The sequence below is a fragment of the Pseudomonas sp. Q12-87 genome, from assembly GCF_001269755.1.
Lineage (GTDB): Bacteria > Pseudomonadota > Gammaproteobacteria > Pseudomonadales > Pseudomonadaceae > Aquipseudomonas > Aquipseudomonas fluorescens_S.
Map to the genome: position 1 here is coordinate 56,823 of NZ_LHVI01000034.1, position 57,671 is coordinate 114,493.

At 62.1% G+C, this 57,671-nt stretch carries 50 protein-coding genes (1 of these 50 only partly in view); 37 read left to right on the forward strand and 13 right to left on the reverse strand.

The annotated features are described in order from the left end of the window. Positions 1 to 234: the 5' portion of a dermonecrotic toxin domain-containing protein gene (locus tag AD663_RS24725; protein ID WP_053214705.1), read on the reverse strand. The gene continues 3,738 nt to the left of window position 1, outside the view; the window shows 234 of its 3,972 coding nt (coding positions 1–234); the start codon lies at positions 232 to 234; its stop codon lies off the left edge, out of view. Positions 235 to 423: 189 nt separating this feature from the next. Between AD663_RS24725 and prmA the strand changes: the two genes are divergently transcribed. From prmA to AD663_RS24765, 8 genes are all read left to right on the forward strand, one after another. Then, entirely contained in the window at positions 424 to 1,302 is an 879-nt protein-coding gene (gene prmA / locus AD663_RS24730; RefSeq protein ID WP_003186223.1) for a 50S ribosomal protein L11 methyltransferase, read from the forward strand. Between the two features lie 30 nt (positions 1,303 to 1,332). Further along, the gene (locus AD663_RS24735; RefSeq protein WP_003186225.1) at positions 1,333 to 2,562 is read left to right on the forward strand and encodes a DUF3426 domain-containing protein; all 1,230 of its coding nucleotides are present in this window, start codon (positions 1,333 to 1,335) and stop codon (positions 2,560 to 2,562) included. 185 nt (positions 2,563 to 2,747) lie between these two features. Continuing rightward, positions 2,748 to 3,755 carry a tRNA dihydrouridine synthase DusB gene (gene dusB / locus AD663_RS24740; RefSeq protein ID WP_003186227.1) on the forward strand — a complete coding sequence of 336 codons (1,008 nt, stop codon included), beginning with the start codon at positions 2,748 to 2,750 and terminating at the stop codon, positions 3,753 to 3,755. After that, a complete protein-coding gene (gene fis / locus AD663_RS24745; RefSeq protein WP_003186237.1) occupies positions 3,752 to 4,072 on the forward strand; it encodes a DNA-binding transcriptional regulator Fis in 321 nt (106 codons plus the stop codon). The genes dusB and fis overlap by 4 nt, the downstream gene beginning before the upstream one ends. An 83-nt stretch (positions 4,073 to 4,155) precedes the next feature. Next, positions 4,156 to 5,763, forward strand: a complete 1,608-nt coding sequence (gene purH / locus AD663_RS24750) for a bifunctional phosphoribosylaminoimidazolecarboxamide formyltransferase/IMP cyclohydrolase (RefSeq protein WP_053214706.1) — start codon at positions 4,156 to 4,158, stop codon at positions 5,761 to 5,763. 148 nt (positions 5,764 to 5,911) lie between these two features. Further along, positions 5,912 to 7,207 (forward strand): phosphoribosylamine--glycine ligase, encoded by a 1,296-nt coding sequence (gene purD, locus AD663_RS24755; protein ID WP_003186241.1) that lies wholly within the window; start codon positions 5,912 to 5,914, stop codon positions 7,205 to 7,207. 99 nt (positions 7,208 to 7,306) lie between these two features. Beyond that, positions 7,307 to 10,081, forward strand: a complete 2,775-nt coding sequence (locus tag AD663_RS24760) for a hybrid sensor histidine kinase/response regulator (RefSeq protein ID WP_003186244.1) — start codon at positions 7,307 to 7,309, stop codon at positions 10,079 to 10,081. Between the two features lie 62 nt (positions 10,082 to 10,143). Then, positions 10,144 to 10,740: a MarC family protein gene (locus AD663_RS24765; RefSeq protein ID WP_003186248.1), complete on the forward strand. Its 597-nt coding sequence runs from the start codon at positions 10,144 to 10,146 to the stop codon at positions 10,738 to 10,740. Between the two features lie 18 nt (positions 10,741 to 10,758). Here the strand turns inward: AD663_RS24765 and AD663_RS24770 are convergent, their stop codons facing one another. Then, complete coding sequence (locus tag AD663_RS24770; protein WP_053214707.1) at positions 10,759 to 11,577, reverse strand: hypothetical protein; 819 nt, start codon at positions 11,575 to 11,577, stop codon at positions 10,759 to 10,761. A 227-nt stretch (positions 11,578 to 11,804) separates the two neighbouring features. Here AD663_RS24770 and AD663_RS24775 point away from each other — a divergent pair, with 227 nt between their 5' ends. Beyond that, positions 11,805 to 12,446 carry a hypothetical protein gene (locus AD663_RS24775; RefSeq protein WP_053214708.1) on the forward strand — a complete coding sequence of 214 codons (642 nt, stop codon included), beginning with the start codon at positions 11,805 to 11,807 and terminating at the stop codon, positions 12,444 to 12,446. A gap of 77 nt (positions 12,447 to 12,523) precedes the next feature. Here the strand turns inward: AD663_RS24775 and AD663_RS24780 are convergent, their stop codons facing one another. The 5 genes from AD663_RS24780 to cobG form a co-directional block, all read right to left on the reverse strand. Continuing rightward, entirely contained in the window at positions 12,524 to 19,585 is a 7,062-nt protein-coding gene (locus AD663_RS24780) for a TcdA/TcdB pore-forming domain-containing protein (RefSeq protein WP_053214709.1), read from the reverse strand. A gap of 384 nt (positions 19,586 to 19,969) precedes the next feature. Further along, the gene (gene cobJ, locus AD663_RS24785) at positions 19,970 to 21,664 is read right to left on the reverse strand and encodes a precorrin-3B C(17)-methyltransferase (RefSeq protein WP_053214710.1); all 1,695 of its coding nucleotides are present in this window, start codon (positions 21,662 to 21,664) and stop codon (positions 19,970 to 19,972) included. After that, entirely contained in the window at positions 21,661 to 22,392 is a 732-nt protein-coding gene (locus AD663_RS24790) for a precorrin-2 C(20)-methyltransferase (protein ID WP_053214711.1), read from the reverse strand. The genes cobJ and AD663_RS24790 overlap by 4 nt, the downstream gene beginning before the upstream one ends. Then, positions 22,392 to 23,018, reverse strand: a complete 627-nt coding sequence (locus tag AD663_RS24795) for a precorrin-8X methylmutase (RefSeq protein ID WP_003186258.1) — start codon at positions 23,016 to 23,018, stop codon at positions 22,392 to 22,394. Before AD663_RS24795 ends, AD663_RS24790 begins: the two co-directional genes overlap by 1 nt. Then, complete coding sequence (gene cobG / locus AD663_RS24800; protein WP_053214712.1) at positions 23,011 to 24,330, reverse strand: precorrin-3B synthase; 1,320 nt, start codon at positions 24,328 to 24,330, stop codon at positions 23,011 to 23,013. The genes AD663_RS24795 and cobG overlap by 8 nt, the downstream gene beginning before the upstream one ends. A gap of 415 nt (positions 24,331 to 24,745) precedes the next feature. Here cobG and AD663_RS24805 point away from each other — a divergent pair, with 415 nt between their 5' ends. The 24 genes from AD663_RS24805 (at position 24,746) to ureC (ending at position 47,393) form a co-directional block, all read left to right on the forward strand. Beyond that, positions 24,746 to 25,957, forward strand: a complete 1,212-nt coding sequence (locus AD663_RS24805) for a bifunctional cobalt-precorrin-7 (C(5))-methyltransferase/cobalt-precorrin-6B (C(15))-methyltransferase (RefSeq protein WP_003186262.1) — start codon at positions 24,746 to 24,748, stop codon at positions 25,955 to 25,957. Continuing rightward, positions 25,950 to 27,047, forward strand: a complete 1,098-nt coding sequence (locus AD663_RS24810) for a cobalt-precorrin-5B (C(1))-methyltransferase (RefSeq protein ID WP_003186264.1) — start codon at positions 25,950 to 25,952, stop codon at positions 27,045 to 27,047. The genes AD663_RS24805 and AD663_RS24810 overlap by 8 nt, the downstream gene beginning before the upstream one ends. Next, complete coding sequence (locus AD663_RS24815; protein ID WP_003186266.1) at positions 27,044 to 27,766, forward strand: cobalt-precorrin-6A reductase; 723 nt, start codon at positions 27,044 to 27,046, stop codon at positions 27,764 to 27,766. The genes AD663_RS24810 and AD663_RS24815 overlap by 4 nt, the downstream gene beginning before the upstream one ends. 59 nt (positions 27,767 to 27,825) lie before the next feature. Next, a complete protein-coding gene (locus AD663_RS24820) occupies positions 27,826 to 28,161 on the forward strand; it encodes a type II toxin-antitoxin system RelE/ParE family toxin (protein ID WP_003186267.1) in 336 nt (111 codons plus the stop codon). Between the two features lie 4 nt (positions 28,162 to 28,165). Further along, the gene (locus AD663_RS24825; RefSeq protein WP_003186269.1) at positions 28,166 to 28,489 is read left to right on the forward strand and encodes a DNA-binding protein; all 324 of its coding nucleotides are present in this window, start codon (positions 28,166 to 28,168) and stop codon (positions 28,487 to 28,489) included. A gap of 301 nt (positions 28,490 to 28,790) precedes the next feature. Further along, positions 28,791 to 29,201, forward strand: a complete 411-nt coding sequence (locus AD663_RS24830; protein WP_003186271.1) for a DUF2946 domain-containing protein — start codon at positions 28,791 to 28,793, stop codon at positions 29,199 to 29,201. Positions 29,202 to 29,247: 46 nt separating this feature from the next. Beyond that, the gene (locus tag AD663_RS24835) at positions 29,248 to 29,727 is read left to right on the forward strand and encodes a copper chaperone PCu(A)C (RefSeq protein WP_003186273.1); all 480 of its coding nucleotides are present in this window, start codon (positions 29,248 to 29,250) and stop codon (positions 29,725 to 29,727) included. Positions 29,728 to 29,784: 57 nt separating this feature from the next. Further along, positions 29,785 to 30,174, forward strand: coding sequence for a DUF2946 domain-containing protein (locus AD663_RS24840; protein ID WP_003186275.1), 390 nt, complete (start codon positions 29,785 to 29,787; stop codon positions 30,172 to 30,174). A gap of 83 nt (positions 30,175 to 30,257) precedes the next feature. Further along, entirely contained in the window at positions 30,258 to 32,384 is a 2,127-nt protein-coding gene (locus AD663_RS24845) for a TonB-dependent copper receptor (RefSeq protein ID WP_003186277.1), read from the forward strand. Between the two features lie 100 nt (positions 32,385 to 32,484). Then, the gene (locus AD663_RS24850; RefSeq protein ID WP_053214713.1) at positions 32,485 to 33,864 is read left to right on the forward strand and encodes a PepSY domain-containing protein; all 1,380 of its coding nucleotides are present in this window, start codon (positions 32,485 to 32,487) and stop codon (positions 33,862 to 33,864) included. Positions 33,865 to 34,066: 202 nt separating this feature from the next. Further along, positions 34,067 to 34,855, forward strand: a complete 789-nt coding sequence (locus tag AD663_RS24855) for an ABC transporter ATP-binding protein (RefSeq protein ID WP_053214714.1) — start codon at positions 34,067 to 34,069, stop codon at positions 34,853 to 34,855. Further along, positions 34,852 to 35,799, forward strand: a complete 948-nt coding sequence (locus tag AD663_RS24860; protein ID WP_053214715.1) for an ABC transporter substrate-binding protein — start codon at positions 34,852 to 34,854, stop codon at positions 35,797 to 35,799. The genes AD663_RS24855 and AD663_RS24860 overlap by 4 nt, the downstream gene beginning before the upstream one ends. Further along, positions 35,796 to 36,806, forward strand: coding sequence for an iron ABC transporter permease (locus AD663_RS24865; RefSeq protein ID WP_053214716.1), 1,011 nt, complete (start codon positions 35,796 to 35,798; stop codon positions 36,804 to 36,806). Before AD663_RS24860 ends, AD663_RS24865 begins: the two co-directional genes overlap by 4 nt. A gap of 313 nt (positions 36,807 to 37,119) precedes the next feature. Then, entirely contained in the window at positions 37,120 to 38,385 is a 1,266-nt protein-coding gene (gene urtA / locus AD663_RS24870; RefSeq protein ID WP_003186287.1) for an urea ABC transporter substrate-binding protein, read from the forward strand. 160 nt (positions 38,386 to 38,545) lie between these two features. Continuing rightward, a complete protein-coding gene (gene urtB, locus AD663_RS24875) occupies positions 38,546 to 40,048 on the forward strand; it encodes an urea ABC transporter permease subunit UrtB (RefSeq protein ID WP_053214717.1) in 1,503 nt (500 codons plus the stop codon). Further along, positions 40,048 to 41,124 (forward strand): urea ABC transporter permease subunit UrtC, encoded by a 1,077-nt coding sequence (gene urtC / locus AD663_RS24880; protein WP_003186292.1) that lies wholly within the window; start codon positions 40,048 to 40,050, stop codon positions 41,122 to 41,124. The genes urtB and urtC overlap by 1 nt, the downstream gene beginning before the upstream one ends. Next, positions 41,124 to 41,993, forward strand: a complete 870-nt coding sequence (urtD, locus tag AD663_RS24885; protein ID WP_003186293.1) for an urea ABC transporter ATP-binding protein UrtD — start codon at positions 41,124 to 41,126, stop codon at positions 41,991 to 41,993. The genes urtC and urtD overlap by 1 nt, the downstream gene beginning before the upstream one ends. 133 nt (positions 41,994 to 42,126) lie before the next feature. Beyond that, the gene (gene urtE, locus AD663_RS24890; protein ID WP_003186296.1) at positions 42,127 to 42,825 is read left to right on the forward strand and encodes an urea ABC transporter ATP-binding subunit UrtE; all 699 of its coding nucleotides are present in this window, start codon (positions 42,127 to 42,129) and stop codon (positions 42,823 to 42,825) included. Positions 42,826 to 42,855: 30 nt separating this feature from the next. Then, the gene (locus AD663_RS24895; RefSeq protein WP_053214718.1) at positions 42,856 to 43,707 is read left to right on the forward strand and encodes an urease accessory protein UreD; all 852 of its coding nucleotides are present in this window, start codon (positions 42,856 to 42,858) and stop codon (positions 43,705 to 43,707) included. A 151-nt stretch (positions 43,708 to 43,858) separates the two neighbouring features. Further along, positions 43,859 to 44,161, forward strand: a complete 303-nt coding sequence (gene ureA / locus AD663_RS24900) for an urease subunit gamma (RefSeq protein ID WP_003186301.1) — start codon at positions 43,859 to 43,861, stop codon at positions 44,159 to 44,161. A gap of 9 nt (positions 44,162 to 44,170) precedes the next feature. After that, entirely contained in the window at positions 44,171 to 44,704 is a 534-nt protein-coding gene (locus AD663_RS24905) for a GNAT family N-acetyltransferase (RefSeq protein ID WP_053214719.1), read from the forward strand. A 5-nt stretch (positions 44,705 to 44,709) separates the two neighbouring features. Beyond that, the gene (locus AD663_RS24910) at positions 44,710 to 45,243 is read left to right on the forward strand and encodes an N-acetyltransferase (RefSeq protein WP_053214720.1); all 534 of its coding nucleotides are present in this window, start codon (positions 44,710 to 44,712) and stop codon (positions 45,241 to 45,243) included. Next, positions 45,240 to 45,548, forward strand: coding sequence for an urease subunit beta (locus tag AD663_RS24915; RefSeq protein WP_053214721.1), 309 nt, complete (start codon positions 45,240 to 45,242; stop codon positions 45,546 to 45,548). Before AD663_RS24910 ends, AD663_RS24915 begins: the two co-directional genes overlap by 4 nt. Before the next feature lie 144 nt (positions 45,549 to 45,692). After that, positions 45,693 to 47,393, forward strand: a complete 1,701-nt coding sequence (gene ureC / locus AD663_RS24920) for an urease subunit alpha (protein ID WP_003186309.1) — start codon at positions 45,693 to 45,695, stop codon at positions 47,391 to 47,393. Positions 47,394 to 47,500: 107 nt separating this feature from the next. Here the strand turns inward: ureC and AD663_RS24925 are convergent, their stop codons facing one another. Then, positions 47,501 to 47,800 (reverse strand): chaperone modulator CbpM, encoded by a 300-nt coding sequence (locus AD663_RS24925; protein WP_003186311.1) that lies wholly within the window; start codon positions 47,798 to 47,800, stop codon positions 47,501 to 47,503. Positions 47,801 to 47,859: 59 nt separating this feature from the next. After that, on the reverse strand, positions 47,860 to 48,801 hold the full coding sequence (locus AD663_RS24930) for a DnaJ C-terminal domain-containing protein (RefSeq protein ID WP_003186315.1): 942 nt from the start codon (positions 48,799 to 48,801) through the stop codon (positions 47,860 to 47,862). A 298-nt stretch (positions 48,802 to 49,099) separates the two neighbouring features. Between AD663_RS24930 and AD663_RS24935 the strand changes: the two genes are divergently transcribed. Next, a complete protein-coding gene (locus tag AD663_RS24935) occupies positions 49,100 to 50,374 on the forward strand; it encodes an Hsp70 family protein (RefSeq protein ID WP_003186316.1) in 1,275 nt (424 codons plus the stop codon). 69 nt (positions 50,375 to 50,443) lie between these two features. Here the strand turns inward: AD663_RS24935 and AD663_RS24940 are convergent, their stop codons facing one another. From AD663_RS24940 to AD663_RS24950, 3 genes are all read right to left on the reverse strand, one after another. After that, positions 50,444 to 51,457 carry an AI-2E family transporter gene (locus AD663_RS24940; protein ID WP_003186318.1) on the reverse strand — a complete coding sequence of 338 codons (1,014 nt, stop codon included), beginning with the start codon at positions 51,455 to 51,457 and terminating at the stop codon, positions 50,444 to 50,446. A gap of 205 nt (positions 51,458 to 51,662) precedes the next feature. Further along, positions 51,663 to 51,965, reverse strand: a complete 303-nt coding sequence (locus AD663_RS24945; RefSeq protein WP_003186321.1) for a PsiF family protein — start codon at positions 51,963 to 51,965, stop codon at positions 51,663 to 51,665. Positions 51,966 to 52,175: 210 nt separating this feature from the next. Further along, the gene (locus AD663_RS24950; protein ID WP_053214722.1) at positions 52,176 to 53,066 is read right to left on the reverse strand and encodes a triacylglycerol lipase; all 891 of its coding nucleotides are present in this window, start codon (positions 53,064 to 53,066) and stop codon (positions 52,176 to 52,178) included. Between the two features lie 216 nt (positions 53,067 to 53,282). Here AD663_RS24950 and AD663_RS24955 point away from each other — a divergent pair, with 216 nt between their 5' ends. Continuing rightward, a complete protein-coding gene (locus tag AD663_RS24955; RefSeq protein ID WP_003186325.1) occupies positions 53,283 to 53,813 on the forward strand; it encodes a bacterioferritin in 531 nt (176 codons plus the stop codon). 109 nt (positions 53,814 to 53,922) lie between these two features. On the opposite strand, the gene AD663_RS24960 is transcribed toward AD663_RS24955, so the two are convergent. After that, on the reverse strand, positions 53,923 to 55,998 hold the full coding sequence (locus AD663_RS24960; protein WP_003186329.1) for an AsmA family protein: 2,076 nt from the start codon (positions 55,996 to 55,998) through the stop codon (positions 53,923 to 53,925). A 382-nt stretch (positions 55,999 to 56,380) separates the two neighbouring features. On the opposite strand from AD663_RS24960, the gene AD663_RS24965 reads away from it, so the two are divergent. Both AD663_RS24965 and AD663_RS24970 read left to right on the forward strand, forming a co-directional pair. Next, the gene (locus AD663_RS24965; RefSeq protein WP_053214723.1) at positions 56,381 to 56,848 is read left to right on the forward strand and encodes a hypothetical protein; all 468 of its coding nucleotides are present in this window, start codon (positions 56,381 to 56,383) and stop codon (positions 56,846 to 56,848) included. Positions 56,849 to 57,003: 155 nt separating this feature from the next. Beyond that, a complete protein-coding gene (locus tag AD663_RS24970; protein ID WP_003186334.1) occupies positions 57,004 to 57,636 on the forward strand; it encodes a TetR family transcriptional regulator in 633 nt (210 codons plus the stop codon). Positions 57,637 to 57,671: the final 35 nt, after the last annotated feature.

Sequence of the window (57,671 nt, forward strand, 5' to 3'; positions counted from 1 at the left end):
CAGGGTGCCGATGAAATGTGGATCGATGTTGCCATGGTGATAGTGGGTGCGCAGCTCGACCAACAGGCGTTCCTCCAGTACCTCCAGCAAGGTCATCTGGGCTTTCAGCCGCGAGTCGATTACGGCCTGCCATCGGGTCAGTCTTCCAAGGACGGCCTGCGCCGTTGTCGCCTGCGGGGAAGGTTCCGGCCCCGCGCCGTTCGCTTTGCTTTGCCGCTCGGCAGAGTTGTCCATCACATTCCTCCCTGTTGTGTGGACCCGCACCTTATCCGCTGTTCAACATGCCCATGTCATACATATATATATCGAAACTACCGCCTGACGGCGCGAGACTCGCTTATCCACTTTGATGGCCAGCTGGCGTACACTGCGCGCCTTTGCAGCCCCGCGCTGCCCCCTGTAGATTTTTCAAAGGTGCCCGCCATGCCTTGGCTGCAAGTACGTCTGGCCATCAGCCCGGAACAAGCCGAAACCTATGAAGACGCGTTTCTTGAAGTGGGCGCGGTGTCGGTCACTTTCATGGACGCCGAGGACCAGCCGATCTTCGAGCCGGAACTCAACACCACGCCGCTGTGGTCCCACACTCATCTGCTGGCCCTGTTCGAAGGCGGCACCGAGGCAGCCAGCGTACTGGCTCATCTCGAACTGCTGACCGGCAGCCCGCTGCCCGAGCACCACAGCGAAGTGATCGAAGACCAGGACTGGGAACGCAGTTGGATGGACAACTTCCAGCCGATGCGCTTCGGCCAGCGCCTGTGGATCGTACCGAGCTGGCACGCGGCGCCGGAGCCGGACGCGGTCAACCTGCTGCTGGATCCGGGCCTGGCGTTCGGCACCGGCACCCATCCGACCACCGCGCTGTGCCTGGAATGGCTCGACGGCCAGGACCTCAAGGGCTGCAACGTACTCGACTTCGGCTGCGGCTCGGGGATCCTGGCCATCGCCGCGCTCCTGCTGGGCGCCAAGGAAGCGGTCGGCACCGACATCGACGTCCAGGCCCTGGAAGCGTCCCGTGACAACGCCGGGCGCAACAATATTGCCGAAGCGTCATTCCCGCTGTACCTGCCGCAGGATTTGCCACAGGTCCGGGCCGACGTGCTGGTGGCCAATATTCTCGCCGGGCCGCTGGTGTCCCTGGCACCGCAACTGTCGAGCCTGGTCAAGCCGGGCGGGCGCCTGGCGCTGTCGGGCATCCTCGCTGAACAGGGCGAAGAAGTGGCCGCCGCTTATGCCACCGACTTTGACCTCGACCCGATCGCCAATCGCGATGGCTGGGTGCGCATCACCGGACGTCGGCGCTAGAATGGCCGCCTGTATCCACCGGATTGCCGCATGACTGACAGCTTCGTCACCCAGTGCCCGCATTGCCATACCAGTTTCCGCGTCAGCCACGCTCAATTGAGCGTGGCCCGCGGGGTGGTTCGTTGCGGCTCCTGCCTGCAAGTCTTCAATGCCGCACGACAACTGCTGGAACAGCGCACGGCCAGGCAGGACGCGCCCCCCGCCGCCGCGCCCGCCAAACCCGCCGCCGAAGCGCCGCCCCGGGCCATCAGCCAGAAGCAATGGTCAGCCGCGGAACTCGATCTCGATGATCTGGACAAGGAACTGGCGCGCCTGGAGCGGCGCGACCGGACAAGCGGCAGTACGGGCCGGCGTCGCGAAGACAACCTCAGCGCACAGCGCAGCCCTTCGTCGGATGAGCAGGATACCTGGCCAGACAGCCTGTACAGCGAATCGTCCAGCGAACGCGCCGAAGCCGTCCTCCTGACGCCTGCCGAACCGTTCGAGCCCCATGAGCCGGCCCGGCCACCACGCACCGAACCCTCCCTGTCCCTGGCCCTCGAACCGCTGGAGCCGGACGATGAGCCTGTCGTCCCGCTGCGCCTGGCGCCGGACGACGAGCCCGAGGAACATCTCGAGCGCCTGTCCGCCACCGACGACCACGATCACGACGAAGAACCCGAGCCAGCGCCGCCGCTGCGCAAGGCTCGCGAACGACATGAACCCGGGATCCGCGCCGAGGCCCTTCATGACCTGGACGATGACCCGCTGCAACTGGACTGGCGCAAACGCCGCTCGCCCTGGGGCCGTCGCTTGCTGTGGGGGTTGTTGATCCTGCTTGCCGCCGCAGCCCTGGGCGGCCAGTACATTGCCTACCATTTCGAAGAGCTGGCCCGCCAGGACCAGTATCGCCCGTGGTTCCTGCAAGTCTGCCCGACCCTGGGCTGCGACGTACCGTCCAAGGTCGACATCGCCAAGATCAAGAGCAGCAACCTGGTGGTGCGCAGCCATCCGGAATTCAGCGGCGCCCTGGTAGTGGACGCGATCATCTACAACCGTGCGCCCTTCTCCCAGCCTTTTCCGCTGCTGGAGCTGCGTTTTGCCGACCTCAACGGGCACCTGATCGCCAGCCGTCGCTTCAAGCCCGGGGAATACCTGGGCGGCGATCTCGAAGGCCGCGGCGAAATGCCGCCGCAGACGCCTATCCACATCGCGCTGGACATCCTCGACCCAGGGCCCAAAGCGGTGAACTACAGTCTGAGCTTCCATTCCCCCGAGTGAAGCCGGCCAGGGTCGGCCGATTGACGACAGCTTTCTGACTCACCACGCCCGGACCAAACCGCTGGCAATAACAAAATAGCTGTTCAGATTTTATCCAATTCGACCTTTATCCGGTCATCGAGAGCGGGTATCATGCCAACCCTTTTTCGAAGTCTCATGATCCGGCCCCACTTCAGGGAAGTCCTATGTCGGCGGTACGCATCGGCCCATATACATTGCAGAACGGCCTGGTTCTCGCCCCCATGGCGGGCGTCACCGACCAGCCCTTTCGTCAGCTTTGCAAGCGGCTGGGCGCAGGTCTTGTTGTTTCGGAAATGGTCACCAGCGACATGAGCTTGTGGAACACCCGAAAATCGCGCCTGCGCATGATCCATGAAGGCGATCCCGAGCCTCGCTCGGTGCAGATCGCAGGTGGCGACGCGCAGATGCTGGCGCAAGCCGCCCGGGCCAATGTGGCGATGGGTGCGCAGATCATCGACATCAACATGGGCTGCCCGGCGAAGAAGGTCTGCAACAAGGCCGCAGGCTCGGCACTGTTGAAAGATGAAGCACTGGTGACAGAGATCCTGCAGGCAGTTGTCGCCGCGGTCGATGTGCCGGTGACCCTGAAGATCCGCACCGGGTGGGACCGGGAGAACAAGAACGGCCTGACGGTGGCGAAGATCGCCGAGCAGGCAGGCATCACGGCGCTGGCGGTCCACGGTCGCACCCGCGCCGACCTGTACACCGGCGAGGCCGAGTACGACACTATCGCCGCGATCAAGCAGGCGGTGTCGATCCCGGTCTTTGCCAATGGCGATATCGATTCGCCCGAGAAGGCCCGGCACGTGCTCAATGCAACCGGTGCCGACGGGCTGTTGATCGGCCGGGCCGCCCAGGGGCGGCCATGGATTTTTCGTGAGATAGAACATTACCTGCGCACCGGCGAACAGCTCGCTGCGCCGCCGTTGGCCGAGGTGGAACGTATTCTGCTAGAGCATCTGGCCGCGCTGCATGGCTTCTACGGAGATGTCATGGGCGTACGCATTGCTCGCAAGCATGTGGGCTGGTATCTCGCAACCCTGCCGGGCGCCAGGGAGTTTCGCGCCCGCTTCAATCGTTTGGATGGTACGCAAGCACAATGCGCCGACGTTCAGGCGTTCTTCGCTGAGCGTTACAAGAGCCTGACAGGGGACGAAGGGGTGGCCGCATGACGATGATGACCGAGACTTTAGTGAGTGGAACAACACCCGTGAGCGACAACGTGAATTTGAAACAGCACCTCAATACGCCCAGCGAAGAAGGCCAGACCCTTCGCGGGAGTGTCGAGAAGGCGCTGCACAATTATTTCGCCCACCTTGAGGGCGCTGCCGTCACGGATGTGTACAACCTGGTGCTTTCCGAAGTCGAGGCGCCTCTGCTCGAAAGCGTAATGAACTACGTCAAGGGCAACCAGACCAAGGCCAGTGAGCTGCTGGGCCTGAACCGCGGCACCCTGCGCAAGAAACTCAAGCAGTACGATCTGCTGTAAGCATTCAATCAAACCAGAAAGGCGCCCGCGTAAAAAACGGTCGCCTTTTTTGCTGACTTCCCTTGCTTTTGATGGAAATTGAAATGACCGACCAGACCACCCGCCTGCCGATCCGCCGCGCCTTGATCAGCGTTTCCGACAAGACCGGGATCCTCGAATTCGCCCGCGAGCTGCAACAGCTGGGCGTCGAGATTCTTTCCACCGGCGGGACCTTCAAGTTGCTGCAGGACAACGGCGTCGCCGCAGTGGAAGTCGCGGACTACACCGGTTTTGCAGAAATGATGGACGGTCGGGTCAAGACCCTGCATCCGAAAATCCACGGCGGGATCCTGGGCCGTCGCGGCATCGACGACGCCATCATGAACGAACACGGCATCAAGCCGATCGACCTGGTGGCGGTCAACCTCTACCCGTTCGAAGCTACCATCAGCAAGCCCGGCTGCGACCTGCCGACCGCCATCGAGAACATCGACATCGGTGGCCCGACCATGGTCCGCTCGGCGGCCAAGAACCACAAGGACGTGGCCATCGTGGTCAATGCCAGCGATTACGCCGGCGTGCTCGAAAGCCTCAAGGCCGGTGGCCTCACCTACGCCCAGCGTTTCGACTTGATGCTCAAGGCGTTCGAACACACCGCCGCCTACGACGGCATGATCGCCAACTACATGGGCACCGTGAACCAGGCTGCCGAAACCCTGTCGACCGAAGGCCGCAGCGAGTTCCCGCGCACCTTCAACACCCAGTTCGTCAAGGCCCAGGAAATGCGCTACGGCGAGAACCCGCACCAGAGCGCGGCGTTCTACGTGGAAGCCAAGCCTGCCGAAGTCGGCATCGCCACCGCCACCCAGCTGCAAGGCAAGGAGCTGTCGTTCAACAACGTGGCCGACACCGACGCCGCGCTGGAATGCGTGAAGAGCTTCGTCAAGCCAGCCTGCGTGATCGTCAAGCATGCCAACCCATGTGGCGTGGCCGTGAGCCCGGACGCCGAGGGCGGCATCCGCCAGGCCTACGAACTGGCCTACGCCACCGACACCGAGTCGGCCTTCGGCGGCATCATCGCCTTCAACCGTGAGCTGGACGCCGAGACCGCCAAGGCCATCGTCGAGCGTCAGTTCGTCGAAGTGATCATCGCCCCGTCGGTCAGCGAAGAGGCCCGCGCCATCGTCGCCGCCAAGGCCAACGTGCGCCTGCTGGCCTGCGGCCAATGGTCGGCCGACCGTGCACCGGCCTGGGACTACAAGCGCGTCAACGGCGGCCTGCTGGTACAGAGCCGCGACATCGGCATGATCGGCAGCGAAGACCTCAAGGTGGTGACCAAGCGCGCGCCGAGCGAGCAGGAAATCCACGACCTGATCTTTGCTTGGAAAGTCGCCAAATACGTCAAGTCCAACGCCATCGTCTATGCCAAGAACCGCCAGACCATCGGCGTCGGCGCCGGCCAGATGAGCCGCGTCAACTCGGCCCGCATCGCCGCCATCAAGGCCGAACACGCCGGTTTGCAGGTACAAGGCGCAGTCATGGCCTCCGATGCGTTCTTCCCGTTCCGCGACGGCATCGACAATGCGGCCAAGGTCGGTATCACCGCGGTGATCCAGCCGGGTGGTTCGATGCGTGACAACGAAGTCATCGCCGCCGCCGACGAAGCCGGCATCGCCATGGTATTCACCGGCATGCGCCACTTCCGTCACTGATACACCCCGATCGAAATGTGGGAGCGAGCCTGCTCGCGAATGCAATCTGCCAGCGACGTTGATGGTGGCTGATACACCGCTTTCGCGAGCAGGCTCGCTCCCACATAAAGCGCCCCAGCAGCGCCTTACAGAATTTGAGGTTTTTGAAATGAATGTTTTGATCATTGGCAGCGGTGGCCGTGAACACGCCCTGGCCTGGAAAGTGGCCCAGGATCCGCGTGTGCAGAAGGTTTTCGTGGCTCCGGGCAATGCCGGTACCGCCATTGAAGCCAAGTGCGAAAACGTCGCCATCGACGTACTGGCCCTGGAACAATTGGCCGACTTCGCCGAGAAGAACGTCGCGCTGACCATCGTCGGCCCGGAAGTACCGCTGGTTGCCGGCGTAGTCGATCTGTTCCGCTCCCGTGGCCTGGACTGCTTCGGTCCGACCGCCGGCGCCGCGCAGTTGGAAGGCTCGAAAGCGTTCACCAAGGATTTCCTGGCGCGCCACAAGATCCCGACTGCCGACTACCAGAACTTCACCGAAATCGAACCGGCCCTGGCCTACCTGCGCGAGAAAGGCGCTCCGATCGTCATCAAGGCCGATGGCCTGGCCGCCGGTAAAGGCGTGATCGTTGCCATGACCCTGGCTGAAGCCGAAGACGCGGTGCGTGACATGCTGGCCGGCAACGCCTTCGGCGACGCGGGTTCGCGCGTGGTAATCGAAGAGTTCCTTGATGGCGAGGAAGCCAGCTTCATCGTCATGGTGGACGGCAAGAACGTCCTGCCGATGGCCACCAGCCAGGATCACAAGCGCGTCGGCGATGGCGACAGCGGCCCGAACACCGGCGGCATGGGTGCCTATTCCCCTGCCCCGGTGGTCACCGCCCAGGTGCATCAGCGGGTGATGGACCTGGTCATCTGGCCGACCGTGCGAGGCATGGCCGAAGAAGGCAATGTCTACACCGGTTTCCTGTATGCCGGCCTGATGATCGACAAGGCTGGTAACCCAAAAGTCATCGAATTCAACTGCCGTTTCGGCGATCCTGAGACCCAGCCGGTAATGCTGCGCTTGCAGTCGAGCCTGGTGCTGCTGGTCGAGGCCGCATTGGCCCAGGCGCTGGACAAGGTCGAAGCCCAATGGGATCCCCGTCCAAGCGTCGGTGTGGTACTGGCGGCCGGCGGCTACCCGGGCGACTACGCCAAGGGCAGCGCGATCCGGGGCCTGGATGCTGCAGCCCGGCTGGAAGGCAAAGTGTTCCATGCCGGCACTGCGTTGAAGGACGGGCAGGTGGTCACCGCCGGCGGACGCGTACTGTGCGCCACCGCCATGGGCGCCAGTGTCGACGCAGCTCAGCAGCAGGCCTACAAGCTCGCCGCCGAGATCGATTGGGAAGGTTGCTTCTACCGCAAGGACATTGGCTACCGCGCCATTGCCCGTGAACGTGGCGAAAGTCCGGAATAACCCGGTCATTCAGCCGGGCAGGGGCCTATGGCCCTTGCCTGACTGTTCCGGCGCCGCGCATAGTTATAATCTGGCATCAACCTACGAAGGGATTTCGCCGTGCGCTGGCTCAGGATTGCCATAGGCTTTACCGTTACCCTGCTGACGCTGCTCTGCGTGCTCCCGGCCCAGGCCGCGCCAGGCAGTGGCTGGGCGGTATTGCTCGATGAACAGGGCGACCTGAAACTCAGCGACATCCGCTCTGCCCGCTACACCAATCAATTCAGTCCCGTCGACCTGGACCGCCTCAGGGCGGCCGAACCCGGCGGGGCCTTGTGGCTCCGTTTCCGCCTGGCGCCCGACAGGCATGAACAGATCCTGCGAATTTTCGCCCCCGACCTGCTACGCCTGAATCTCTATGTGCTGGACGGCGACGCGCTGATCGACCAGCAAGTCAGCGGCAACTCGCTGCCCCATACCGAACCTACGGTGCCCAGCAACGACTTCATGTTGCCCCTGCCCCGCAGCGAGAAACCACTGGACGTCTACCTGCGACTGGCATCCCGGCATGAACTGCGCCCGTACGTGACCCTGCAATCGGCGGTCGTGGCGGCGGCCGACCAGAACCAGACGCTGGTCTATGGGCTGCTGTTCGGCTGCATCGCCATGCTGATCCTGCACAACCTCACCCGCTACGCCTATACCCGCTCGCGCAGTTGCCTGTGGCTGGCCGCCTGTGAAGGGCTGCTGATGCTGAGCCTGATCCTGCTGCTGAACCTGGCCGGGCCCTGGCTGCCCGACTGGCCGGAAGTCCAGACGCCAGGCGCCTACCTGGCCCTGCTGCTGACGGCACCCTGCGGCCTGATGTTCGCCTACCGTTTTTTCGCCCCCCTGGGCCCGCACCCGCTGAACCGGCTGCTGCTTGGGGACATCGTGTTCATCATGCTGTGCAGCCTGTTGCTGCTGTTCGTCAACACGCTGCCACTCAATATCATGACCTATGCCCTGGTGGCCCTGGCCGGCCTGAGCATGCTGTTCGTCAGCGCCTGGCACTGGCAAAAGGGCTACCGCCCGGCACGGCTGTTCGTCGCGGCCATGGTGGTCTTCAACCTGGGCACGCTGATCATCCTTCCCGCCTTGCAAGGGCTGACGGAAGTCCCGCCCCAGGGCCTGATCATCACGCTGCTGGTGTTCATCTGCATCAGTGGCCTGTTGATGAGTGTCGCCCTGGGCGAGCGCCAGCGTTCGATCAACGAAAGCCGCTTCAGCATCAGCCGCGACCTGGCGGCGAGCAACGCCGAGATCAATGCCAAGGCCGAGTTCCTGGCCAAGATCAGCCACGAGATCCGTACCCCGATGAACGGCGTGCTGGGCATGACCGAGTTGTTGCTGGGCACACCGCTGTCGGTCAAGCAGCGCGACTACGTGCAGACAATCCACAGCGCCGGCAATGAACTGCTGACCCTGATCAACGAGATTCTCGACATCTCCCGCCTCGAATCCGGGCAGATCGAACTGGATGACGTGCAGTTCGACCTCAACGCGTTGATCGAGGACTGCCTGAGCATCTTCCGCGCCAAGGCCGAACAGCAGAATGTCGAGCTGATCAGCTTCATCCAGCCGCAGGTGCCGCGCGTGATCAGCGGCGACCCGACGCGATTGCGCCAGGCACTGCTGAGCCTTTTGGAAAACGCCCTGAAAAAAACCGACGAGGGCGAGGTATTGATCGTCGTCGCCCTCGACGAACGCAGCAACCAGCCGCGCCTGCGCATTGCGGTGCAGGACAGCGGCTCGCCGATGGATGCCGAAGAACGGGATACGCTGATGCATGCAGAACTGCACAGCAAGAATTTCCTCTCGGCCACGCGCCTGGGCGGCAACCTGGGCCTGGTCATCGCTCGCCAGTTGATCATCCTGATGCACGGCGAGTTCGGCATCAAAAGCGGCAGCAGCCAGGGCAGTACCTTGTGGCTGACCTTGCCCCTGGATCCCGATCGCCTCGAACATCCGACTTCCGACCTCGATGGCCCGCTGCAAGGGGCACGGGTGTTGATCGTCGACGACAACGACACCTGCCGCAAAGTACTGGTGCAGCAGTGCAGCGCCTGGGGCCTGAACGTCAGCGCGGTGCCGTCCGGCAAGGAAGCCCTGGCACTGCTGCGCACCAAGGCGCACCTGCGCGACTATTTCGATGTGGTCCTGCTGGACCAGAACATGCCCGGCATGACCGGCATGCAACTGGCGGCCAAGATCAAGGAAGACCCGAGCCTGAACCACGACATCCTGTTGATCATGCTCACCGGCATCAGCAACGCGCCGAGCAAGATCGTGGCGCGCAACAGCGGCGTCAAGCGCATCCTCGCCAAGCCGGTGGCCGGCTATACCCTCAAGACGACCCTGGCGGACGAGTTGAACCAGCGCAACCGGGGCCAGGCCACGACCGTGCAGGCCAATGCCGGTCCGCCCACCCCGGTCAAGGTTCCGAGCGATTTCCGCATTCTCGTGGCCGAGGACAACAGCATTTCCACCAAGGTCATCCGGGGCATGCTCGGCAAGCTCAACCTGCAACCGGACACCGCCAGCAACGGCGAGGAAGCCCTCAAGGCCATGAAGGAGCAGCGCTACGACCTGGTCTTGATGGACTGCGAAATGCCGATCCTCGATGGCTTTTCCGCCACCCAGCAACTTCGCGCCTGGGAAGTCGGCAACCAACGGACCCGTACTCCGGTGGTGGCGCTCACCGCGCACATCCTCGCCGAGCACAAGGAGCGCGCCCGTCAGGCCGGGATGGATGGGCACATGGCCAAGCCGGTGGAGTTGTCACAGTTGCGCGAGCTGATCGAACACTGGGTGGCCCAGCGCGATCAGCAGAACCGTACCGCGCAAACCTCCTGAGCCGACAGGCGGTAAATCGCCTGTTAGACTTCCGTCGTCTTCCTCCGCCTTGAGCCTCGATCATGCTTCATGTGCTGTTCAGCGTTTACCTGAAGATGCTGGTGCTCTACAGCCCCTTCTTCGTGCTTTCGTGTTTTATCGGCCTGACGCGTGGCTATTCGCGTAAAGAACAACGGCGCCTGGCCTGGAAGGTCGCAACCGCGACGCTGGTGTCCAGCGTGTTGCTGTATTTGTTCGGGCGAGTGATTTTCAGCGTGTTCGGCATCACTGTGGATGCGTTCCGCATCGGCGCCGGCAGCGTATTGTTCATCTCGGCGCTGGGCATGGCCCAAGGCAAGTCGGCGGTACAGACTGACAATGTCCAGCAGGACGTCACCATCGTCCCGCTGACCATTCCATTGACCGTTGGCCCTGGCACCATCGGCGCCCTGCTGGTGATGGGCGTGAGCCAGCCGCACTGGGACGACAAACTCATGGCCATCATCAGCATCGCCCTGGCCAGCTTCACCGTCGGGGTGGTGCTCTACCTGTCCAGCCGCATCGAGCGGATTCTTGGCGACCAGGGCTTGCAGATCGTCAGCCGCCTGATGGGGCTGTTTGTGTGCGCGCTGGCGGCGCAGATTATTTTCACCGGAGTGAAAGGCTACCTGGTGCCGTAGCCCTGGCAGCGCCTGGGGTCAGGCGCGCTTGCGGCGGGCGAACCTTCGGCTCAGGACTTCCCGGCGATGCACGCCCAGATACTCTTCGATGTCCTGGCGGAACTCTTCGTAACGAACCGGGTTGAAGGTCACGAATGATTTGCCGCGGAAAATCTCTCGCGCTGAAGACTGCCAGTTCACGAAAAGAACCCCACCGTTACTCGAGGCGCCGGTCTGTTTTATCGAAGTGGACGAGGCGATCAGGATGCCGTTGGCCAATTGTTCGCACGGGATGACCGATAGGCGTGCACCGTCAGCCGTCTTGACCTGATTGTTGAACAGACTGATGGTCTGCTCATCGCGCTTCAAGCCATCGATCGTGGTGTTCACCACCGCCCCCAGTACCGTCGCGGCCGGCACGCTGGCCTTCACACCCTCGATGATCCCCTTGACGATATCGCTGATGACAAAATCCATGTCCACCCGCCGGGTACTTTCGGAATAACGGGTATAGCCGTCATCGGCGACAAAGCAGCCCAGGTCATGCAGGCACTGGATGAACGCGTCGTACCACGCCCGGGTATTCTTGCCGCCGGGCACTTCGAAATTGGCTTCCATAATGGCCATGGTCATCAGGTTTTCCATGATCGCCATGTTATTGAGCGACATGTTGTTGCCATAGCCAACAAGCGCATCGCCTAGCATAAGCGCGTCCATGTCCTTGGTCGGGCTGTCAGGCTGATCCAGCGACCGGCGTACACGCCGCCCCGTAACGGCCAGCGTCCTGCGCCGGTTTATACGGGCCTGAATCAACTCAACACTTTGCGCCACACTGATCGAACTTTCGAACTGTTCCATAATCGTCTTCCTTGTTGTGAGTTAACGTTCGCTCCTGCGAACCAGCCTCAATCTAATTCACACTTCCCAAAAACAACAACACCAACTAATTGCAACATATGTAGCCCACAACGCCTGCCACAACTTCAACATCCGGACTTATATTCACGCCCATCCGCACGAGAAGAGCATTCATTATGACCTGTCCAGAAAGTGCGACAGCACACTCAACTTAGCGGAAAGCTTTCATGAATAATGGACTATTAACCGGGCTGGTCACCGGCCCCAATCTGTTCTCGTATATCGGCGCACCGTCCCTGCCCGACCACAACGACATCGCCGATTGCAATAACGTCGCCACCCGATCAGCCGATCTCGGCCATCATCGCTACGCAGATCCCAAGGGCTGGTTCGAAGAATATGCCCGCACCTTGGACTTCCTCGGTTGGTCGCTGTATGGCGACTCCATCCACACACGGACACAACATATTGTCTCGGGCTCCGTGGCTGATTTCCTTGTGGAGAGCGCCTACGCGATGAAGGATGCACGGCAGGCAAACGCGATGATCGATACCCTCGACACATTGAAGACCGATCACCCGGCCCTACTCTCCTTTGACAACGAAACCCAGGAAGGCGAGACGTTCCAAGTTGTCCCGGCCCGATACGACGCACAAGGCAACCTGCATATTGCCCTGTTCAAACTTGAACTGAGTGTTGAAGTAAAAAGACGCAGCTTCCTGTTCTGGAATTGGGAAAAACGCTCGGCCAGGATTATCCAGCGCAGGGCTTTTTTGAAGCTGGACAGACGGGAACTCAACAGCAAAAGAGCGCTTGTCGACAGGTTAGTGAATGAACACTTGATGAGACGATTCAACTTAAGAAAATGATCGTCCAGCGGGTTGCGGGTGATAACACCTGCAACCCTCCTTTATTCAAAGCCCACGCGTAGATGGACTGCCTGGGATCAATCCACCGAGTTGGTTTCCACCTCGGGGGACACCTCCAACAACGCTTGCAGCGTGACGCCGTTCGAGACGTCCTGCAGGGCGCTCAACCGCTCCACTAACGTTGAAACGGCATAATGTCGATGCTCACCGAAACTGAGCAGCACATCGCCACGCAAGGTGACGTCCGCCGCATACACTTGGCGAAGAATCAGACTATGTCCGCTGTTGGGATCAAGGATAACCAGGTGCTCCTGGACCCTGCTGAGCAATAACTCATCAGGCTCATCCAGCTCCCAGACCAACTTGCCGGGAACAGTCACCGGGCCGCCCAGCGGAGGCCGGCAGTCGAGGACGACCGACTTGATTCTCAACCAGGCCGTCCTGGACAGTCGGTAACTCACCGCGCCCTGGCCCATGCGCAGGACCAAGACCCCGACGTCATCCGGCATCAACGCCACGAGATCATCGACCTTCGATTCCTGGCTCTCGACCACCAGCACTTCGCCGTCACGCTGGACATAACTCAGCGGCCCGCCCAGGCCCGTATCTGGCAGGGCAAGCAGCCTTCCATTGCTGCTTTCATGAAGCAGTACATTGGTCTGCCGCTGGGTCCCCAATACATCGAACGATTCCGGGATGGCGGCCTTGGGAACCCGGATCACCCGTTCCGTCCCGGTCACGAACCACTTCAGGCTACCGGACTCCTCCACCGACAACAGCGGACTATGGGGCACCCGGGCGACCAACTGCCTGAGGCCGTCGATCTCCCGCCCCCCTTGAGTGGCGACCCACTCCCGAGTGACACCGGTGATCCGTGCCGGCTCCCCATCGCGCAACACGACCACCACGCCGTCGAGTGTCACGCCGCGCAAGCCAGCCCCCTCGACCGTCAGTTCGCCAAACTGCCAGGGCGCCCATTCACGTTGCGGTTGGGGTAGCGCTTCCGATTGCAGCAATTGCGAACCCTCGCCGAAGGCAGCGTCGAGTGCCTGCGGATCGATAAACCCCTGGCGATAGATTTCGCCACTCGCCACGTCGAACAACCAGGCCGCCTCGCTATCCGGGGTGGCCCCCAGTAGCCGCAGCTCCGTTGCGCTACCTAAGTCAGCCAGCAGCAACCGGTTGCCGACGTACCAGGCGCACAACCGCTCGTCACCGCTAACGTTGGTCAAACCGATGAGGACAAGACTTTTACTCCCGTGCCGCTGGGCCAACGTGTCCAGTTCCGACCACCACTGTGCCCGGCCCTTGAACCACTGTTCCCTAACGCCAGCCAGCGCCAGGTCACCTTGGCCACTCAGGTTGTAGAACACGCCTCCCGAGGTCAGCGCCACGTAGCCACCGTCAACGGCGATGACATTTTCCAGGCTAGGGGTGTTGGTCCACCTGTTGGACCAATGCCCCTTGCCCTCCACCAGAGTACGCCGCCTGCTGCACAGTTCCTGTTTGAGCCTGTCGTAGATGACAAACACATCGCTATCATCCGGTGGTGCAAGCAGCGTCAGATCGGTCATGTTCTTGATCGAGTCGGGCCATCCACGCGGCTGGTTTCGCCTCGGCGCGGGACGGATGATCAAGCGGTCACTGCGGCGAACCCAGGCCATGTCCCGCCATTGCGCGTCGGACTTCCAACAGATCGAAACGAAGGGCGCCGGCTGCCAATTGACGGTGACAAAAGTGTCCTCCGGGTTGGTATTCGGCGTCAGGGGCAGGCTGTCGCCCAGCACCTGCGACCAGTCGGCCAGCGTCTCGCTGGCGCTCAAGGCCGGTTCCATTGCCAGATCCAGCTCTCGCGTGTTTGAACTGAGCAGCAGCTGCCCATCATGGATCACATACCTCAGCACATCGACGGTCTGGTCCGCGCGGGTGACTTGCTGGACGACATGAATCACTCCTTGGGCGTCCGCCTCGATGCTCTTGATGGTGCTTACCAGGTTGCTGGTGCTGCGCAACCAATACCGATGGCTCAATAACCCGGTGAGCGCATCGACTTGCCAGATGATCAGGGTCTGCGGATTGTAGAAATAGCAGGCACTGCCCACCACCGCCCCCAACAGCGCCTCACCGGCACCCGGCAGATCATCGCGGATATAAAGGAAACGGTCCTCCTTCGCGTCATACCAGGCGGTGATCCGGCGGGGCTCGTCCGGGTCCTCAAACGGAATGAGGTGGTGGCTAATCGGTGTGTACGCCATCGCTAGACGGTGGTCTCGAGCCAGGGCCTTGAAATGATCCTGCAACGTTTGCTGATCCATGTCGGGCGGTGCGTCCAGTTCCAAAAGCACCAGCGTGCGATTGGCCAAATCAACCTTGAATATTTGATTGTCGGCGAGCCGCAGTGAAATTTCATGGCGCCACCCTCCAACGATCGTCACCTGAACGTCGTCGATGAAAAACTTATCGTAACTCTCAATCCTTATCTCTTGCTCCGAGGCCCAGGAGGCGTCCATAAACCAAGTGGACACCTGCAGGCTCGTCGATTCCAGGCTCAGTCTCACGCCGGGGTGAATGACCAATGCGCATCGTTTGCCGGCCCCCTGGATTTTATAAGCGATCATGTTGTGCCAAATCGGCGGAATAAGAGGCACCACCAGTGAACGGTCAGCACTGTCGAGCACCACGTCGATCACCGTTTGCCGATAATCGGGAACCATGCGACGGACGATGTACTCGCTGGGAAACGAATAAAAGGAAAACTGAAATTGCCAGCTGCCGTCCGCTTTCCTTTTCTCCAGGCGTCGCGCCGTGTCGAACCCGGTGTCATGACGCGATGTCGCGAATGGCAGGGCGATGTACTCATAGCGGTAACAGGTTTGCGGTGTGCAGGGCAGTACGATGACTTGGCCGGCAGGTGGCTTGAATGCAACTTGACCCGGCAGACCTAGATCTCGACGAATGTTAATGGCCCGATCGTAATCGAGCTCTATCGTTGGCACCCCAAAATGATCGCGTTGTGGATAGAGCTTGGGGCTGTCCAACATCAATGCGCCCCGAGTCAGATCTAGCGTCTGGACGATCAACGAGGAGCGCGGCAGCCATGCACCCTGCCTGGCATCAAACCGGTACGCCTGCAGATGAGCCTTGGCGATATCATCGAATAACAACCCGACCTCTTTGGCTTCTTCGGCGACGATAGCAAAACCCTGGGCCAGCGCCCCCACCCCCACCGCCAACCCACCCAGGATCACAGCGGCGCCACCAAGCACCGCGCCAGCGGTCGTGGCACCAACGGCGTATGCGCCCACCGACAACACCAGGCTGGCCGAATCGAAAGCCAATTGGGTGCCGAACTGAGCGCGTTCAACATCGTTGTAGGCCGTCGACAATTGGTAGATGTCGAACCCGACATTGGCCAACTGCAACAATCCCCCGGTCGCTTCGCTCACGCTAGAGCCGACCGCTGCCTTGACCACTGGCGCGACGGTACGGGCAATCAGTTTCTCTTCGGCCAGCGCCTGCCTAACCAGGCCGACTAGGCCCGCGATATCCACCACGTTGCCATGCGCCAACTGCGCGTAGTTGACATAGGCGTGCAAGCGGACCGCCAGGGTCAGGGGCCGACCAGACCCCTCTTGGCTTCGCAACGCGTTCATCAGCGCCTGTATGGCGAAACCGGCGTTCAGCGTGTGGACACTCCCCACCTCGGTGGGATCGCTTGGCACGAAGGGTTTGTTGGCCAATGCCGAAAACTGTTCCGAGAGGTAGCTTTTTATCCGCAGGAGCCGATGGTCATCCGTGACGACCCGGACCAGTTGCTCAGGATTGACCGGATCGATCAGGCTCACCCGGTACGCCCCATCCGGCGTGACCTCCAGCGTGTCGAACAACGGCACAAGATGAGCCGCCAGTTGGTTTTCCTGCTGGAGCCGGCTCGTCGCTTGTTCGATCTGCCGGCTCCACCAATGTCCATCCAGGGCCAGTAGACAGCTGCCCAGCCGAGGATTGTTCTGCAACGACTGCCCACGGGCGCTGGCCAACCGCTGCCTCATAGGGCGTTGCGACTGCCCAGGCAAGGCGCCGGGTTGCAGCAGATGCTCCACCGTGAACCCATCGGACAGCTGCAAGGCCGAGACCTTTTCATTTTGCAGGTCGATCAGATCGAATTCCGGTCGGTTTTCAGAACCATAGGCGGCGTAATAGCGGGCCATGCCCTCTTTCTGGAAAAAATGCTCCAAGCCACGCAGGAATGCCTCCGGGCCCTCGAACTTGCACAGGCCAAAATTGGGGTCGAAAAAATGATAGAGGGAGCGTTCTGCGCTGACGGTCTTGGCCACCAGCATTGAATGGTTGTCCGAGTTGAGCAATAGCGTACGGGGGCCAATGTGCTTCTCGAGCGCGGCAGTGACCCGATCAAGGTTCGCCTGTCCAAGCGACGTACCGACGTCACTCATCGGTACGTCCCGCAGGGCTTCCAGCGCGTGGAGGAAGCCTTGGGAATCGTCTTGCTCCGGTTCGAGCACAGCCAGGAAGAAACGCTCGCGTAAAAGTCCGGAGGCGCTATCACCTTGGGCCAGCGCCGCGCTCATCACCAGCGCCAACGGATAGCAGCGCCCCCCAATCGCCTCGCCATCGCGATTGAGCAACAAATCCTGAGGAACCATTTGAACGCCGTTGTGCCCGAATCCGTCAAGCAACTGCCCTGACCGCTCAATAACCTCGATACGATGCTCAAGGGCGGCCACTTTCTGGATTCGCGCCACCTGACGTCCCCACTGGAACAAGGTCCGTGCCTCCTTCAAGGCGGTTTTTTTCAGTTCCAGTGCGCTGTCGGACGGCATCGACGCGTAAGCCGGATCGCCTCCCAGGCCGCTCATGAATCGTGCGGCCTTGCGCTTGTACAGCTGCCGCTCGATGGCCGCATAACGTCCGGAAACGCCCTGTTCGGCTACGCCGTTGGCCAGGTTTTCCAGCTCGCTGGTGGCTGCATTGAAATGCGGGTTATCCAGGGAGTCCATCCCCAGTAGCAGGCCCAGCGACAACCGCTGCAAAGGACTCGCTTCAATGAAGCGGCGGGCGCCACTGGCGATGTCACTCAGCACTTCATCAATTCCCTGGTCGCGGATTTTTTCATCGCTCAGGAAGACCGGAACAAGCGCGTCAGGTGACTGGCTCTTGATGAGCTGGCGATCATCGAAACTCAGCGGCAGTGGCTTATCAAAACGGATTTCACCGTCATGCCCCTGGCGCATCGCTTCGATGAATGGCTCGCCGAGCCCCTCGGCCAAGCGTTCCAGCACGTCGGTCAGCAGCACCGCCCGCCCTTCGATCAGCGGCCAGCCCTGCTGGAACTCGACCGTAGACTGCTTGAGCAAGTGCGCGATATCGCCGCTGTAGCGCGCCTTATACTGACCCTCACGCCAACGCGCGCGCTCCTCGCGGACCCATTTCTCGGCATCGTTGCCGTTGGCCTTCCAGGAGTGATCCTGCTCCTCTTCGGTAGCACCGTTAACCGTCCGGTTGGGTGCAATGGCCGCCTCCTTGCGCAAGGTTGCGGCCGCCTCAGCGCTCAAGTGCGCCTTCGCGTAGTCGACCATGCCGTCGCGCATGGCTCCAGGGCCCGTCAGATGAATGGTGCCCTCACTCTCGAGCCGAATACCGTCGCCAAAATGAGTCGCTACGGCCGTTACCAGGGCAATCGCGGCGGGCACTTGCTCCATCGGCAGTTCGCTCAGCGGCCCATAGGTTTTTTCGAATACCTCCTCCGCCACATCCAACATGGCAGCCACATCGCTCGATGAAACACCACGCTGGGCCGCCAACCGCATCGAGGCATCGATCAGTTCGTAATTGGACCGAAAGCGATCGATCACCGTTTGGAGTATCTCGGCGCCTGGATGAGCCATCAAAAACGCGTTGGATAACGCCTGTTCCATGGCGAGAGCCCGAAGCGCAAAGGGCCGGGCAAGCCGTTGCTCCGGTGCCTCGAAGACCTCGCCCAGACGCGGCCGGCTCTTCGCGAAAGTTTCCAATGCTGGAAAATACTCAGTTGGAATCCCCCCGTAATAATGGGAGGAGGCCTGGCGACCAGGCATCCACTCGGGATTGTTGTTCAGCAACAGTTGCAGGAGTCCCAGGCGGGCCTCACGGTCAAAACCACTGATATCAACGGTGCCCAGCGTGTTCGACAATGGCGGAAGGTGGTCGATATCGGTATGACTGCCGCCTTCGGCAAACAGGACTTCGGCGCGCACGACATCAGACGCTGCCGCCATGTTTCCACTCAACCGCATTTCCCTTTCATAGATATCTTGTAACTGTAAAGAAATGGCGCCGGCAGCCAAGTCGCGCAACTCGAAGTCGCTCATGTCCAATACACTGCGACGATTGCGTTCCAATTGTTCTCGCAGCTCTACCGCATCCTGGCCGTAGGCGCGCACCAGTAAATCTATCCGGGCCTCATCGGCGGACTCACCACTAGCTACGGCTTTATTAATATGCGCATACATTTGTTGTTTCAAAACAACGGCGCGCCTTTCGTACGCGGCACCCAATTCAGTTTCGGAAATAGTGTCTTCAACTCCTTGCAGGAATACATCCGCCTTGGCCGATTCGACAATAAGTTTATTGGTTTGCCAAGCCAGGAGCGCATCACTGTCGTACCACAAGTTCAAGGTATAACCCTGCGGAGCCAAGACCTGTTTCCACACATTGAGGTAGTCGCGTTGAATACCACCGAGCCCACCACCCAGCCACGTAAAGTTCAATGTCCTGGGAACCTCCGTGGCAACCTGCTTCATCTGCTCGGCACTGAATTGAAGGCGCGCTTCATGACTTTCGATCCTGCTATATATCTGCGGCAGGTCCGGTCCGGTGCCAATAGGGCCTGAAGTGCGCACATCCAGGCTGCGCCGTGTCCGACGGTTGCCGAGGAACCCGGCCAACGTCTGTTTCAAGAGCCCTAATGGCTCGAGCAACCTCCGGGATTCCGGCATACCGACACAGGCGAAGTAGTAGCGGATGACCGCATCGTATTGCTCACTGTTTTTGTACGGCAACAACACCCGCTCAAGATCTGATAATTTGAAAAGACTGATGAACTTGACCAAACCGTCACTGTTTAAGCTTTCTGCTTCCTGCATAAAAGACACTCCTTATTTACTTAACTCATAAACAGACCAAAACAAACATAAAAATATATGCCGCAACAGGCCGTGCTAAAAGACAGGCAAACTACCGCTTAAAATCCAACCGTTCAAACAGGAAGGCTTTCAATGCATTTCAAAGAGCGACCCAGACTAAGAATTTCACGCTTCTTTTTATTCGGGAACAAATAAAGCGAACGAATCGAAAACGCGGTCCTGAAGTTCATATTTATCCCGTGGCGAGGGAGCTTGCTCCCGCTGGGCTGCAAGGCAGCCCCAAAAGCAGCGACTCGATCAATCTGATACACCGAGGTGTCAGGTGAGGGGCTGCTGCGCAGCCCAGCGGGAGCAAGCTCCCTCGCCACAAGTGAACAGTGCGGTTCAGGAGGCAGGCTTGTGCCCATACCAACGAGGCGTGTAGACCCAGTTTCCGCCGGACGCACGCGGGAATAGGCAGGTCGTGGAAGAACCGATCAGCACCATGGTGCGCATGTCCACCTGATCCGGGGTCAACGCCCCCAGCGTCGTGACGCGCAGTGTCTGGCCCGGACGACCGATATCGCGGCCTAACACCACCGGCGTCTGTGCCGTACGATGGTGCGCGACGATCTCCAGCGCCCGCCCCAGTTGCCACGGGCGGGAACGGGAAATCGGGTTGTAGAACGCCAGGGCCAAGTCCGCCTCGGCGGCCAGGTCCAGGCGTTTTTCGATGATCGACCACGGCTTGAGGTTGTCCGAGAGCGACATTACGCAAAAGTCATGGCCCAGTGGCGCCCCGGCCTGGGCGGCCGTGGCCAGGGAGGCGGAGACCCCAGGAAGGATCTGCAGATCGACGGTGTGCCAATGGGCATCCGTCGACTCATGCAATGCTTCGAGCACCGCGGCGGCCATGGCGAACACGCCGGGATCACCGGATGACACCACCACCACGGAGCGGCCCTGGGCCGCCAGTTCGAAGGCGTGGCGGGCGCGCTGCATTTCTTCGCGGTTGTCGGTGCAGTGCTGCACCTGATCGGCCCGGAATGGCCCGGCCATGCGCACGTAGGTTTCGTAACCCAGCACGTCGGTGGCGCGGTCGAGTTCGGCGCGCACCGCCGGCACCATCAGCTCGGCAGCACCCGGGCCAAGGCCGATCACCGCCAGGCGTCCGCGCGGACGGCCGATTTGCTGGGAGTCGAGAGGCAGCTCAGTCACAGCGATGGCATGCTCGCCCACCGTGCGAATTGACGCGGGTTGGCCGAGGGTTTCGTTCAGCCATTGGGCGACATCACCACTGGCCGGCACGAAACGCAGTGGCACGTTCAAGGCCGACGCGGTCTCATGCAGTTCTGGCCGGGCCATGTCGCTGTCCGCCGCCAACAGGCACGCCAGCGATTGCACGGCGAGGCCGGCTTCACGCAAGCTCTCGCTAATGGCTGGCAACGCCCCTGCGCTGATCGCCACGACGACATTGCGCGGATAAATACGCAGCTCATCCACCGCAGGCGTGCCCGCCGCGCTGTCGATGCGGATCGCCAATCGTGCCTGTCCATCCTCGGGCAACTGCGCCTGGTCCAGCCACGGCGCAGCACCTTCAATACGCACCGTTTCACCGGCCAGCAGATCGGACACGAAGCGCTTGCCCTGCTCCAGGTCGCCGAGGCGGTAGCCGCTCGGCGGATTGAGCAGGCACGTGCCGAAACGCAATTCGCCGCTGGTGGTGATCGCCGGCGCGACTTGCAGCGTTTGCGCAATGTCGCGGGCCATGACATTGACCCCGCCGAGGCCGCCCAGCAGCGGCACCACGGCGCTGCCATCTTCGGCCACTGCCAGCACGGGCGGCTCGACGCCTTTTTCCAGCAGCAGCGGCGCCAGGGTGCGGATGACGATGCCGGCCGCGCACAGGGCGATGATCGGCGTGTCGTGCTGATAGAGCTCGCGCAACGTGGCGCCGAACTCCAGGTATTGACGATCCGCACCCTCGACCCGACCGGCCAGGCCGTGGATCAAGGCGTCCGGGTAGCGCTGCTGGATCCGCCGGGCTGTCGCGAGGCTGCCCGGACCGAGGATGACGATTGCCGGAGGGTTGGACGTCATCCCTGCCACCGTTCGCCCGGCACGATGATCAACGAGAAGTACGGCGAGGACATCGGCTCGACTTCATCCAACGGCACGATCTTCTGGTTGGCCATGGTCGCCCGTTCGACGTACAGCGCCCGCCCGTCCAGGCCCAGTTCCTGGAGCACCTGGCGAACCTTGGGAAAGTTGCGCCCCAACTTCATGATCACCGCCGCATCGGCATCGGCCAGGCGACGCTTGAGGTCCTCAAAAGGCAGCACGCCAGAGAGCACCGACAGGCTCTGGTTGCGATAGACCAGCGGCGCACCGAGCACCGAGGCACCACCAAGCATCGAGCACACGCCAGGAATGACCTCGGCGTCATAACGCTCGGCCAGGCGATCATGCAGGTACATGTAGGAGCCGTAGAAGAACGGGTCGCCTTCGCAGATCACCGCCACGTCACGACCGGCATCCAGGTGCACGGCCAGGTGTTCGGCGGCGGTGTCGTAGAAATCGGCAATCACCTGCTCGTAGGACAGCGGCGCCGGCAATGCTTCGGTGGTGACCGGGTAGACCAGCGGCAGCAAGGTCTGGGCTTCTTGCAGATGGGCTTCAATGATGCCGAAGGCATTGCCCTTCTTGCCCTTGGCGACAAAGTACGCCACCACGGGCGACTCACGCAGCAGGCGCAGGGCCTTCACCGTAATCAATTCCGGGTCACCGGGGCCTACGCCAAGGCCGATCAGACGTCCAGGCTGCTGCATCATTCAATCTCCGTAGCGAGGGCGTTGACGGCGGCGGCGGCCATGGCACTGCCGCCAAGCCGACCTTGCATGATCACGAACGGAACGCCACGGCTATTGGCCGCGAGCATCGCCTTGGATTCGGCGGCACCGACGAAGCCCACCGGGAAGCCGAGGATCAGCGCCGGTTTTGGCGCGCCGGCGTCGAGCATTTCCAGCAGGTAGAACAGCGCGGTCGGCGCGTTGCCGATCACCACGACGCTGCCTTCCAGGTGCGGACGCCACAGCTCCAGGGCCGCCGCCGAACGGGTGTTGCCCAGCTTCTGGGCCAACGCCGGCACGCCCTCGTCACGTAAGGTGCAGATCACCGGGTTGTTGGCTGGCAGGCGAGCCCGGGTGACGCCTTCGGAGACCATCCGCGCATCACAGAGGATCGGTGCACCAGCGGCCAGCGCCTGACGCCCGGCTGTGCCCGCGCCTTCGGAAAACTGCAAGCCGTCGATGGCCTCGACCATGCCGCAGGCGTGGATTACCCGCACCGCAAGCTTCTCAAGGTCAGCCGGAATGCGCGCCAGGTTGGCCTCGGCGCGGATGATCGCAAAAGAGTTGCGATAGATCTCCTGACCGTCGCGGATGTAATCAAGCATCAAGGGGGCTCCGGGGGCGCGCGTCGAGCCAGTGGCCGAGCACTTCAATAGTCAGATTGTGCGCCTGCAACGCGCCGAAACCCGGCAGCGTCGCATCGCGAAAATACAGGTCGTAACGACCGGGGGCCACCGCCAGCAAAGTGGCAGGCGCGATATGGGCTGCCGCACAGGAACGCGGACAACCGGACAGATGGATCTTCAAGATTCGGCCCTGGCGTTGCAGCAGCTCGGCCAGTTGCCGGGCATCGGCCTTGGTATTGGCCAAGGCTTTGCCGCAGCCACTGGAGCCGGTGCAGGCGATGAGTTGCGCCAGGGGTTGATCAACCGAGCACAACAGGCCCAATTCCTCGAGGCGCGCCAACACTTGGTCCGCATCCTCGCGGCGCACGTTGGGCAGCAGCAGGCTTTGCCAAGGGGTGAAGCGAAGGCTGGCGTCACCCTGCTCCCGCGCCAATCGTGCCGCGCCGCGCAGCATGACGGCGTCGAGCCGGCCAAGAGGCGCCGCCGCGCCCACGTAGACCCGGTCGTCGCGCTGAGGATGGGCGCCGAGGTGCAGCCCGTCGATGGAGGCGTCCCGCTGCCAACCCGTGCACGATTGCAGCGGCACCCGACGGGCCAACTGGGCGATGAAGTCGTCCAGGGGCACTTCACTCAGCAAATGGCGCATGCGTGTCTGGTCCGGGCGAGCCCGCTCGAGAAACTGCTCCAGCACCGCCACCACCAACGCATGCCCCTGGGCCAACGGGACCCTGCCCGCCGGTTCATCCAGCGGCGATCCGGCCAAGCCGAAGGCCAGCCAGGGCTCGCCATCGCACACAAGGGCCGAGAGCCAAAGGTCGTGATGATGTTCGAGCATCGCCATGGCTTCGCCGCCATCCAATTGCACGGCGAACTTGGCCGACAGCTCATGGAAGCGTTCATGGGTTTGCAAGGTAACGAGGATCCGCGCGGCCAGCGGGCGAGTATCGACCAGCATCTGCCGGTCGATCCCGGCCGAGGGGCTGAGCATCAGGTTGCGCACGTCATCGCCGGCCGGCGTTCGCGGGCCGAGTCCGGCGGCCAGCAGTTGCTCGATCAACGCGCCGTGCCGCGGACCGATCCCGCGGATTTGCAGGTTGCCGCGATTGGTCGCCTCGATCACGCCTCCGGCAAATCCCTCGGCCGCCGCAGCCACCGCATCGGCCTGATCCGCCCGGATGGAACCGCCATCGAGCTTGATCCGGCAGATCCCACCGTCCAACGCCTGGACGACACGCAACAAACCCGGACAACCCGAGGGGCGTATGACGTTGGTTGATGGACGTTCGTTCAAGGGATAACCGGTAGATAAGCACGCCGCAAAGGCGAAGGAGCGCCATTATGCCTGCTTTGCCGGGGGTCATGAAAAGCTTGCCGGTCGGATTAATAGGGCCAAGCACAAAGTTTGTGCACAACCCAATTCAAACTGTGGGAGCGGGCTTGCTCGCGAAAGCGGTCAGTCTGAGACGGCGATGTTGAATGAATCGACGCCTTCGCGAGCAAGCCCGCTCCCACATTTTGATCGAGTTGCCCGCAAATTCTGCGCTCAACACAAATCCACGGTGGGAGCGAGCCTGCTCGCGATAGCGGCCTGCCCGTGCCGATGCTACCGCGCCAGGCGCCTGATCCGCCTGGGCGCGGTATGATGGCGGCCCGGTTCGCGGGTGACGCAGCCCCGCCGAGCAAACACATTTTTTAGAGGAACACAGATGACACCCTGGCTGACCGTAGTGGGCATCGGTGAAGAAGGCTTCAAGGGCCTGGGCAAGGTTGCTCGCCGTGCGCTGCTGGGGGCCACGCGGATCGTTGGGGCGCAGCGCCAGCTGGATCTGCTACCCGTGTGCATCCGCGGCGAACGGGAACTGTGGCCCAGCCCGTTTTCCCTGGAGCCGCTGCTGGCCCGCCGAGGCGAGCCGGTGTGCGTGCTGGCCAGCGGCGACCCGATGTTCTACGGCGTGGGGGCGAGCCTGGCGAAGCAGGTGCCTGGCGAGCAGATGTTGGTCGTCCCGGCATCGTCGTCCTGTTCGCTGGCGGCGGCGCGCATGGGATGGCCGTTGCAGGAAGTGGTCACGCTGTCGCTGGTGGCGCGGCCCTTGGCGGCGCTCAATGTGCATTTATCCACCGGCGTCAGACTGTTGCTGCTGAGCAATGACCGCCACTCTCCTGCCGCCGTGGCGCAGTTATTGTGCGAGCGCGGATTCGGCCCCAGCCCCATGACCGTCCTGGAACACCTCGGCGGCCCGGCAGAACGACGGATCGACGGCACTGCGGCGCAATGGTCCGATCCCGACGGCGCCGACCTGAACCTGATCGCCGTGGAATGCCGGGCCGAACCGTCCGCGTTGCGTCTGTCACGCCTGGCCGGCCTGCCGGACAGCGCGTTCGAACATGACGGCCAACTGACCAAACGCGACGTGCGCGCCGTCACCCTGGCGCGCCTTGCGCCCACTCCGGGCGAGTTGCTTTGGGATGTTGGCGCCGGCAGCGGCTCCATCGGCATCGAATGGATGCGCGCCCACCCCAGTTGCCGAGCCCTGGCCATCGAAGCCGACGAAGGCCGCCAAGGCTTGATCGAACGCAACCGCGATACCCTCGGCGTGCCCGGCTTGCAGTTGGTTCGCGGCAGAGCCCCACAGGCGTTGGAAAACCTGGAGCGTCCGGACGCGGTGTTCATCGGCGGCGGCGTCACCCGCGAAGGCGTGCTCGACGCTTGCTGGGCCCACCTCAAGCCTGGCGGCCGGCTCGTCGCCAACGCCGTGACCCTGCAAAGCGAGATGACGCTCATGGACTGGCGCGAACGTCATGGCGGCGAACTGACCCGGATCCACATCGCCCAGGCCCAGCCATTGGGTGAGTTCGACACCTGGCGCCAGGCCTTGCCGATCACCTTGCTGGACCTGACGAAACCTCTCGATGCGTGACGAAACCGCCGAACAACCCGCCCCCCTGCGCAGCGGCCTGACCACCGGCAGCTGCGCCACCGCCACCAGCCTGGCGGCGGCACGCTTGCTGCTCGCGGGCACTCATGCCGACGCCGTGGAGATCGTCCTGCCCAAGGGCAAGCAGGTGCAGATGCGCCTGGAGTTCTGCCGGCTGACCGAGCAAGGCGCCGAGGCCGGGACAATCAAGGACGCAGGCGATGACCCGGACGTGACCCACGGTGCGTTGCTGTTTTCCCAAGTGCGCTTGATCGCCGAACCCGGGGTGCGCTTCCTCGCCGGTCGCGGCGTAGGCACCGTGACACGGCCGGGGCTGGTGCTCGCCGTCGGTGAGCCGGCGATCAACCCGGTGCCGCGCAAGATGATCGGCGATCACTTGGGCCGGCTGGCCGAGGACAACGGTTATGCCGGCGGTTTCGAGGTCACGGTCAATGTCGAGGGCGGCGAAGCCTTGGCATTGAAAACCATGAATCCGCGGTTGGGCATCCTCGGCGGCCTGTCGATCCTTGGCACCAGTGGCATCGTCCGACCGTTTTCCTGTGCGGCCTACATCGCCTCGATCCACCAGGGCATCGACGTGGCGACAACCAACGGTTACCAGCACGTCGCCGCCTGCACCGGCAACGCCAGCGAAGACACCATGCGCCGGGTCTACAACCTGCCGGAAATCGCCCTGATCGAAATGGGCGATTTCGTCGGCGCCGTGCTCAAGCACGTGCGCAAGGTGCCGGTGGAAAAGCTCAGCCTGTGCGGCGGTTTTGGCAAGATCAGCAAACTCGCCGCCGGTCACATGGACCTGCACAGCCGCCATTCGAGCATCGACCTGCCACAACTGGCCGAATGGGCAGCCGCCATCGGTGCCGACGAAACCTTGCAGCAAGGCATCCGCGAGGCCAACACCAGCCAGCAGGCCCTGGCCATGGCCAGCGCCGCCGGCATCGCCCTCGGCGACGCGGTATGTGCCCATGCCCTGGCCTTCGCCCGTAGCGTCGTGCCGGCCCAGGTCCAGGTCGAAGTCTTCGCCATCGACCGCCAGGGCGGGATCGTCGGTCACGCCGGAAGCTTTCAATGAAACGCATTCTGCTGCTGGGCGGCGTCACCGAAGCCCTGGTCATCGCCCGCACCCTTGGCCCCCGGCACATCTACAGCTTGGCGGGCGTCGGTCGCGTGCCCACGGACCTGACCTGCCAGGTCCGCGTCGGCGGCTATGGAGGTGCCGCGGGCCTGGCGCAATTCATCCGCGACCAGGGCATCGACCTGCTGCTGGACGCCACCCACCCCTACGCTGCGCAAATCAGCCAGAACGCCGCCGACGCCGCCCGCGCCTGCGGCATTCCGTGCTGGGCCCTGCGCCGTCCGGCATGGCAACCCCAGGCTGGCGATGACTGGCGCGAAGTGGCCGACTGGGCCGAACTGATCCAGGCCCTGAAGCCCTTCCACCGCCCTCTATTCACCCTCGGCCGCGAACCCTTGCAACATCTGAACGAGATTCCCCCAGAGCAATTCTGGACCCTGCGCGCCCTCGATATTTATCCCGCCAATGAACGCTGCGAAGTCATCGGCGCCCGCGGACCATTCCACATCGAAGGCGAGCGCGAGCTGTTTGAACGGCGGCAGATCGATGTGCTGATCAGCAAGAACAGCGGCAGCACGGCCACCGAGCCGAAGCTGGAAGTGGCGCGGGAGCGGAGGGTGCCGGTGCTGGTGTTGAAGCGGCCGGTGTTGGCGGGGGTGGATCGGGAGTTTGAGAAGCTTGACGAAACACTTGAGGCGTTGGCGCTTCTGGCCTGATGAGACAAGATCACTGCCTTGCATGAACAGTAACCTATTTGTTACCTTCAGGGCCGCATGTGATCACACTCGAAGAATATCTACAGGACAACGATACAAGTCCATTCGAACGCTGGTATTCCAGTCTGGATGCCCGGGCGGCATACAAAGTATCTAACGCATTGATGCGATTGGAGATGGGCAACACCTCGAATATCAAATGGTTCGACGGGTTAGGTGCATACCGCATCAACTGGGGCCCAGGCTATCGCGTGTACCTGACCCAGGAAGGTAAACGCCTGATTATTTTATTTGGCGGTGGTGATAAATCCACTCAGAGAAAAGACACCAAGCAAGCGAAAAAATTAATTGCTGAATTCCGGGCCCGGAAGAAGACAGAAAGGAACATGAGGTAACGCAATGGCTCTTACTCGAAGCTATAAACATACGATTGCCGAACGCGCCAAGCGTGATCCCGAGTTCGCTCAGATTTTGCTGGATGAAGCGGCAACCTTATTCTTGAATGGCGAACCAGAGATGGCGAGGATGATTCTTCGCGATCTCGTGAACGCCACTGTTGGCTTCGAAGAACTGTCCAAGGAAACTTCCAAGCCGAGCAAGAGCTTGCATCGAATGCTCTCAGCCAAGGGCAATCCAAGCATGGACAACTTGGCGGCAATATTCGCGGTCATTCGCACCACGTTAGGCGTCGACATGCAGGTGCATGCTGTTCCTGCAAATTGAGGTACGCGGTAACAAGCGATTGACTGATCACTCCGTGGCGAGGGAGCTTGCTCCCGCTGGGCTGCGCAGCAGCCCCAAAAAAGTCGATCTGCATTCTGCCGACATACCTTAACTTGAAGATTCAGGGCCGCTTCACGCCCCAGCGGGAGCAAGCTCCCTCGCCACCCCGCATCCACTTACAAAACTGTTTGCTACTGTTAAGGCAAACCCTGCGACCCTACACCGCATACGCCTTTTTTACTTATCAACTCCGATCAGGCTAAATACCGCCACCTGATCGCCCAACCGAGCGGATTGCCCCATGTCCCGACAACGGCTTGCATTTGCCTGGATCGCCTGCTTCGCAGTGCTGTTCAACATGCTTGCCATGCCGCTTTCCAGCAACGCCGGCGCAATGGCCAAGGCGCAGGCCCAAGCGCCGTCGGAGCAGTTGTTGTGGGGCAGTTTCTGTTCGTCCAATGGCATGAAGATGGTGGCGATTCCCCTGGGCAAGTTCGAACAGGGCTCGCCGCAGAAGGACAACCACTCGACGATGCAGCATTGCTGGTGCTGCTCCGGTTCGGTCCCGTTGGTGGCGCTCGCCGGGCATATCCCGCAGTTGTACCTGGATGCCCAACTGGCCCATCGCGGCGCAATCCACTCCAAGCTCGACAGCCCCACGCCTCGCCAGCAATGGCCCAGCCTCAACCCCCGCGCCTCGCCCCTGGCCTGATTCCCACCGCATGAACCTGCGTCCTGAATCGTTCCGGAGAATCGCCATGTTGAACAGACTCATCCTGCTGGCTGCCTTGCTGCTTCCCGTCGGCTTCGCCCAAGCTCACCAATACAAGGTCGGCGCGCTCGAGATTGCCCATCCCTGGTCCCAGGAATTGCCGCCCAATGCGCCGACCGTGGCCGCCTATTTCGTCATCCACAACAGCGGCACCACCGCCGACAAACTGCTCAGTGTCGACACGCCAATCGCCGGCAAGGCCGAGCTCCATGAGCATGTGATGCAAAACGACCTGATGAAAATGCAGCCGGTGCCTGTCGTGGATATTGCCCCCGGCGCCACCGTTACCTTCGCGCCGATGGCGTATCACGTGATGCTGCTGGATCTAAAAGACCGCAGCCTGCTCAGCGACGGCAAACGCTTCCCCATGACGCTGCATTTTGAAAAAGCCGGGGATGTCACGGTCGACGTTGCGGTGCAGAAAAAGGCCCCTGACGGCACGAAAACGCATATGCACGCGCAGTAGTCGTAGCCGCCCATGCACGCTCCTCGCGCCAGACTGTCCATGCCCCGCCGTCAGCCCATGAGCCTGACACGCGGCAGCTGGATCAGCCTGTTCGCCATGTTGATGATCTTTATCGGCCCGCTGGTTTCCCAGTCGATGCCGATGGATCAGCGCATGTCTTCGTCCATGTCCACCGCCATGTCGATGGACATGACCATGGACATGACGGCGCACGAAACGCCAGCAGCCGAACATTGCCCACCCCAGAGCGAGCATCACGCCCTGTGGGAAAAATGCGGCTATTGCAGCCTGCTGTTCAACTGTCCGGCCCTGACCGGCGGCCACAGTTTCACTGTCTTCGATACACCGCTCGCCAATACCTACACCAGTCCCTCCCCGCGCCTGGGCCATGCCCGGCCAGCGTTCTTCCCGGGTGCTCGCACCCGCGCACCACCCTTCGCCGCGTAAACCCGACACATACCTCACCCGGTCGCACAAGACAGTTCCAGGCTGCCCGACCGTGTCGTTTACGTCTGTTCGATGGAATCATCATGTCCAGGTTTTCTGCCGGCATCGCTTTGGGCACTGCCCAGGCCAGTTGCCCCCCGAACGAGCCCCGGGTTCGTTTGCGTCACACCGTCGCCGCGCTGTGCGGCCTGCTGCTTGCGCCCTATGCACTCGCCGATGAGCACGAGTTTCACCTGAGCGAGGTCGAAGAACTGAGCCCGACGGTCATCACCGCCATTGCTCCCAGTTCACCATTGACTGTCGTCACCAATCCCAAGGACCCTCGCCAGCCGGTGCCGGCCAGTGATGGTGGCGACTACCTCAAGACCATTCCTGGCTTTGCCCTGGTGCGCAACGGTGGCACCAATGGCGATCCGGTGCTTCGCGGCATGTTCGGCTCGCGGCTGAACATCCTCACCAATGGCAGCATGCTGCTGGGTGCCTGCCCAGGGCGGATGGACGCGCCGACGTCCTACATTTCACCGGAAACCTACGACAAGCTCACCGTGATCAAGGGTCCGCAAACCGTGCTCTGGGGCCCCGGCGCATCGGCGGGAACCGTGCTGTTCGAGCGCGAGCCAGAACAGTTCGGCGAGTTGGGCACGCGGGTCAACGCCAGTGTGCTGGCCGGCTCCAACGGCCGTTTCGACAAAGTGGTGGATGCCGCCGCCGGTGGGCCGCTGGGGTATGTACGAGTGATCGGCAACACCGCCCACTCGGACGATTACCGCGACGGCAACAACGACACCGTGCCCTCGCGCTACGACAAATGGAACGGCGATGTCACCCTCGGCTGGACCCCGGACGCCGACACCTTGCTGGAATTGACTGCTGGCAAGGGCGACGGTGAGGCGCGCTACGCCGGGCGCGGCATGGACGGCTCCCAATTCAAGCGCGAAAGCCTCGGGCTGCGTTTCGAACGTTCCAACATCGGTGACGTGCTGGATAAGGTCGAGGCGCAGGTCTATTACAACTACGCCGACCACGTGATGGACAACTACACCCTGCGCACGCCGTCCGGCACCGGGATGATGGCTGGCCCCATGGCTTCCAACGTCGACCGGCGCACCCTCGGCGCGCGCATCAAGGCCACCTGGCGCTGGGCCGATGTGCAACTGATCAGCGGCCTGGACGCCCAGACCAACGAACACCGCCAGCGCAGCAGCATGGGCGTCGACACCTACAAGGAACTGCCGTACACCAAGGACGCCGACTTCCATAATTACGGCGTGTTCAGCGAATTGACCTGGTACGCCGCCGATCGCGACAGGCTGATCACTGGCGCCCGGCTCGACCGCGCCTCGGCCAAGGATTACCGCCAGAGCATCGGTTCCGGTATGTCGGCCCGCCCCAACCCCACCGCCGATGATACCCGTGCCGACACGCTACCCAGCGGTTTCGTGCGCTACGAGCACGACCTGGAAGACAGTCCCACCACCCTTTATGCCGGCCTGGGGCACTCGCAACGCTTCGCGGATTACTGGGAGCTGTTCTCGCCTAACGCCGGCCCCAACGGCTCATTGAATGCCTTCGACGCGATCAAGCCGGAGAAAACCACCCAGCTCGACTTCGGCCTGCAATACAAGGCCGAAAACCTCGAAGCCTGGGCATCGGCTTATGTCGGCCAAGTGCGCGACTACATCCTGTTCGACTACACACCCGGGATGATGGGCACCACTTCCCGGGCCGAGAACATCGACGCGCGGATCATGGGTGGTGAGCTGGGCGCAGCCTACAAGCTGACCGAACACTGGAAGGCCGACGCAACCCTGGCGTATGCCTGGGGCAAGAACAGCAGTGACGGCAGCGCCTTGGCACAGATGCCGCCGCTGGACGCACGCCTGGGCCTGACCTACAGCGAAGACCGCTGGAGCGCCGGTGCCTTGTGGCGGGTGGTGGCGGCGCAGCACCGTGTCGATGAGAACAAGGGCAACGTGGTGGGCAAGGACTACGGCACAAGCTCCGGCTTCGGCGTGTTCTCGCTCAATGGCGCCTACCGCATCAACGCGCACTGGAAGGTCAGCAGCGGCGTCGACAACCTGTTTGGCAAAGCCTATGCCGAGCACCTGAACCTGGCCGGCAACGCCGGATTCGGCTACCCGGCGAGCGACCCGCAAGCCATCAACGAACCGGGGCGTACGCTTTGGACGAAGGTGGATATGAGTTTCTGACAACAACGGCGAGCCTGGCATATCACCCCGTGTTCAGCCAAGGCTTCGCTGAAACCGCACAAAACATAACGATCACATTTGCCCTGCGGAGTGCTTTCTGATGAGCCAACCGAAACCCAATTTCTACAATCTGGCCTGGCGCTGGCATTTCTATGCCGGGCTGTTCGTGGCGCCATTCATGGTGATGCTGTCCCTGACCGGCATCATTTACCTGTTCAAGCCGCAACTCGATCCGCTGATGTATGGCAGCCTGCTGAACGTGCCCGCCGGGCATCACTCCCTGGCGGCCGATGATCTGCTCAGGCAGGTTCGCCAGGCCTACCCCGAAGGCCAGGTCAAACAGTACCTGCCGCCAGTCAACGCCGAGCGCAGCGCGCAGTTCGTGGTGATCGACAAGGGGCGAGAGCTGAACGTATTCATCGACCCGTACCATGGCGACGTGTTGGGTGAGCAGGATGCCAAAAACAACCTGCAAGCCATGGCCCGGGCCATCCACGGCGAATTGCTGATCGGCACCGTCGGCGACCGCCTGGTGGAAATGGCCGCCGGCTGGGGCGTGGTGCTGGTGGTGTCGGGGCTGTACTTGTGGTGGCCACGCGGACAATCGTCGGCCGGTGTGCTGTGGCCGCGCTGGAGCAGTCGTGGCCGGTTGTTCTGGCGCGACCTGCACGTGGTCGCCGGGTTCTGGGGCGCGGCGTTGCTGTTGGTGATGCTGCTCAGCGGCATGACCTGGACCGGTTTCTGGGGCAAGCAATACGCCGACCTCTGGAACCGTTTCCCGGCGGCGATGTGGAATGACGTGCCCAAGTCCGACGTCGAGGCCGGCAGCCTCAATAACGCCCACCGCCAGACCGTGCCTTGGGCCATGGAAAATACGCCGATGCCGATGTCCGGCGACCACGCCGAGCACATGGCCCACGGTGGCATGCACGAAGGTCCTGCGGCGCCGACCGTCAGCCTGCAAGCGGTACAGGACATCGCTACCGAACGCCAGGTCGAGCCCGGCTACAGCATCACGATTCCAACGACCGCTTCGGGCGTGTTCACCATCGCCGTGTTCGCCGACGACCCGCGTAACGACGCCACCCTCCACGTGGACCAATACACCGGCAAGGTCCTGGCCGACGTGCGCTGGGCCCATTACAACGTTGTCGCCCGCGCCACCGAAACCGGCGTGATGCTGCACGAAGGCAAGATGTTCGGCCCGCTGAACCAGATCATCGTGCTGCTGATTTGCCTGATGATTTTGCTCAGCGCCGTGAGCGGCCTGGTGATCTGGTGGAAGCGCCGCCCCCAGGGCAAGCTCGGCGTGCCGCCGCTGCGTCACGACCTGCCGACGTGGAAGGGTGGGGTCTTCATCATGCTGGCCTTGGCGGTGGTGTTCCCGTTGGTGGGGGCTTCGTTGGTGGTGGTGTGGTTGCTGGACCGACTCGTCACCCGGTTCAATCGCCAGGCTGAGGCGGCTTCATCTTCAAGCTGAAGACGGCGCGTTAACGGAAGGCGGCGCGAAGCCTCTACAATCGCGCCCGCTTTCCAAACCACGAACACCCTCCAAACTGTGGGAGCGGGCTTGCTCGCGAATGCGGTGTGTCAGTCGACATTCACGTGTCTGACACACCGCATTCGCGAGCAAGCCCACTCCCACAATGGTCGACGTTTCAATCCAAATGCCGAGTAGCTGCATGACCTCACTAACCCTCACCCACCTCGCCTGGACACCCCTGGGCCATGGCCATTGTCATCACCAGTTCCAACTGCGTGATGCCACGCTGCAGGTGAAGGCCGGTGAGTTTGTCGGGTTGATCGGGCCCAACGGCAGCGGCAAGACCAGCCTGTTGCGCTGCGCCTATCGCTTCAGCCGGCCGGAACAGGGTGAGGTCAAGCTCGCGCACCACGACCTTTGGAAACAATCCTCACGCTGGTGCGCCCAGCGCATCGCCGTGGTGCTGCAAGAGTTTCCCGATGCCTTCGGCCTGACGGTGGAAGAGGTGGTCGCCATGGGGCGCACGCCCCACAAGGGCCTGTTCGACAGCGACAACCACGAAGACCGCCGACTGGTGCTCCAGGCATTGGCATCGGCAGGACTCGAAGGCTTTGACGATCATGCCTTCGCCACGCTGTCGGGCGGGGAAAAACAGCGGGTGATCCTCGCTCGCGCCCTCGCCCAGGAGCCGCAATTGCTGATCCTCGACGAACCGACCAATCACCTCGACCCGCATTACCAATTGCAATTGCTGCGACTGATCAAGGGCCTGGGCATCGGCACCCTCGCCAGCCTCCACGACCTGAACCTGGCCGCCGCCTTCTGCGATCGCCTGTACGTGATCGAACACGGGCGCATCGTCGCCAGCGGTACACCCAAGGACGTCCTCACCGCCGAGCTGTTGCGCGAGGTGTTCGGCGTCGAAGCCCTGGTGGACGAGCACCCGCTGTCCGGCTACCCACGAATCACCTGGATAACCCAACCATGATCCTGCGCGCCTTGCTGTTGCTGCCCCTGCTGCTGGGCAGTGCCCACGCCATGGCTGAAGCCACCCGCTACCCGTTGACGATTCAGAGCTGCAACCGCCAGGTGGTATTCAACGAGGCGCCTCGGCACGCCGTCAGCCACGACATCAACATGACCCAGATGATGCTCGCCCTGGGGCTCAAGCCACGCATGGTCGGCTACAGCGGCATCAGTGGCTGGAAATCGGTGACGCCCGAGATGGCGAAGATTCTCGACGGCTTGCCGGAACTGGCCGCCAAGTACCCATCGGTGGAAACCTTGCTCGGTGCCAACGTGGATTTCTTCTTCGCCGGTTGGGACTACGGCATGCGGGTCGGCGGTGACCTGACGCCGCAGACCCTGCAACCGCTGGGTATCAACGTGTACGAACTGACCGAGTCCTGCGCGTTCGTGATGAAACGTCCAGCGGCCTCGCTGGAAGATACCTACAACGACCTGCGCAACCTCGGGAAGATTTTCGACGTCCAGGAGCGTGCCAATGCCCTGGTCGCTTCGATGCAAACCCAAGTGGCCGACGTTCAAAAGCATCTGCCCGGCGAACGCCCCCGCGTGTTCCTGTATGACAGCGGCGAAGACCGCGCCATGACTTCTGGCCGCCTCGGCATGCCCCAGGCCCTGATCGATGCAGCCGGCGGCCGCAACATTCTCGATGATCTGGAAACCAGCTGGACGCGGGTGAATTGGGAGAACGTAGTCGAGCGCAATCCGCAGGTGATCGTGATCGTCGACTACGGCGAAGTCAGCGCCGAGCAGAAGCAGCAATTCTTGCTGAACAACCCGGCCCTGCAATCGGTGGAAGCGATCCAGCAGCGACGCTTCATCGTAATCCCCTACGTGCAGGCCACGCCGGGCATCGATAACGTGCTGGCGGTGCAAACCCTGGCGCGGGGTTTCCACCGCCAATGAATGATCGTCGCTACACCGCCCTGCTGATGTTCTTCGGCGCGCTGCTGCTGGTGTCATGTGTGGTGTCACTGGGCTTCGGGCCGGCACGGGTGCCGGTGGCCGTGGTCTGGGACATCCTGCTGCACAAGGCCCTCGGTGTCGGTGAGGTGCATTGGACACCCGGCCAGGAGCACATCGTCTGGCTGATCCGGGTGCCGCGCCTGCTGCTCGGTGCCTTGGTGGGCGCCGGGCTGGCGCTGATCGGTGCGGTGTTGCAAGCGGTCACCCGCAATCCGCTGGCCGATCCGCACCTGCTGGGTGTCACCTCCGGCGCGACCCTGGGCGCGGTGATCGTGGTGCTGCATGTCGGCGAAATCATCGGCATGCTGACGCTGCCTCTGGCCGCGTTCTTCGGCGCGCTGCTGAGCATGTTGTTGGTGCTGGCGATCGCCAACCGCCAGGGCCGCCTGGAGAGTGACCGCCTGTTGCTGTGCGGTGTAGCGGTTTCATTCGTGATGATGGCGGCGGCCAATTTGCTGTTGTTCCTCGGTGACCATCGCGCCAGCTCCGCGGTGATGTTCTGGATGCTCGGCGGGCTGGGCCTGGCCCGCTGGGAGTTGCTGGCAGTGCCGGCCGCCAGCGTGATGCTCGGGCTGATCTTGCTGTTGGGCATGGCCCGGCCGCTGAATGCGCTGATGGCCGGCGAGCAGACTGCCGTGACCCTGGGCCTGAACGCGGCGAAGGTGCGGTTGTGGATTTTCCTGATCGCGTCCTTGATGACCGGCGTGCTGGTGTCCATCAGCGGCTCGATTGGTTTTGTCGGGCTGATGGTGCCGCACATTGCCCGGCGTCTGGTGGGCGCGGAGCACCGTCGGCTATTGCCGGCCTGCGTGCTGCTCGGCAGCCTGTTTCTGGTGTGGGTGGACGTAGCGGCGCGGACACTGATTGCGCCGGAAGACTTGCCGATTGGTGTGGCTACCGCAGCCATCGGCGGCTTGTTTTTCATCGGCCTGATGCGCCGCCGCTGAACCCTTGTGGGAGCGGGCTTGCTCGCGAAGACGGCAGCACATTTAACATCCCTGTGACCGACCGACCGCCTTCGCGAGCAAGCCCGCTCCCACATTTGATATTGGGTAACAGAGGTATCTGCGCCCCAATGTGGCGCACCCCTTCGCACCAGAACCCATGACGCGTTCGCTCATGGTGCATCGCTCTCCTTTCCCGCCGCCCTGCCCCCGCATTTCCAAGCCTTTCTCCGACCGGGCACACCCCTTGCAAAAGCGCCTTCAGCGTTTGCATCTGACCTCGAAAAAAAACTCATAAGTCCATGGAGATCGCACAATGAAGCGTCGTAGCTTGATCAAGGCTTTTACACTCTCGGCAAGCATTGCCGCGATGGGCATGGCCTGGACCGTCCAGGCCGCCGAGACCATCAAGGTCGGCATCCTGCATTCGCTGTCCGGCACCATGGCGATCTCCGAAACGTCCCTCAAGGACATGGCGCTGATGACCATCGACGAGATCAACGCCAAGGGCGGGGTCAACGGCAAGAAGCTCGAAGCGGTGGTCGTGGATCCGGCGTCGAACTGGCCGCTGTTCGCCGAAAAGGGCCGGCAGTTGCTGACCCAGGACAAGGTCGCGGTGGTGTTCGGCTGCTGGACATCGGTGTCGCGTAAATCCGTGTTGCCGGTGTTCGAGGAACTCAATGGCTTGCTGTTCTACCCGGTGCAATATGAAGGCGAAGAGATGTCGCCGAACGTGTTCTACACCGGTGCGGCGCCGAACCAGCAGGCGATTCCGGCAGTGGAGTACCTGATGAGCGAAGAAGGCGGCAGCGCCAAGCGCTACTTCCTGCTGGGCACCGACTACGTCTACCCGCGCACCACCAACAAAATCCTGCGTTCGTTCCTGCATTCCAAAGGCGTGGCGGACAAGGACATCGAAGAGGTCTACACGCCGTTCGGCCACAGCGATTACCAAACCATTGTGGCCAACATCAAGAAGTTCTCGGCGGGCGGCAAGACGGCGGTCATCTCCACGGTCAACGGCGACTCCAACGTGCCCTTCTATAAAGAATTGGCCAACCAAGGCCTGAAGGCTACCGACGTACCGGTCGTGGCGTTCTCGGTGGGCGAAGAAGAACTGCGCGGCATCGACACCAAACCGCTGGTGGGCAACCTGGCCGCGTGGAACTACTTCGAGTCGGTGGATAACCCGGCGAACAAGAAATTCGTCGATGCCTGGAAGGCCTACGCCAAGGCCAAGAACCTGCCAGGCGCCGACAAAGCCGTGACCAACGACCCGATGGAAGCCACGTATGTCGGCATCCACATGTGGGCGCAAGCGGTGGAGAAAGCCAAGTCCACCGACGTCGACAAAGTCCGCGAAGCCCTGGCCGGCCAGACCTTCGCCGCACCGTCGGGCTACACCCTGACCATGGACAAGACCAACCACCACCTGCACAAGCCGGTGATGATCGGCGAGATCCAGGCCGACGGTCAGTTCAACGTGGTCTGGCAGACCGAAGGCCCGATCCGCGCCCAGCCGTGGAGCCCGTTCATCACCGGCAACGACAAGAAGCCTGACTATGCGGTGAAGAGCAACTGAGCCCATGGGTGTCGGTCCGAATCCCCGGGCCGACACAACTCCCTTGTGGGAGCGGGCTTGCTCGCGAATGCGGTGGGTCAGCCAGGATGAATGTAGCTGATACACGGCTTTCGCGAGCAAGCCCGCTCCCACAATAGAAGTCCGCGCAAGGCCAACAAATATGCCCACCGCCCTTTACCGCCTCATCCTCGCCCTGGTGCTGCTATTGCCACTGGAGGCGCACGCCGGTGACGCCGAAGACTTCGTCGCCGCCAACCCGACCCAGCAAGCCAAGCTGCTGGAGACCTGGGCCGCGCAGCCTGAGCCTGAGCGCGTCGAGTTGATCAACGCCTTGCAGCAAGGCCAATTGATCATCGACGGCCAACCCAAGACTCTGCGCCTGAACAACCGCTTGCGCGGGCTGATCGAAACCGCCCTCGCCAGCCATCAACTGCTCGCCGTCGATGCCCCCACACGCCTGGGCGCCGCGCAGCAGCTGCAAAAAAGTGCCCGCCCGGCCCAACTGGCGTTCCTCGACCGGCAACTGGCCGGCGAGCAGGACGAAGAGGTACATGCCGCCTTGAGCCTGGCCCTGGCGAACCTGCAATTGGTGGACGCCAACCCGGGCGTGCGCCTGGCCGCCGTTCGCTTGCTGGGGGAAACCGGCGATCCGCTGGCCCGCACCCGCCTCGAAAGCCTGCTAGAACCCGGCATCGAAAGCGATGCCAGTGTACGCACCGCCGCCGAAACCAGCCTCGCCCAAGTCAAACGCAAACTGCTGGTGGGCGAGCTACTGGGCCAGGCCTTCAGTGGCATGTCCCTGGGCTCGATCCTGCTGCTCGCGGCCCTCGGCCTGGCGATCACCTTCGGCTTGCTCGGGGTGATCAACATGGCCCATGGCGAGATGCTGATGCTTGGCGCCTACTCCACTTATGGGGTGCAGATGCTGTTCCAGCGCTTCGCCCCGAACGCCATTGAGTTCTACCCGCTCATCGCCCTGCCGGTGGCGTTTTTCATCACTGCGGCCATCGGTATGGCCCTGGAGCGCACGGTGATCCGCCACCTCTACGGCCGCCCGTTGGAAACCTTGCTCGCCACCTGGGGTATCAGCCTGATGCTGATCCAACTGGTGCGCCTGGTGTTCGGCGCGCAGAACGTCGAAGTCGCCAACCCGGCCTGGTTATCGGGCGGGATTCAGGTGTTGCCCAACCTGGTGCTGCCGTACAACCGCATCGTGATCATCGCTTTTGCGCTGTTCGTGGTGGTGCTGACTTGGCTGTTGCTGAACAAGACGCGCCTGGGCCTGAACGTGCGTGCCGTGACACAGAATCGCAACATGGCCGCCTGTTGCGGCGTGCCCACCGGCCGCGTGGACATGCTCGCCTTCGGCCTCGGTTCAGGCATCGCCGGGCTGGGCGGCGTGGCCCTGAGCCAGATCGGTAACGTCGGCCCGGACCTGGGCCAAAGCTACATCATCGATTCGTTCCTGGTGGTGGTGCTCGGCGGCGTCGGCCAGTTGGCCGGCAGTGTGTTCGCCGCGTTCGGCCTGGGTATCGCCAACAAGATTCTCGAACCGCAGATCGGCGCCGTGCTCGGCAAGATCCTGATCCTGGCGTTGATCATTCTGTTCATCCAGAAGCGTCCGCAAGGCCTCTTCGCGCTCAAAGGACGGGTAATCGACTGATGAACCAGCCCCTGATGCTCACGGCCACGCAAAAGGCCGGTCCCAAAGTCACTCTCGCCGTTGGCGTGGTGATCCTGGCGGTGTTGCTCAGCCTGCCGCTGCTGTCGTTGCTGGTGGCGGACAATCCGCTGCACGTCTCGGCTTACACGTTGACCCTGGTGGGCAAGATTCTTTGCTACGCCATCGTCGCCCTGGCCTTGGACCTGGTCTGGGGCTACGCCGGATTGCTTTCCCTCGGCCATGGGTTGTTCTTCGCCCTGGGCGGCTACGCCATGGGCATGTACCTGATGCGCCAGGCGGCCGGGGATGACTTGCCGGCGTTCATGACCTTTTTGTCGTGGACCGAACTGCCCTGGTACTGGACCGGCACCAGCAGCTTTGCCTGGGCGATGTGCCTGGTGGTGCTGGCGCCAGGTTTGCTGGCGCTGGTGTTCGGTTTCTTCGCCTTCCGTTCGCGGATCAAGGGCGTGTATTTCTCGATCATGACCCAAGCCCTGACCTTCGCCGGGATGCTGCTGTTTTTCCGCAACGAAACCGGGTTTGGTGGTAATAACGGCTTCACCAATTTCCGCTCGATCCTGGGCTTTGGCATCACCGAGCCGGGCACCCGGGCGGTGCTGTTCCTGGCCACCGTGTTGTTGCTGATGGCGAGCCTGTTCATCGGCTGGCGCCTGGCCCGCAGCAAGTTCGGTCGGGTACTGACGGCCCTGCGTGACGCGGAAAACCGTCTGATGTTCTGCGGCTACGATCCCCGTGGTTTCAAGCTGTTCGTCTGGGTGTTGAGTGCGGTCCTGTGCGGTCTGGCCGGGGCGTTGTATGTGCCGCAGGTGGGCATCATCAACCCCAGCGAAATGTCGCCGACCAACTCCATCGAAGCCGCCGTGTGGGTGGCCCTCGGCGGGCGCGGCACGCTGATCGGGCCGTTGCTGGGCGCCGGGGTGGTCAACGGCATGAAGAGCTGGTTCACCGTGGCGTTTCCTGAGTATTGGTTGTTCTTTCTTGGCGCGCTGTTCATCGTCGTGACCCTGTACCTGCCCAAGGGTGTGATCGGGTTGCTGAAAAAGAGGGGCGAATGATGCGAATCACTCCAACGGCTCAATTCATGCTCGAACCCGCTTTCTTTCCGCCAGAACCCAACAAGGACGCCGGCAGCAGCCGCGACGCCATCGGCCTCGGCCAAGCGGCAGGCGTTGGCCTGAACACCCGCCATGGCACCATCCTGACCCTGGAGGACATCAGCGTCAGCTTCGATGGTTTCAAGGCCTTGAACGACCTGAACCTGTACATCGGCGTCGGTGAATTGCGCTGCATCATCGGCCCCAACGGTGCGGGCAAGACCACCTTGATGGACGTCATCACCGGCAAGACCCGACCCAGCCACGGCAAGGCCTGGTTCGGCGAAACCCTGGACCTGACCAGCATGAGCGAAGTGCAGATCGCCCAGGCCGGCATCGGGCGCAAGTTCCAGAAGCCCACGGTATTCGAGGCCTTGAGCGTGTTCGAGAACCTGGAGCTGGCACTCAAGACCGACAAGTCGGTGTGGGCCAGCCTGCGGGCAAAATTGACTGGCGAACAGCACGACCGTATCAGCGAAGTGCTGGAAACCATTCGCCTCACCCCCTCGGTCAATCGCGCTGCCGGACTGTTGTCCCATGGGCAGAAGCAGTTCCTGGAGATCGGCATGTTGCTGGTGCAGGACCCGCAACTGCTGCTGCTCGACGAACCCGTGGCGGGCATGACCGACGCTGAAACCGACTTCACCGCCGAACTGTTCAAATCCCTGGCGGGCAAGCATTCGCTGATGGTAGTGGAGCACGACATGGGCTTCGTCGGCGCGATTGCCGACCACGTCACCGTGCTGCACCAAGGCAGCGTGCTGGCCGAAGGGTCGCTGGAACAGGTGCAGGACAATGAGCGGGTGATCGAGGTGTATCTCGGTCGATAGACCTGCAAACACATACTCCCTGTGGGAGCGGGCTTGCTCGCGAAGGCGGTGTGTCAGTTGAAAAATATGTTGGATATACCGACCTCTTCGCGAGCAAGCCCGCTCCCACAGGGGATTTGAGGGGATTTAAGACATGCTGCAAGTCGACAAGCTGCACCAGTACTACGGCGGTAGCCACATCCTGCGGGGCCTGTCCTTCGATGTGAAGGTCGGCGAAGTAACCTGCCTGCTGGGGCGCAACGGCGTGGGCAAGACCACCCTGCTCAAATGCCTGATGGGCCTGTTGCCGGCCAAGGAAGGCGCGGTCAATTGGGAGAGCAAGGCCATCACCACCTTCAAGCCGCACCAACGGGTGCACGCCGGCATTGCGTATGTGCCTCAGGGCCGGGAGATTTTCGGCCGGCTGACAGTAGAGGAAAACCTGCTGATGGGCCTGTCGCGTTTTCCCGGCGCCGAGGCCAAGGAAGTGCCGGCGTTTATCTACGAATTGTTCCCGGTGCTGCTGCAGATGAAACAGCGCCGTGGCGGTGACTTGTCCGGCGGCCAGCAACAGCAGCTCGCCATTGGCCGGGCCCTGGCCAGCCGTCCGCGCCTGCTGATCCTCGACGAGCCCACCGAAGGCATCCAGCCCTCGGTGATCAAGGAAATCGGCGCGGTGATCAAGAAACTGGCGGCCCGTGGTGACATGGCGATTCTGTTGGTGGAGCAGTTCTACGACTTCGCCGCCGAGCTGGCCGATCAATACCTGGTGATGTCCCGGGGCGAGATCGTGCAGCAGGGGCGCGGAGAAAATATGGAAGCCGAGGGTGTGCGCGGGCTGGTTACGATCTAGTCTGTAACGTCCTGACGATCATTGGAAATCATGAACCTACCCGTCTCTCCATTGGTGCCTTCGGCCCTGTTCACCCCTAGCTGGCATGCCGAGTTGGAGCTGGGCTACGCCCGATTCAGCGACAGCACACGGCCGGTCCAGCGTCGCCACACAGGCCCGCTGCGGGTGCAAAAACACTTGTATGCCGAAGGGCCCGAGGTCTGCCAGCACATCATCGTCCACCCGCCCGGCGGGATTGCCGGCGGTGATCGCCTGGATATTTCAGCGCACATTGACAGCGGCGCCTGGGCGCAACTGACCAGCCCCGGCGCAGCCAAGTGGTATCGCGCCGCCGGCCCGGCGTACCAACAACTGACCCTGAGCGTGGCCCCCGGCGGAACGCTGGAATGGCTGCCCCAGGAAACCATCGTGTTCAGCGCGGCCCAGGCTGAGCTCAGCACCCGCATCGACCTGCAGGGCGACGGACGTTTGTTCTACTGGGACATGGTTGCCCTCGGCCGACCGGCCAGCGGCGAGCGCTTCGATCTCGGGCACTTTCAATCGCGGCTGGACATTCGTCGCGACGGCCAGTTGCTGTGGCATGAACGCCAGCGCATTGTGGGCGATGACGGATTGCTCGACTCGCCCATCGGCCTGGACGGCAATCCGGTGTTTGCCACGTTGCTGGTCACCGGTGAGATCGACAGCGAACTGCTGGAGCAGTGCCGGTCCCTGGGCCATGAAGTGCGCGGCGACCTGACGCAATTGCCCGGGCTGATTGTGGCGCGCTGCCTGGCGAGCGAAGCGTTGCTGGCGCGGGGGTGGTTGATTGAATTGTGGCGGCTTCTGCGCCCGTCGCTGCTCGGTCGAGAGGCCGTACCACCGAGAATCTGGAGCACCTGAATTTGCTTTCCTGTGGGAGCGGGCTTGCTCGCGAAGGCGGTGTGTCAGCCAACTCAACTGTTGAATGTGAGCCCGCATTCGCGAGCAAGCCCGCTCCCACAGAGGTACATGTTTTTAGCCCGATTTATTTATCTGCCCTTATGGATTGCACATGGACCTGACCCCACGCGAAAAAGACAAGATGCTGATCTTCACCGCCGGCCTTGTGGCCGAGCGGCGACTGGCTCGGGGCTTGAAGCTCAACTACCCGGAGGCCATGGCTTATATCTCCGCGGCCCTGCTCGAAGGCGCCCGTGACGGCCAGACCGTGGCCGAGCTGATGCACTACGGCACCACGCTGTTGAGCCGCGAACAGGTGATGGAAGGCATCCCGGAAATGATCCCGGAGATCCAGGTCGAGGCGACGTTTCCCGACGGCACCAAACTGGTCACCGTCCACCAGCCCATCGCCTGAGGCCGCATCATGACCTACTTCGTTCGTGACGCCCTGCCGACCGACCTGCCGGCGATCCGCGACATCTACAACGACGCGGTGCTGAACACCACCGCGATCTGGAACGACCAGCCCGTGGACCTGGGCAACCGCCAGGCGTGGTTCAGCGCCCGGCAGGCCCAGGGTTACCCGGTGCTGGTGGTGGTCGACGCCGAGGACAACGTGTTCGGCTACGCTTCATTCGGCGACTGGCGGCCCTTCGACGGCTTCCGGCACACCGTTGAGCATTCGGTGTATGTGCGCAGCGACCAACGCGGCAATGGCCTCGGCCCACGGTTAATGAGCGCATTGATCGAACGCGCCAGGGTTTGCGCCAAACACATCATGGTCGCCGCCATCGAAAGCGGCAACGCGGCCTCGATCCGCCTGCATGAGCGGGTCGGGTTCGTCACCACCGGGCAAATGCCTCAGGTGGGGATCAAGTTCGGTCGCTGGCTGGACCTGACCTTCATGCAGTTGAACCTCAATCCCGGGGCGCTACCGCCTGCCGCCAACAAGGAGTGAAACCGATGAACGCCGCCCAGTTGCGTCGAGTCCACGCTGAAAGCTTCGCGCACTATCGCCAGGGCCTGATCGATCTGCTGCTCGATGCCGTCGGGTATGGCGCCAGTGTGGGGTTCATGGCCGATCTCGATGCGGTCCAGGCCCGTGCCTATTTTGACGAGGTCCAGGCCGGTCTCAACCAGGGCCACTTGTTGCTGTGGGTGGTGGTCAAGGATGAACAGGTGCAGGCCAGCGTCCAGCTTGCCCTGTGCCAAAAGCCCAACGGCCTCAACCGTGCCGAAGTGCAGAAGCTGCTGGTACGCGGCGAGGCCCGCCGCCGCGGCCTGGGCCAGCAATTGATGAGTGCCCTGGAACTCGGCGCCCGCCAGAACAAGCGTGGCCTGCTGTACCTCGACACCGAGGCCGGTTCAGAGGCCGAGGCGTTCTACCGCGCCATGGGCTACACCCGCGTCGGTGAACTGCCCGACTACTGCCAGAGCCCGGACGGGACCTACAGCCCGACCGCCATCTACTACAAGACTTTGGGGCAACCGCAATGATTCCAGGCCAATACCAGGTCCAGCCCGGCGACATCGAACTCAACGTCGGCCGTCGCACCTTCACGCTGAAAGTCGCCAACAGAGGCGACCGGCCGATCCAGGTCGGCTCGCATTATCACTTTTTCGAAACCAACGACGCCCTGACCTTCGATCGCGCCGCCAGCCGTGGCATGCGCCTGAACATCCCGGCCGGCACGGCGGTGCGCTTCGAGCCGGGGCAGAGTCGCGAGGTGGAGCTTGTCGATCTGGCCGGGCATCGGCGGGTGTTCGGGTTTGCCGGGCGGGTGATGGGCGATCTGGATTGACACGCCCTTGTGGCGAGGGAGCTTGCTCCCGCTCGGTTGCGCAGCAACCGCAAAAAAGCGAGGACTGCTGCGCAGCCCAGCGGGAGCAAGCTCCCTCGCCACAGTAGATCGCACATTTCGATTTTTGAATTCCAAGGCAAGCACATGAAGATTTCGAGACAAGCCTATGCCGACATGTTCGGCCCCACCGTCGGCGACAAGGTCCGCCTGGCCGATACCGAGCTGTGGATCGAAGTGGAAAAGGACTTCACCACCTACGGTGAAGAGGTGAAGTTCGGCGGCGGCAAGGTGATTCGCGATGGTATGGGCCAAGGCCAACTGCTGGCCGCCGAGGTCGTGGACACCCTGATCACCAACGCGCTGATCATTGATCACTGGGGCATCGTCAAGGCTGACGTCGGCCTCAAGGACGGGCGTATCGCGGCCATCGGCAAGGCCGGCAACCCGGACATCCAGCCCGACGTGACCATCGCCATCGGCGCCAGCACCGAAGTGATTGCCGGTGAAGGCATGATCCTCACGGCCGGAGGCATCGACACTCACATTCATTTCATCTGCCCGCAGCAGATTGAAGAGGCGCTGATGAGCGGCGTCACCACCATGATCGGTGGCGGTACGGGCCCGGCCACCGGGACCAACGCCACCACCTGCACTTCCGGGCCGTGGCACCTGGCGCGCATGCTCCAGGCCGCCGATGCGTTCCCGATGAACATTGGTTTCACTGGCAAGGGCAACGCCAGCCTGCCGGAGCCGTTGATCGAGCAGGTCAAGGCCGGGGCCATCGGCCTGAAGCTGCACGAAGACTGGGGCACCACCCCGGCGGCCATCGACAACTGCCTGAGCGTGGCAGACCAGTACGATGTGCAGGTGGCGATCCACACCGACACCCTCAACGAGTCCGGCTTCGTCGAAACCACCCTCGCAGCGTTCAAGGGCCGCACCATCCACACCTATCACACCGAAGGCGCGGGTGGCGGTCACGCACCGGACATCATCAAGGCCTGCGGCTTCGCCAATGTGCTGCCCAGCTCGACCAACCCGACCCGGCCGTTCACCCGCAACACCATCGACGAGCACCTGGACATGCTGATGGTCTGCCATCACCTGGACCCAAGCATCGCCGAGGACGTGGCGTTTGCTGAAAGCCGTATCCGTCGCGAGACCATCGCCGCCGAGGACATTCTCCACGACCTCGGCGCATTCTCGATGATCAGCTCCGACAGCCAGGCCATGGGCCGCGTCGGTGAAGTCATCACGCGTACCTGGCAGACCGCCGACAAGATGAAGAAACAACGCGGCGCCCTGCCCGGCGATGGCGAAGGCAACGACAACTTCCGCATCAAGCGCTACATCGCCAAGTACACGATCAACCCGGCGATCACCCATGGCATCAGCCATGAAGTGGGCTCCATCGAAGTGGGCAAGTGGGCTGATTTGGTGCTGTGGCGTCCGGCGTTCTTCGGCGTCAAGCCGACCCTGATCCTCAAGGGCGGCGCCATCGCGGCCAGCCTGATGGGCGACGCCAACGCCTCGATCCCGACGCCACAACCCGTGCACTACCGGCCAATGTTCGCCAGCTACGGCGGCTCGCGCCACGCCACCAGCCTGACCTTCATCAGCCAGGCCGCCGCCGAGGCGGGTCTACCGGAGCAATTAGGCTTGAAGAAAAAAATCGCCGTGGTCAAAGGTTGCCGCGATGTGCAAAAGACTGACCTGATCCACAACGACTACCTGCCGAGCATCGACGTTGATCCGCAGACGTATCAGGTCAAGGCTGATGGGGTGTTGCTGTGGTGTGAGCCGGCTGAGGTGTTGCCGATGGCGCAGCGGTATTTCTTGTTTTGATGAACAGTTGAATACCCGGCCAAACACATCACCCGTGGCGAGGGAGCTTGCTCCCTCGCCACAGGGGGTATCTGCGGTTCAAGGTAAGTGTCTGACTCAGATCCGAGTCACTCCACCAACCGCCCCAACCGCTGCTTGAGCATGCGGTTTTCGGTACGCAGTTGCTGCACTTCCTCCAGCAGGTCCAGCGCCAGGGCGACGCCTTCCCATTCCAGCTCCAGTTCGCGTCGTAGCTTAGCCGCACGGCGGGCCAGGACAAGTTCGTAATCGGTGAAACGCCAATCCGTCGGGGCCGCGCCGTGGGGCTCGAGGATGCCATGGGCGACAATCTCAATCACGTGGACATCCTGCAACGCGGCGGCCTCGCAGAATTCAGTCAGAGTCAGTTCAATGATCGGGTTGTTCATGGTCTGTTCTCCCAATGCCTTAGCGGTCGAGTCTAGCCACAGGTGCTGTGTTCAACCGATCAGAAATTCTCCCGCGGATCGAACGCGGCTTTCTTCGCCAGTTCTGCCCACAGTGCCTTGACCGCTTCATCGTTGGCCTTGGGCATCACGGCCTTGAGCTGCACGAACAGGTAGCCGCGCTCGCCGGCCTTGTTGCGCAGGCCGTGGCCCTTGGCGCGCATGCGCTGGCCATTCTGGCTGCCGGCCGGGACCTTCAGGTTGATCTTGCCGGTGAGGGTCGGTACCGCCACTTCGGTGCCCAGCGCCAGTTCCCACGGGGCCAGCGGCAACGTGATGATCAAGTCCTGGCCTTCGACGTCGAACTTGGGGTGCGGCGCGAAACGAATGGTCAGGTACAAATCGCCATTGGCACCACCTCCGATACCTGGCGCTCCCTGGCCCTTGAGGCGGATACGTTCGCCGTCCGCCACACCAGCCGGAATCTTCACGTTCAGGCTTTTGCTGGTATTGCTCACGTGCTGGCCGGCCGCGTTGTACTGCGGCACCTGGAAGCTGACCTTTTTCGACTCGCTCGACAGGGTCTCTTCCAGGAAGATCGGTAATTCCATTTCCACGTCTTGCCCTCGACGGCCGGCGCTGCGCCCTGAATGTCCGCCACCGAAACCCGGTCCGCGATTACCAAAGATCGAACTGAAGAAGTCCGAGAAATCCCCCGTATCCTGGCCGCCACCAAAGCCGCCACGGCTCTGCCAGCCCGGCGGGCCCTGGAACGGCTGGCCGTGCTGGCCATAACGACGCAGGTCGTCGTACTCGGCGCGCTTGTCGGCGCTTTTCAGCGCTTCATAGGCTTCGGAGACGTCCTTGAACTTGGTCTCGGCGTCTTTTTCCTTGCTTACGTCCGGGTGGTATTTGCGCGCCAATTTGCGATAGGCGGCCTTGATCGTGGCGTCGTCCGCCGTCGGCTCCACCCCCAGAATCTTGTAATAGTCTTTGAAGTCCATCGAAGGATCACCATCCGTTATCGATATCGCACCGCCACCCGCAGCATGCTCGTGATACAAGTCCTGGAGTTTGACCGATCTCAAGGTTTGTGACCGGGCGGTGCAGCAGAAGTTTATCGGCAGCCGGTGGCGGTTCTTTGTACCCGCCCTGTGGCTACCAGGCTCATGCCAGCAAGTTTGGGGGTCTTGAGGCGTCTTTCAAGGCCAGCGTTTGCGAATTAGCAGATAACCGGCCTTCGAATCCGGGCCACACTGGCATACACTGCGCGGCCGTTTTTTCAACCGGAACCCGAAAGACATGAAAAACGCATCCCCGGCCCGTGCCTGCGGCATCGACTTTGGCACGTCCAACTCCACGGTCGGCTGGCTGCGCCCCGGCATGGAAACGCTGATCGCGCTGGAGGACGACAAGATCACCCTGCCCTCGGTGGTCTTTTTCAATCTCGAGGAACGCCGCCCGGTGTATGGCCGCCTGGCCCTGCACGAATACCTGGAAGGCTACGAAGGCCGGCTGATGCGTTCGCTCAAGAGCCTGCTGGGTTCCAAGCTGATCAAGCACGACACCAGCGTGTTGGGTACGGCGATGCCTTTCAAGGATCTGCTGGGCCTGTTCATCGGCCAACTGAAGAAGCGCGCCGAAGAAACCGCCGGTCGGGAGTTCGAAGAGGTGGTGCTGGGTCGCCCAGTGTTTTTCGTCGATGACGACGAACTCGCTGACCAGGAAGCGGAAAACACCCTGGTGGACGTCGCTCGCGCCATCGGCTTCAAGGACGTTTCGTTCCAGTACGAGCCCATCGCGGCGGCCTTCGACTACGAGTCGACCATCGAGAAAGAAGAGCTGGTGCTAATCGTCGACATCGGCGGTGGTACGTCGGACTTCTCCCTGGTGCGCCTGTCGCCCGAACGCCGCACCCACGACAACCGTCACGCCGATATCCTCGCCACCGGCGGCGTGCACATCGGCGGGACCGATTTCGACAAGCAACTGAGCTTGCAGGGCGTGATGCCACTGTTCGGCTATGGCAGCCGCATGAAAAGCGGCGCCTACATGCCCACCAGCCACCACATGAACCTGGCGACCTGGCACACCATCAACGCGGTGTACTCGCAAAAATCCACCCTGGCCCTGGGCAGCATGCGCTATGACATCGAGGACACCGGCGGCATCGACCGGTTGTTCCATCTGATCGAACAGCGCGCCGGGCATTGGCTGGCGATGGAAGTGGAAGAGACCAAGATCCAGCTGACCCACACCGACCAGCGTCACCTACCCCTGGACCGGATCGAGCCGGGATTGAGCGTGGACCTGAGCCGGGCGCTGTTTGAATCGGCCATCGGTGGATTGCTGGAGCGCGTGCGTGCCAGCGTCGCGCAACTGCTGGGCGATGCCAATGTGCGTGTCGATCAGGTCGATACGGTGTTCTTCACCGGCGGCTCCAGCGGCATCCCAGCACTGCGCAACAGCGTCTCGGCGATGCTGCCCCAGGCGCGGCATGTCGAAGGCAACATCTTCGGCAGCATTGGCAGTGGGTTGGCAATCGAGGCGATGAAGCGTTACGGCACCCAGGTCTGATCCAAGTTCTGCGGCGCGCCCATCGCGAGCAGGCTCGCGATGGCGTCAGAACAAGCGACGCCTATCCGATCAAACCATCCCCACCTGCTTCAACTCACTCTTGAGGTAGGCATAGTAAATCGGCCCCGCCACCACCCCCGGCAGGCCGAACGCGGCTTCGAATACCAGCATCGCCATGAGCAGCTCCCAGGACTTGGCGCTGATCTGCCCACCAACGATCCGAGCGTTGAGAAAGTATTCGAGCTTGTGGATCACGATCAGGTAAACCAGCGCCGCCACGGCGACCCAGATCGACAATGACAGCCCGACGATAGTGATCAGTGTGTTGGAGATCAGGTTGCCAATGACCGGCAACAGCCCCAGCAGGAAAGTCATCACGATCAACGTTTTGGTCAGCGGCAGCTTGATGCCGAACAGCGGCAGCACCACTGCCAGGAAGATCCCGGTGAAGAAGGTGTTGAGCATGGAAATCTTGATCTGGGCGAAGACGATGTTGCGAAACGCCTTGACCAACAGGTTCAGGCGATCGAACAGCGCGGCGGCCAGGGGCTTGCGCTTGGTCAGGTCGGGGATGCGCTGCAACGCGACGATGGCCCCCAGCACCATGCCGATCAGCAACGTCACGAACATATGGGCCGCGTCCTTGCCCACCAGCTGCAAATCGCTCAGGTGCTTGCTGATCCAGTCACCGATCGCCACCCGGAACTCGGCGGCGCTCGCCGGCAGGTAGGCATCGATGAACGGTGGCAATTGCCCGCGGGCGCGGTCGACCACGCCCATGAACTTGTCCAGGGAGGCGCCGGGATTTTCCGCTTCATGCAGCAGGAAACTGAAGGCGCCGGCGAAAATCAACGTCAGCACACTGACCACCAGCGTGCCCAGCAACGCCACCGCCAACCAGCGGGCACGCCGGCCTTCGATCAGGCGCTGCAATTGCGGGGTGAGCATGTTCACCAGCTCGAACACCAGCAACCCGGCCAACAGGCTCGGCAACAGGCGCAGCGGCAATACCAGCAGCAACCCACCGAAAATGATGACCCAACTGATCACCAACAACACATGACGCTGAGAAAACGTTGGCATACAGCCTCAGAACGGAACGGCGTGAAAGGATTGGCAGTCTGCCAGCCTTCCATTGGCAGCACTAGGCATTGTATCGGCCGACTTTCGTCGGGGTTCAGGTATTTTTTCATCGGCTGTGGGAGCGCCATCGCGGGCCAGCTCGCTCCCACATTGGATTTGCCTGGCTCGCGACAGGATCCTCACAGGCTCAGGCAAACCCAGGCTTTCACTTCTTCTTCAGGCAATCGCTCATGAACGCCTTGCGGGCATCGCCTTTAAGCGCCTGGGTGGTCGCCGTGGCATTGCAGGTCTTCATGCGCTCCTGCGGCGTGCTCGGTGTGGCGGCCGTGGCGGCTGGAGTCGCCTTGAGGCAAGTACTCATGAAGGCTTTGCGCTCATCGCCCTTGAGGGCCTTGGTCGTGGCGTCGGCGTTGCAAGTGGTCATCTTGGTTTGCTGGGCCGTGGCGGCGAAGCCTTGGGAACAGAGCAGCAAACCGATCATCAACAAAGGCACACGCAGCATCTTCATGGTGTTTCTCCTGGTGGCCGCCCGAACGGAACGGCGATGAAATGCAGTGTAGACAAAGCCTGTTACACCTTCATCTGCTTCGATGCCTGATCTACCGCCTTCGCGAGCAAGCCCGCCCCCACATTCGACCGGGGTTCCTCAGAAGGAATGCTGTCAACTGTGGGAGCGGGCTTGCTCGCGAAGAACGATAACGCGGTCTTGTTTGACGATCTAAACCCCCGCAGCCTTCAGCCGCTGCGCATGCTCAACGAACAACCGGATCGGCTCGGCGCCCTTGCCCACCAACCCCAACGACTGGTTGACGATGTCGAAATGATCCAGCGGATAATCGTCGCCAATCACCGTGCCCAGGTGCGAGCTGTAGCGTCCCACCATGCCGTCGCATTGCCCCGCCTCGCGAACGAAGGTGCGGGCGAACAGGCGGCAGCTGCGATTCGTGCCGTCGAACAGGTTGCGTCCCTTGTCGGTCTTGCCCGGCTGCAAGGTCCCGGACCAGGAGTAGTAACGTACACCGTTGACTTCCTCCGCCCCTTGTCCGCCCCAGGTGACAGGCAATCCCTGGGCAAAACGCTGGTTGAACAGAGTCACCCCTGCCGTCGTGAGCGAAGCATGGGACGCATGGACATCCACTGGCAGCTTCGGCCCGCGATAGCCGGTATCCAACAGGCTCATCAGTGCATTGATCAATCGCAACGCGGCGCTGAGCAAACGGCCCTTGGCGCTGTCGGCCGGGTAGTGCGTTTGCAGATAGTCGGCCAGCTCCGAGCCGTGGTTGGGGCCGGCCACCGACGTGACCGACGCTATCAGGTCCGGGCGTTTGGCCGCAGCGTAGCGGGCGGTGAGACTCCCCTGGCTGTGGCCGATGAGGTTGACCTTTTGCGCACCGGTTTGTCGCAGGACTTCGTCGATCCGCGCCAGCAACTGCTCACCGCGCACCTCGGAAGAATGCAGCGGCGACACCTTCACCGCCACGACCACGGCCCCATCCCGGCGTAACGCCTCGACGATCCCATACCAGTACGGATACAACACCAGGCGAATGAACCCGAGCATTCCCGGGACCAATACAAGCGGGTAGCGAGTGGCGCAGCGTTGCGACATGGCGACATCCTTGTGATCAACAGGGGGTCAGCATCGGTAGCGATGATGACCAGTCTATGACACCCGCATCGCTTCAGCCTGCCCGTCTCGGTCAGTTGCCGCGCGCTACGCAGTGAATCATCCAGTAAAACTTTTTCCGGATCGCATCACTCAGAACTAAAGCGATCACGCCAGCAGAGCGTGACGCCTCACCGGATCAGCCTACAGGAGAACGAGATGAGCGACATGCACCTGACCGACGTCACGACCCTGCGCGAACGTGCGCGCCAGAATGTCCAGAATGGCGCGGTCACCGAAGGCTATAACGCCGATCGACAGGAAATCATCCGCCTGCTGAACGAAGCGCTGGCCACCGAACTGGTCTGCACGCTGCGCTACAAACGCCACTACTTCATGGCCACCGGCCTCAAGGCCAGCGTCGCGGCCAGCGAATTTCTCGAACACGCGACCCAGGAAGCCGAACATGCCGACAGGCTGGCCGAGCGCATCGTGCAACTGGGCGGCGAGCCGGAGTTCAACCCCGACCTGTTGACCCGTCACTCCCATGCCCAGTACGTGGCGGGCAACACCCTGAAAGAGATGGTGTTCGAGGATCTGGTGGCCGAACGGATCGCCATCGACAGCTACCGAGAGATCATCCAGTACATCGGCGAAAAAGACCCGACCACCCGGCGCATCTTCGAGGACATCCTGGCCCAGGAAGAAGAGCATGCCGATGACATGGCCGACATCCTGGCCGATTTGTAATTGCCGGGGCCCCATCGCGAGCAAGCTCGCTCCCACATCGGATGAGGAATGATGCGATCCGGTGTGGAAGCGAGCTTGCTCGCGATAGGGTCAGTCGCCTTGGCGCAGATTACCGAGTTGGCTTGACGGTCACCGGTGCCTTGCCTGCCTTCATCTGCTCCAGCAACGGCGCGCACTGGTTCGGTTCGCCACCGCTGGGGGCCACCAGCGCCAGCAGCCCGGCTGCCGGCGCGGCGATCACGCCCAGCGCGACCATCCCGGCACCGCGTAGCATCAGCGGCACCGCCTTGATGCCGGCGGCAGGCTTGGCGAACGCGCCGCGCACATACAGCGGCGAGCGCAGGGAAATCAGCCGCCAGCCCTTGGATTCCGGGGTAATGGTCAGGTCCAACTGCTCGGTCGCCATGTTCGCCGTGCCATCGATGTAGATGATCGCGTTCTCGGTATCGAACACAAACAGGCGAGTGGTCGCCAGGCCTGTCTTGATGTCGAAGTCCGCTGCCGCGCAATTGATCTTCACTTCCTTGTCGCCAAAGACCTTTCCCACCACATAATTACCCACGTTCAGCCCCGCCAACTCCATCAGTTCGCGGCTGATGGCGCCGTCGTTGATGAGCATTTTCAGGGTGCCGTTGGAAGTGCCCAGCAGCGCCGCCACTGAATTACCACGGCCACTGATATCGGCGTCGCCGTTCAGCTCGCCAAAGCTGGTCTTCATCGGTTCGAAGCCGGGGAACAGTTGCTTGAGCTTGAAGCCCCGCGCGGTCAGCTTCGCCTGGCCTTCCAGCGGTTGGGCATGCCCATTGAGACGGATCTGCGCATCGAGACGGCCCCCGGCCACGCCGAAGCGCAGGGGTTCCAGGCTCAGTTGGCCATCGTTGAGCACCAGGTGCGTGTAGAGGTCGGTGAACGGCAATTGCGCGCTGTGGACGATGCGTTTGCCGGTGAACTCGACATCGGCATCCATCACGCTCCAGCGCTCGGTGCGAAACTCCTCCACCGGCAAGACCTTGTCGGCAGGCTGCTTGCTGGCGCCGCCCCGGTTCTTTTGCTCGGTGTTGGAATCGGCACCAATCAGCGGCGCCAGATCGCTGAACAGCAGTTGATTGGAGACCAGCGCGCCGCTGAGTTTTGGCCGGGGCTGGCTGGCGACATAGGCCAGGTCGCCATGGATATCGCTCTCACCGATCTTGCCGTTGAACGCCTCATAGCGAAACAGCGCCCCGCCGGGTTCGTGGAGCTTGGCGATCAGGCGGCCGTCGGTGGCATAGGGCGGCGAATCCGGCAGGGTCACGCCGGTCAGCGGATAGAGACCGGCGAGGCTGTTACCGGCCAGTTTCAAGCGCAGGTCGAGGGCGCCGAGGTTCGTTGGGTCGGTGAGGGTGCCGGCCAATTCGATGCGGGTATTACCGATCTTCGCCTGGGCCTGAAGCGGAAAGGGTCGTGAAGTATCCTGCAACGCCAGCAGGCCGCCGACCTTGCCGGATCCACCCAGGTCTTGCCCGTGATATTGGCCGTTGACCTTGAAGGCGAACGCATAGTCTTGCGGTGCCGCGCCCTGGTCCCGGGCTTTTTGGGCGGCCTTGTCACCAACAATGTCACTGAACGGAATGGGCTTGCCCAGCGGATCGACCACCAGGTCGAGGCGGGTCTTCAGCGCCTGGTCGTCCAAGGTGACGTGGCCTTTGTCAAAGCCAATGGCGCCGATGTCCACGACCCAACTGGACGGTTCGGCGTCCGGGTCTTTCGGGTCGAACTGGAAGGTCCAGTTGGCGCGTCCGTCGGCCAGGCGTTGCAGGTTCGCGTCGGGCTCCGTCAGGTCGATGCGCGGAATCACCACGCGCCGGGCCAGCAACGCCAAGGGGGAAATGCGTAACTCGACGCGCTTGAGGGTGACCATTTGCGCAGTTTTCGACCAATCCGGGTTGCCCAGGCTCAAGTCTTCGGCCACCACATGGGGCCACGGCAGCCAGGCTCGCCAGCCGCCTTCCTCCGGCTCGCGCTGCCAGATCACCGCCAGGTTGCCGTTGATGGCAAACGGGCGATGCAACTCCTCGGAAACCTTGGTGTTGAGCACGGGTTTGACGCGGTTCCAATCGAAAAACGCGATGATCAGCACCAGCACTGCCAGCAGGACAACAAGGCTGGCGAAGCTCCAGGCGAGGATTTTTGAGGTGCGCGTCATGCACAAGGCTCCTGATGACGAATCAGCGTCCAGACCGCGACGCTTTGAAGGCGAGCCTGTAATCGGCTCGTACGAATAGTAGGACTGGCGAAACGGCTGACAGGTTTAACACCAGACACGATGAACGGTCTGAAAAATGTCGAAATCCTGACCGATCCGCCAGCTTGTTGTTACCGCGCCCGCACATTTGCGAAGCGGCAGTGGGTACAAAATACCCATCACAGGGCAAAACCATACCGCCAGAAGGCCCGTTTTAGAGCCTTCCCTCAGAACAATCAATTCCGTTGATTATTACCATTGTCTTTATGAACTTTTATATCGACTTATCGAGAGTAGCATTGCCTCCGTACCCACTTTATCGCCCTCCCAAGGAGCAACGATCATGAAACGCCAATTACTGATGAGCCTTTCCCTTTCACTGCTGGCCTCTACTGCCTTCGCCCTGCCAGCTTCCGAACAAGCGATCCCACAGGTCAAGGACAGCCATTCTGCCTACAGCCAGACTGTTGCTGAAGGTGGCCGTGACAGGCTGGAAGAAAAAGGCTTGGTAGAAGGTGGTTCCGACCGCACGCCACAAGGCCAGACCCTGGCAGCCGACGGTACCGAACGCACGCCACAAGGCCAGACCCTGGCAGCCGACGGCTCCGAACGCACCCCACAAGGCCAGACTCTGGCAGCTGACGGTTCCGACCGCACCCCACAAGGCCAGACCCTTGCCGAAGGTGGCTCCGACCGTACCCCACTGGGTGAAACCTTGGCCGAAGGTGGTTCTGACCGCACGCCTCTGGGTGAAGCCCTGGCAGCTGACGGTGGTGACCGCGTGATCGAACGCAACAGCGCAGTGAGCTGAGCCCATGGTGGCCATGAAAAAAGCCCGATTCCTGCAATCGGGCTTTTCTTTTCAAGCGCTTCGTTTCCCCGCCTGACCCCCTTCTACCGTTCGACGCCGGCAAAGCCGATTTGCTAAAGTGCATCGCTCTCGTGAATCAGAAGTCAGCCTTTGCGATGCTGCCCCGCGCCGAACAGAAACAACAAACCCGAATTGCCCTGATGGATGCAGCCCGACATTTGATGGAATGCGGCCGAGGGTTCGGCAGCTTGAGCCTGCGCGAAGTCGCCAGGACGGCGGGCATAGTGCCCACGGGTTTCTATCGGCACTTCGACGACATGGACCAACTGGGCCTGGCCCTGGTCAGCGAAGTCGGCCAGACCTTCCGCGAAACCATCCGCCTGGTGCGCCACAATGAATTCGTCATGGGCGGCATTATCGATGCGTCGGTGCGCATCTTTCTCGATGTGGTGCAAGCCAACCGCTCACAATTCCTGTTCCTGGCCCGCGAGCAATACGGCGGCTCCTTGCCGGTGCGCCAGGCCATCGCCCGGCTGCGTGAAGGTATCAGCTCCGACCTGGCCGCCGACCTGGCCTTGATGCCCAAGCTGCAACACCTGGACCTGGCTGCGTTGAGCGTGATAGCCGACCTCATCGTCAAGAGCGTATTCGCCACGCTGCCCGACATTATCGACCCACCCGCCCAAGCCCCACCGGAACACCTCACGCCGCAAATGAAGATTACCCAGCAATTGCGCTTCATCTTCATTGGCCTCAAGCATTGGCAAGGGTTGGGTAGCACGGAATAACCCTTCCATTGTGGGAACGAGCTTGCTCCCGCAGG

Coding starts and splice junctions, on each gene's coding strand:
- prmA (WP_003186223.1), top strand. CDS start 424: ATGCCTTGGCTGCAAGTACGTCTGGCCATCAGCCCGGAACAAGCCGAA.
- AD663_RS24735 (WP_003186225.1), top strand. CDS start 1,333: ATGACTGACAGCTTCGTCACCCAGTGCCCGCATTGCCATACCAGTTTC.
- dusB (WP_003186227.1), top strand. CDS start 2,748: ATGTCGGCGGTACGCATCGGCCCATATACATTGCAGAACGGCCTGGTT.
- fis (WP_003186237.1), top strand. CDS start 3,752: ATGACGATGATGACCGAGACTTTAGTGAGTGGAACAACACCCGTGAGC.
- purH (WP_053214706.1), top strand. CDS start 4,156: ATGACCGACCAGACCACCCGCCTGCCGATCCGCCGCGCCTTGATCAGC.
- purD (WP_003186241.1), top strand. CDS start 5,912: ATGAATGTTTTGATCATTGGCAGCGGTGGCCGTGAACACGCCCTGGCC.
- AD663_RS24765 (WP_003186248.1), top strand. CDS start 10,144: ATGCTTCATGTGCTGTTCAGCGTTTACCTGAAGATGCTGGTGCTCTAC.
- AD663_RS24770 (WP_053214707.1), bottom strand. CDS start 11,577: ATGGAACAGTTCGAAAGTTCGATCAGTGTGGCGCAAAGTGTTGAGTTG.
- AD663_RS24775 (WP_053214708.1), top strand. CDS start 11,805: ATGAATAATGGACTATTAACCGGGCTGGTCACCGGCCCCAATCTGTTC.
- AD663_RS24780 (WP_053214709.1), bottom strand. CDS start 19,585: ATGCAGGAAGCAGAAAGCTTAAACAGTGACGGTTTGGTCAAGTTCATC.
- cobJ (WP_053214710.1), bottom strand. CDS start 21,664: ATGACGTCCAACCCTCCGGCAATCGTCATCCTCGGTCCGGGCAGCCTC.
- AD663_RS24790 (WP_053214711.1), bottom strand. CDS start 22,392: ATGCAGCAGCCTGGACGTCTGATCGGCCTTGGCGTAGGCCCCGGTGAC.
- AD663_RS24795 (WP_003186258.1), bottom strand. CDS start 23,018: ATGCTTGATTACATCCGCGACGGTCAGGAGATCTATCGCAACTCTTTT.
- AD663_RS24805 (WP_003186262.1), top strand. CDS start 24,746: ATGACACCCTGGCTGACCGTAGTGGGCATCGGTGAAGAAGGCTTCAAG.
- AD663_RS24810 (WP_003186264.1), top strand. CDS start 25,950: ATGCGTGACGAAACCGCCGAACAACCCGCCCCCCTGCGCAGCGGCCTG.
- AD663_RS24815 (WP_003186266.1), top strand. CDS start 27,044: ATGAAACGCATTCTGCTGCTGGGCGGCGTCACCGAAGCCCTGGTCATC.
- AD663_RS24825 (WP_003186269.1), top strand. CDS start 28,166: ATGGCTCTTACTCGAAGCTATAAACATACGATTGCCGAACGCGCCAAG.
- AD663_RS24830 (WP_003186271.1), top strand. CDS start 28,791: ATGTCCCGACAACGGCTTGCATTTGCCTGGATCGCCTGCTTCGCAGTG.
- AD663_RS24835 (WP_003186273.1), top strand. CDS start 29,248: ATGTTGAACAGACTCATCCTGCTGGCTGCCTTGCTGCTTCCCGTCGGC.
- AD663_RS24840 (WP_003186275.1), top strand. CDS start 29,785: ATGAGCCTGACACGCGGCAGCTGGATCAGCCTGTTCGCCATGTTGATG.
- AD663_RS24845 (WP_003186277.1), top strand. CDS start 30,258: ATGTCCAGGTTTTCTGCCGGCATCGCTTTGGGCACTGCCCAGGCCAGT.
- AD663_RS24850 (WP_053214713.1), top strand. CDS start 32,485: ATGAGCCAACCGAAACCCAATTTCTACAATCTGGCCTGGCGCTGGCAT.
- AD663_RS24855 (WP_053214714.1), top strand. CDS start 34,067: ATGACCTCACTAACCCTCACCCACCTCGCCTGGACACCCCTGGGCCAT.
- AD663_RS24860 (WP_053214715.1), top strand. CDS start 34,852: ATGATCCTGCGCGCCTTGCTGTTGCTGCCCCTGCTGCTGGGCAGTGCC.
- AD663_RS24865 (WP_053214716.1), top strand. CDS start 35,796: ATGAATGATCGTCGCTACACCGCCCTGCTGATGTTCTTCGGCGCGCTG.
- urtA (WP_003186287.1), top strand. CDS start 37,120: ATGAAGCGTCGTAGCTTGATCAAGGCTTTTACACTCTCGGCAAGCATT.
- urtB (WP_053214717.1), top strand. CDS start 38,546: ATGCCCACCGCCCTTTACCGCCTCATCCTCGCCCTGGTGCTGCTATTG.
- urtC (WP_003186292.1), top strand. CDS start 40,048: ATGAACCAGCCCCTGATGCTCACGGCCACGCAAAAGGCCGGTCCCAAA.
- urtD (WP_003186293.1), top strand. CDS start 41,124: ATGCGAATCACTCCAACGGCTCAATTCATGCTCGAACCCGCTTTCTTT.
- urtE (WP_003186296.1), top strand. CDS start 42,127: ATGCTGCAAGTCGACAAGCTGCACCAGTACTACGGCGGTAGCCACATC.
- AD663_RS24895 (WP_053214718.1), top strand. CDS start 42,856: ATGAACCTACCCGTCTCTCCATTGGTGCCTTCGGCCCTGTTCACCCCT.
- ureA (WP_003186301.1), top strand. CDS start 43,859: ATGGACCTGACCCCACGCGAAAAAGACAAGATGCTGATCTTCACCGCC.
- AD663_RS24905 (WP_053214719.1), top strand. CDS start 44,171: ATGACCTACTTCGTTCGTGACGCCCTGCCGACCGACCTGCCGGCGATC.
- AD663_RS24910 (WP_053214720.1), top strand. CDS start 44,710: ATGAACGCCGCCCAGTTGCGTCGAGTCCACGCTGAAAGCTTCGCGCAC.
- AD663_RS24915 (WP_053214721.1), top strand. CDS start 45,240: ATGATTCCAGGCCAATACCAGGTCCAGCCCGGCGACATCGAACTCAAC.
- ureC (WP_003186309.1), top strand. CDS start 45,693: ATGAAGATTTCGAGACAAGCCTATGCCGACATGTTCGGCCCCACCGTC.
- AD663_RS24925 (WP_003186311.1), bottom strand. CDS start 47,800: ATGAACAACCCGATCATTGAACTGACTCTGACTGAATTCTGCGAGGCC.
- AD663_RS24930 (WP_003186315.1), bottom strand. CDS start 48,801: ATGGACTTCAAAGACTATTACAAGATTCTGGGGGTGGAGCCGACGGCG.
- AD663_RS24935 (WP_003186316.1), top strand. CDS start 49,100: ATGAAAAACGCATCCCCGGCCCGTGCCTGCGGCATCGACTTTGGCACG.
- AD663_RS24940 (WP_003186318.1), bottom strand. CDS start 51,457: ATGCCAACGTTTTCTCAGCGTCATGTGTTGTTGGTGATCAGTTGGGTC.
- AD663_RS24945 (WP_003186321.1), bottom strand. CDS start 51,965: ATGAAGATGCTGCGTGTGCCTTTGTTGATGATCGGTTTGCTGCTCTGT.
- AD663_RS24950 (WP_053214722.1), bottom strand. CDS start 53,066: ATGTCGCAACGCTGCGCCACTCGCTACCCGCTTGTATTGGTCCCGGGA.
- AD663_RS24955 (WP_003186325.1), top strand. CDS start 53,283: ATGAGCGACATGCACCTGACCGACGTCACGACCCTGCGCGAACGTGCG.
- AD663_RS24960 (WP_003186329.1), bottom strand. CDS start 55,998: ATGACGCGCACCTCAAAAATCCTCGCCTGGAGCTTCGCCAGCCTTGTT.
- AD663_RS24965 (WP_053214723.1), top strand. CDS start 56,381: ATGAAACGCCAATTACTGATGAGCCTTTCCCTTTCACTGCTGGCCTCT.
- AD663_RS24970 (WP_003186334.1), top strand. CDS start 57,004: ATGCTGCCCCGCGCCGAACAGAAACAACAAACCCGAATTGCCCTGATG.